38 protein-coding genes and 3 tRNA genes (1 of these 41 running past the window's edge) are annotated in these 43751 nt (G+C 63.8%); 2 read left to right on the forward strand and 39 right to left on the reverse strand.

The features are described from left to right. From rpsG to H7007_RS08410, 17 genes are all read right to left on the reverse strand, one after another. On the reverse strand, positions 1-4 hold the 5' end (the start) of the coding sequence (rpsG, locus tag H7007_RS08330) for a 30S ribosomal protein S7 (protein ID WP_287154654.1). The gene continues 467 nt to the left of window position 1, outside the view; 4 of the gene's 471 nt are visible here — the first part of the coding sequence; its start codon is at positions 2-4; its stop codon lies beyond the left edge, outside the window. Between the two features lie 37 nt (positions 5-41). Continuing rightward, entirely contained in the window at positions 42-419 is a 378-nt protein-coding gene (rpsL, locus tag H7007_RS08335; protein ID WP_287154655.1) for a 30S ribosomal protein S12, read from the reverse strand. 131 nt (positions 420-550) lie between these two features. Then, positions 551-4417 carry a DNA-directed RNA polymerase subunit beta' gene (locus H7007_RS08340; RefSeq protein ID WP_287154657.1) on the reverse strand — a complete coding sequence of 1289 codons (3867 nt, stop codon included), beginning with the start codon at positions 4415-4417 and terminating at the stop codon, positions 551-553. Between the two features lie 65 nt (positions 4418-4482). Continuing rightward, positions 4483-7824 (reverse strand): DNA-directed RNA polymerase subunit beta, encoded by a 3342-nt coding sequence (gene rpoB, locus H7007_RS08345; RefSeq protein ID WP_287154659.1) that lies wholly within the window; start codon positions 7822-7824, stop codon positions 4483-4485. Between the two features lie 513 nt (positions 7825-8337). Continuing rightward, positions 8338-8727, reverse strand: a complete 390-nt coding sequence (gene rplL / locus H7007_RS08350; RefSeq protein ID WP_287154722.1) for a 50S ribosomal protein L7/L12 — start codon at positions 8725-8727, stop codon at positions 8338-8340. Between the two features lie 67 nt (positions 8728-8794). Continuing rightward, complete coding sequence (gene rplJ, locus H7007_RS08355; RefSeq protein WP_287154661.1) at positions 8795-9340, reverse strand: 50S ribosomal protein L10; 546 nt, start codon at positions 9338-9340, stop codon at positions 8795-8797. Between the two features lie 292 nt (positions 9341-9632). Then, the gene (rplA, locus tag H7007_RS08360) at positions 9633-10355 is read right to left on the reverse strand and encodes a 50S ribosomal protein L1 (RefSeq protein WP_287154663.1); all 723 of its coding nucleotides are present in this window, start codon (positions 10353-10355) and stop codon (positions 9633-9635) included. 52 nt (positions 10356-10407) lie between these two features. Continuing rightward, positions 10408-10833, reverse strand: coding sequence for a 50S ribosomal protein L11 (gene rplK / locus H7007_RS08365; RefSeq protein ID WP_287154664.1), 426 nt, complete (start codon positions 10831-10833; stop codon positions 10408-10410). Between the two features lie 16 nt (positions 10834-10849). Further along, positions 10850-11374: a transcription termination/antitermination protein NusG gene (gene nusG / locus H7007_RS08370; RefSeq protein WP_287154665.1), complete on the reverse strand. Its 525-nt coding sequence runs from the start codon at positions 11372-11374 to the stop codon at positions 10850-10852. A 16-nt stretch (positions 11375-11390) separates the two neighbouring features. Further along, positions 11391-11684 carry a preprotein translocase subunit SecE gene (gene secE / locus H7007_RS08375; protein WP_287154667.1) on the reverse strand — a complete coding sequence of 98 codons (294 nt, stop codon included), beginning with the start codon at positions 11682-11684 and terminating at the stop codon, positions 11391-11393. Between the two features lie 25 nt (positions 11685-11709). Next, positions 11710-11786, reverse strand: a tRNA-Trp gene (locus H7007_RS08380). A 79-nt stretch (positions 11787-11865) separates the two neighbouring features. Then, complete coding sequence (gene rpmG, locus H7007_RS08385) at positions 11866-12015, reverse strand: 50S ribosomal protein L33 (protein ID WP_287154669.1); 150 nt, start codon at positions 12013-12015, stop codon at positions 11866-11868. Between the two features lie 74 nt (positions 12016-12089). Continuing rightward, positions 12090-13292, reverse strand: coding sequence for an elongation factor Tu (gene tuf / locus H7007_RS08390; protein ID WP_287154671.1), 1203 nt, complete (start codon positions 13290-13292; stop codon positions 12090-12092). Positions 13293-13471: 179 nt separating this feature from the next. Then, a tRNA-Met gene (locus H7007_RS08395) sits at positions 13472-13548 on the reverse strand. Positions 13549-13601: 53 nt separating this feature from the next. Further along, positions 13602-13677: transfer RNA gene (locus H7007_RS08400), tRNA-Thr, on the reverse strand. Positions 13678-13898: 221 nt separating this feature from the next. Next, positions 13899-14621 carry a DUF1638 domain-containing protein gene (locus tag H7007_RS08405; RefSeq protein ID WP_287154673.1) on the reverse strand — a complete coding sequence of 241 codons (723 nt, stop codon included), beginning with the start codon at positions 14619-14621 and terminating at the stop codon, positions 13899-13901. 213 nt (positions 14622-14834) lie between these two features. Beyond that, on the reverse strand, positions 14835-15410 hold the full coding sequence (locus H7007_RS08410) for an SCP2 sterol-binding domain-containing protein (RefSeq protein WP_287154675.1): 576 nt from the start codon (positions 15408-15410) through the stop codon (positions 14835-14837). Positions 15411-15745: 335 nt separating this feature from the next. Here H7007_RS08410 and H7007_RS08415 point away from each other — a divergent pair, with 335 nt between their 5' ends. After that, on the forward strand, positions 15746-17194 hold the full coding sequence (locus H7007_RS08415; RefSeq protein WP_287154677.1) for an acetate--CoA ligase family protein: 1449 nt from the start codon (positions 15746-15748) through the stop codon (positions 17192-17194). A gap of 194 nt (positions 17195-17388) precedes the next feature. Further along, the gene (locus tag H7007_RS08420) at positions 17389-18276 is read left to right on the forward strand and encodes a DMT family transporter (protein ID WP_287154678.1); all 888 of its coding nucleotides are present in this window, start codon (positions 17389-17391) and stop codon (positions 18274-18276) included. Here the strand turns inward: H7007_RS08420 and H7007_RS08425 are convergent. The 22 genes from H7007_RS08425 to H7007_RS08530 all read right to left on the reverse strand — a co-directional run bounded on the left by H7007_RS08425 (position 18271) and on the right by H7007_RS08530 (position 43542). Beyond that, on the reverse strand, positions 18271-19002 hold the full coding sequence (locus H7007_RS08425; protein ID WP_350340639.1) for an amino acid ABC transporter ATP-binding protein: 732 nt from the start codon (positions 19000-19002) through the stop codon (positions 18271-18273). The two genes, H7007_RS08420 and H7007_RS08425, sit on opposite strands and share 6 nt — an antisense overlap. 272 nt (positions 19003-19274) lie before the next feature. Beyond that, complete coding sequence (locus tag H7007_RS08430) at positions 19275-20054, reverse strand: amino acid ABC transporter permease (protein ID WP_287154682.1); 780 nt, start codon at positions 20052-20054, stop codon at positions 19275-19277. A 314-nt stretch (positions 20055-20368) separates the two neighbouring features. Continuing rightward, positions 20369-21169, reverse strand: coding sequence for a basic amino acid ABC transporter substrate-binding protein (locus H7007_RS08435; protein WP_287154684.1), 801 nt, complete (start codon positions 21167-21169; stop codon positions 20369-20371). Between the two features lie 253 nt (positions 21170-21422). Then, on the reverse strand, positions 21423-22532 hold the full coding sequence (locus tag H7007_RS08440) for a nitroreductase family protein (protein WP_287154686.1): 1110 nt from the start codon (positions 22530-22532) through the stop codon (positions 21423-21425). 493 nt (positions 22533-23025) lie between these two features. After that, on the reverse strand, positions 23026-23355 hold the full coding sequence (locus tag H7007_RS08445; protein ID WP_350340635.1) for a GyrI-like domain-containing protein: 330 nt from the start codon (positions 23353-23355) through the stop codon (positions 23026-23028). Positions 23356-23421: 66 nt separating this feature from the next. Continuing rightward, complete coding sequence (locus H7007_RS08450; RefSeq protein ID WP_287154688.1) at positions 23422-23604, reverse strand: hypothetical protein; 183 nt, start codon at positions 23602-23604, stop codon at positions 23422-23424. Positions 23605-23753: 149 nt separating this feature from the next. Continuing rightward, positions 23754-24134: a response regulator transcription factor gene (locus H7007_RS08455; RefSeq protein ID WP_287154690.1), complete on the reverse strand. Its 381-nt coding sequence runs from the start codon at positions 24132-24134 to the stop codon at positions 23754-23756. Positions 24135-24206: 72 nt separating this feature from the next. After that, on the reverse strand, positions 24207-24605 hold the full coding sequence (locus H7007_RS08460) for a response regulator transcription factor (protein WP_287154692.1): 399 nt from the start codon (positions 24603-24605) through the stop codon (positions 24207-24209). A 14-nt stretch (positions 24606-24619) separates the two neighbouring features. Beyond that, the gene (locus H7007_RS08465) at positions 24620-25537 is read right to left on the reverse strand and encodes a methylenetetrahydrofolate reductase (RefSeq protein ID WP_287154693.1); all 918 of its coding nucleotides are present in this window, start codon (positions 25535-25537) and stop codon (positions 24620-24622) included. Then, positions 25534-26808 (reverse strand): sensor histidine kinase, encoded by a 1275-nt coding sequence (locus H7007_RS08470; RefSeq protein WP_287154695.1) that lies wholly within the window; start codon positions 26806-26808, stop codon positions 25534-25536. The genes H7007_RS08465 and H7007_RS08470 overlap by 4 nt, the downstream gene beginning before the upstream one ends. Next, entirely contained in the window at positions 26805-27485 is a 681-nt protein-coding gene (locus H7007_RS08475; RefSeq protein ID WP_287154697.1) for a methylenetetrahydrofolate reductase C-terminal domain-containing protein, read from the reverse strand. Before H7007_RS08475 ends, H7007_RS08470 begins: the two co-directional genes overlap by 4 nt. Further along, entirely contained in the window at positions 27482-29116 is a 1635-nt protein-coding gene (locus tag H7007_RS08480; RefSeq protein WP_287154698.1) for an NADH-ubiquinone oxidoreductase-F iron-sulfur binding region domain-containing protein, read from the reverse strand. Before H7007_RS08480 ends, H7007_RS08475 begins: the two co-directional genes overlap by 4 nt. Continuing rightward, entirely contained in the window at positions 29113-31803 is a 2691-nt protein-coding gene (fdhF, locus tag H7007_RS08485; protein ID WP_287154699.1) for a formate dehydrogenase subunit alpha, read from the reverse strand. Before fdhF ends, H7007_RS08480 begins: the two co-directional genes overlap by 4 nt. Before the next feature lie 677 nt (positions 31804-32480). Then, positions 32481-33890 (reverse strand): acetate--CoA ligase family protein, encoded by a 1410-nt coding sequence (locus tag H7007_RS08490; protein ID WP_287154701.1) that lies wholly within the window; start codon positions 33888-33890, stop codon positions 32481-32483. 517 nt (positions 33891-34407) lie between these two features. After that, positions 34408-35487 (reverse strand): tRNA 2-thiouridine(34) synthase MnmA, encoded by a 1080-nt coding sequence (gene mnmA, locus H7007_RS08495; RefSeq protein WP_287154702.1) that lies wholly within the window; start codon positions 35485-35487, stop codon positions 34408-34410. A gap of 69 nt (positions 35488-35556) precedes the next feature. Beyond that, a complete protein-coding gene (gene nadA / locus H7007_RS08500; protein ID WP_287154703.1) occupies positions 35557-36507 on the reverse strand; it encodes a quinolinate synthase NadA in 951 nt (316 codons plus the stop codon). Between the two features lie 49 nt (positions 36508-36556). Then, positions 36557-37003 carry an RrF2 family transcriptional regulator gene (locus H7007_RS08505; protein ID WP_287154705.1) on the reverse strand — a complete coding sequence of 149 codons (447 nt, stop codon included), beginning with the start codon at positions 37001-37003 and terminating at the stop codon, positions 36557-36559. Positions 37004-37015: 12 nt separating this feature from the next. Next, positions 37016-38191, reverse strand: coding sequence for a cysteine desulfurase family protein (locus H7007_RS08510; RefSeq protein ID WP_287154707.1), 1176 nt, complete (start codon positions 38189-38191; stop codon positions 37016-37018). A gap of 111 nt (positions 38192-38302) precedes the next feature. Continuing rightward, positions 38303-39241: a cysteine synthase A gene (cysK, locus tag H7007_RS08515; protein WP_287154708.1), complete on the reverse strand. Its 939-nt coding sequence runs from the start codon at positions 39239-39241 to the stop codon at positions 38303-38305. A 433-nt stretch (positions 39242-39674) separates the two neighbouring features. Further along, complete coding sequence (locus H7007_RS08520; RefSeq protein WP_287154710.1) at positions 39675-40733, reverse strand: hypothetical protein; 1059 nt, start codon at positions 40731-40733, stop codon at positions 39675-39677. Between the two features lie 296 nt (positions 40734-41029). Next, entirely contained in the window at positions 41030-41836 is an 807-nt protein-coding gene (locus tag H7007_RS08525; protein ID WP_287154712.1) for a lysophospholipid acyltransferase family protein, read from the reverse strand. Between the two features lie 176 nt (positions 41837-42012). Further along, positions 42013-43542, reverse strand: coding sequence for an amidohydrolase family protein (locus H7007_RS08530; RefSeq protein WP_287154714.1), 1530 nt, complete (start codon positions 43540-43542; stop codon positions 42013-42015). Positions 43543-43751: the final 209 nt, after the last annotated feature.

Genomic DNA, 43751 nt, shown 5'->3' on the forward strand with positions numbered 1-43751 from the left:
GCATGCTTCCTCCTCCGGTTACACCTTCACACCGCGGCGCATCACAGGCCGGCCCTCTTCTTGGTCCCATAACGGGAGCGGGCCTGCTTGCGGTCGGTGACCCCGGCGGCGTCCAGGGCGCCGCGGATGATCTTGTAACGCACTCCCGGGAGGTCCTTCACCCGGCCTCCCCTCACCAGGACTATGGAGTGTTCCTGGAGGTTGTGCCCTATCCCCGGGATATAGGCGGTGACCTCTATCCCGTTGGTCAGCCTCACCCTAGCGATCTTGCGCAGGGCGGAATTGGGCTTCTTGGGAGTCGTGGTCTTCACCTGCGTGCAGACCCCCCTGCGCTGCGGGCATCCCTGCAGGGCGGGGGTCTTGGTCTTCTTCCGCTTCTCCTGGCGTCCCTTGCGTACCAGCTGGTTTATGGTGGGCAAAGCTACCTCCTCCAGGAATAATATTCCAAATAGAGACTACTTTCTCTTAAAACGCGCCAAGGCGCAAGTTTATCACCACCGTTTCCGGCATGTCAACGCGGAATGGGCTTGAATCCCGTTCCCCGCGCGGTTCAGAGCTCCTCCTCCTCGCCCGCGGCCGCAGGTTCCTCCTCCGCACCGTCGCCTTCCTCCACGCTCCCGGCGCTCCTCGCCCAGTCAGGCAGTTCCACGCCACCCTCTCCAACGGCGGCGGTACGCTCGGCCTCCTGACCCGAGGTCAGCGACTCGACCTCCTCCAGTAGGCTTATGCCCATGTGCTTGGGCTTTACCTTGATGTTCCGGTAACGGGCCATGCCCGTGCCCGCGGGGATGAGCTTTCCGATGATCACGTTCTCCTTGAGCCCCAGGAGCGGGTCCACCTTTCCGGAGATGGCCGCGTCGGTGAGCACCCGCGTGGTCTCCTGGAAGGAGGCCGCGGAGAGGAAGGATTCCGTGGCCAGGGAGGCCTTGGTGATGCCCAGGAGCATCTGGCGCGCCGTGGCTGGCTCCCCTCCCTGGGCCATGACCGCCTGGTTCACCTCTTCGAAGTACTTGCGGTCCACCTTGTCCCCGGGCAAAAGGTCGGTGTCCCCGGGGTCCAGGACCTCCACCTTCTTCATCATCTGGCGCACGATGAGCTCGATATGCTTGTCGTGGATGTCCACGCCCTGGCTCTTGTAGACCTCCTGGACCTCGTGGACCAGGTAGAGCTGCGCCGCCTGGGTGCCGAGGACCCGGAGTATGTCGTGGGGGTTGATGGAGCCCTCGGTGAGCTGGTCCCCGGCGGCCACCTCCTGCCCGTTGCGCACGCGCAGGCGGGCCCGGCGTGACACCTGGTAGACGCGCTCCTTGCCGTCCGCGCCGGTGATGGTTATCTTGCGCGACCGCTCCGAGTCCTCGATGGTCACCTTTCCGGAGATCTCGGCGATGACCGCCTGACCCTTGGGCTTACGGGCCTCGAAGAGCTCCACCACGCGGGGGAGGCCGTGAGTGATGTCCTCACCGGCCACGCCCCCGGTATGGAAGGTCCGCATGGTCAGCTGGGTGCCCGGCTCCCCGATGGACTGGGCGGCGATGATGCCCACCGCCTCCCCGATCTCCACCAGCCTCCCGGTGGCCAGCATTGTCCCGTAGCAGAGGCAGCACACACCGTGACGGGACTCGCAGGTCATCACGGAGCGGACCATGACCTCCTCGATGCCCGCCTTGGCGAGCTTCTCCACCATGGCCATGTCGATCTCGTCGCCCGGCTCCAGGAGTACCTCTCCGGTCTTGGGATGGGTCACGCGCTCCAGGGCCACCCGCGCCGCCAGGGAGGGATTGAGCTCTCCCTGCGAGGTGTACACCTTCACCGGGATCCCCTTGTCCGTCCTGCAGTCGTATTCTCTGACGATGACCTCCTGGGAGACGTCCACCAGTCGGCGGGTGAGGTACCCGGAGTCCGCGGTGCGCAGGGCGGTGTCCGCCAGTCCCTTGCGGGCTCCGTGGGTGGAGATGAAGTACTCCAGGACGGTGAGCCCTTCCCGGAAGTTGGACTTGATGGGCCGGTCGATGATCTCCCCCTTGGGGTTGGCCACCAGGCCCCGCATGCCGGCCAGCTGTCGGATCTGCTTGATGTTCCCTCGCGCCCCGGAGGTGGCCATCATGTAGATGGGGTTGAAGATATCGAAGGCCTTCTCCATGGCTTCGGTGACCCGGTCTGTGGCCTCCGTCCACAGCTCCACCACCTTCTGGTGGCGCTCCTCGTCGGTTATCAGGCCCCGCTTGTAGTTCTCCTCGATGCGCTCCACCTCCGCCTCCGGCTCCTCCAGGATCTTGTCCTTGTCCGGGGGCACGGTGATGTCGGAGATGCCGATGGTGATCCCCGCCCGGGTGGCGTAGTGGAAACCGATGCGCTTGATGTTGTCCAGTATCTCCGCCGTCTGCACGGTGTCGTAGCGCTCGGCCACCTCGGTGACGATGCGCTGCAGCACCGCCTTGTTCACCTCTTCGTTTACGAAGGGGTAATCGTCCGGGAAGGCGGTGTTGAAGATTACCCGGCCCACGGAGGTGTCATAGACCTTGGCCGGGCGCCCCTTCTTTCGGATACGTACTTTCACCGGGGCGTGCAGGGCCACTTCCTTGAACTCGTAGGCCATGATGGCCTCCTCGGGGGAGGCGAAGGCCTTGCCCTCCCCTTTCTCCCCCTCCTTGATGACCGTGAGGTAAGAGGACCCCAGCACCATGTCCTGGGTGGGGGTGGTGATGGGCCTCCCGTGGGCGGGAGAGAGGATGTTGTGGGCGGAGAGCATGAGGATGCGCGACTCCGCCTGCGCCTCCGCGGAGAGGGGCAAATGCACCGCCATCTGGTCACCGTCGAAGTCGGCGTTGAAGGCCGTGCACACCAGGGGATGGATCTGGATGGCCTTCCCCTCCACGAGAACGGGCTCGAAGGCCTGGATGCCCAAGCGGTGCAGGGTGGGAGCCCGGTTGAGGAGTACGGGGTGCTCCCGGATGACCTCGTCCAGCACGTCCCAGACCTCCGGCCTCTGCCTCTCCACCATCCGCTTGGCGCTCTTTATGTTTTGGGCATAGTCCTTGTCCACCAGGAGCTTCATGACGAAGGGCTTGAAGAGCTCCAGGGCCATCTGCTTGGGCAGGCCGCACTGGTGCAACTTGAGCTTTGGGCCCACCACGATGACCGAGCGGCCGGAGTAGTCCACCCTCTTGCCCAGCAGGTTCTGGCGGAAGCGCCCCTGCTTTCCCTTGAGCATGTCGGAGAGGGACTTCAACGGCCGGTTGCCCGGTCCGGTCACCGCCCGGCCGCGCCTGCCGTTGTCGAAGAGGGCGTCCACTGCCTCCTGCAGCATGCGCTTCTCGTTGTTGACGATGATCTCCGGGGCGCCCAGGTCCAGGAGTCTCTTCAGACGGTTGTTGCGGTTTATGACCCTACGGTAGAGGTCGTTGAGGTCGGAGGTGGCGAAGCGACCGCCGTCCAGCTGCACCATGGGGCGCAGGTCGGGCGGTATCACCGGTATGCAGGTGAGGATCATGGCTGTGGGGTCGTTGTCCGTGTTCAGGAAGGCGGAGACCACCTTCAGCCGCTTGGTGGCCCGCTGCCTTTTCTGTCCCTTGGAGTTGCGGATTATCTCCCGCAACTCGGCGGCCTCCTTCTCCAAATCCACATTGGCCAGCATCTCCTGCACGGCCTCCGCGCCCATGCCGCCGCGGAAATAGTCCCCGTAGCGCTCCCGCATCTCCCGGAAGAGCACCTCGTCGGAGATGAGCTGCTTGTACTCCAGCGCCTTGAACTCCTCGAAGACCCTGCGCAGCTCCTCGATCCTGCGGCGCGCCTTCTCCTCCAGGGACTTGATCTCCTTCTCCAGCTGCTGGGGCTTGAGCTTGGGGACGGGTTCCTCGCCCTCTTCCACGGGCTTCTCCTCCCCCTCCGCCGCGGCCCGCAGCTCCTCGATCCTCCTACGCGTTGTCTCCTCGATCTCCGCGATCTCCTCGTTGAGCTCCTCCTCGAGGAGAGGGAGGTCACGCTGTCGCTTCTCCTCGTCCACGAAGGTGATCACATAGGAGGCGAAATAGAGTATCTTCTCCAGGTCCTTGGGGGTTATGTCCAGGAGGTATCCCATGCGGGAAGGCACACCCTTGAAGTACCAGATGTGGGCGACGGGTGCGGCCAGCTCGATGTGGCCCATACGCTCCCGCCTCACGCGGGCGCGGGTCACCTCCACCCCGCACCGCTCGCAGATGATGCCCTTGAAGCGCACCCGCTTGTACTTGCCGCAGTAGCACTCCCAGTCCCGGGTGGGGCCGAAGATCTTCTCGCAGAACAGCCCGTCCTTCTCCGGCTTGAGAGTGCGGTAATTGATGGTCTCCGGCTTCTTCACCTCGCCGTGTGACCAGGACCTTATCTGATCCGCGGTCGCCAGACCGATCTTCAACTTGTCGAAGTCATTGACGTCCAACAAGGGAAATCTACCTCCTTACCATGTCTCCGACATAACCCGCCGAATCCCCGAGCGGCCGCTTCCACTCAGAGCTCCTCCGGCCGCTCTTCCAGGGACTCCTCCTCGCTGCGCGTGGAGAGGAGGGCCGCCGAGGCGGTGCGCAGGTCGATGCCCAGGTCCTCCGCCGTGCGCAGCAGGTCCTCGTCGGTCTCTTTTATCTCTATCTCCTCTCCCGTCTCGGAGAGGACCTCAACGTTGAGGCACAGGGCCTGCATCTCCTTGACCAGCACCTTGAAGGACTCCGGAATCCCCGGCTCGGGGATGTTGTCCCCTTTGACGATGGCCTCGTAGACCTTGACCCGGCCCATGACGTCGTCCGACTTCACGGTGAGCAGTTCCTGCAGGGTGTAGGCGGCGCCGTAAGCCTCCAGCGCCCACACCTCCATCTCCCCGAACCTCTGGCCCCCGAACTGTGCCTTCCCGCCCAGGGGCTGCTGGGTGACCAGGGAATAGGGTCCCGTGGAACGGGCGTGGATCTTGTCGTCCACCAGGTGCAGGAGCTTCATCATGTAGATGTATCCCACGGTGATGGGCTGGTCGAAGGGCTCCCCGCTGATGCCGTCGTAGAGGATGGTCTTCCCGTCCTCGGGCAGCCCGGCCTCGCGCAAGGCCTCCTCTATCTCGTACTCCTTGGCCCCGTCGAACACCGGGGTGGCCACGTAAACCGGGCCCTCCGCCTTGTTCTTTCCCTTCTTGGGCCAGCCCTCGTGGGCCGCCCAGCCCAGGTGGGTCTCCAGGATCTGTCCTATGTTCATGCGCGAGGGGACGCCCAGCGGGTTGAGGACGATGTCCACCGGCGTCCCGTCGGCCAGGAAGGGCATGTCCTCGATGGGCAGTATCTTGGAGATGACCCCCTTGTTCCCGTGGCGGCCGGCCAGCTTGTCCCCGTCGGAGATCTTGCGCACCTGGGCCACGTAGACCCGCACCATCTCGTTCACCCCCGGGGGCAGCTCGTCCCCCGCGTCGCGGGAGAAGACCTTGACGTCGATGACCTTCCCGGACTCCCCGTGGGGGACCTTGAGGGAGGTATTGCGCACCTCGCGCGCCTTCTCCCCGAAGATGGCCCGCAGCAGCCTCTCCTCGGCGGTGAGTTCCGTCTCCCCCTTGGGGGTCACCTTGCCCACCAGTATGTCCCCGGGCCCCACCTCGGCCCCGATGCGGATGATGCCCCGCTCGTCGAGGTCCTTGAGCATGTCCTCGCTCACGTTGGGGATGTCCCGGGTGATCTCCTCCGGGCCCAGCTTGGTGTCCCGGGCGTCGATCTCGTGCTCCTCTATGTGGATGGAGGAGAGCACGTCGTCGTAGACCATGCGCTCGGAGACGATGATGGCGTCCTCGTAGTTGTAGCCCTCCCAGGGCATGAAGGCCACCAGGAGGTTCTTGCCCAGGGCCAGCTCCCCGTGGTCGGTGCAGGGCCCGTCGGCGATGACCTGCCCTTCCTCCACCAAGTCACCCTCGTCCACAATGGGTTTCTGGTTCACGCAGGTCCCCTGGTTGGAGCGGCGGAACTTGGCCACTTTATATACGTCCACCGTGCCGTCCTTGCGGGTTATCTCGATGCGGTTGGCGTCCACGTAGGTCACCTTGCCCGCCGCCCTGGCGCAGAGCACGTCCCCGGTGTCCTTGGCCGCGCGGTACTCCATGCCCGTCCCCACCAGCGGGGCTTCGGAGCGCAGGAGGGGCACCGCCTGGCGCTGCATGTTGGAGCCCATGAGGGCGCGGTTGGCGTCGTCGTGCTCCAGGAAGGGGATGAGCGCCGTGGCCACGGAGACTATCTGCCGTGGCGAGACGTCCATGAAGTCCACCTCCTCCGGGTGCACCGCCTTCACCGCCTCCTTGGTGCGGCAGAGAACGGTTGGCCCCACCAGGCGGCCCCGCTTGTCCATGGGAGCGTTGGCCTGGGCAATGACGTACTTCTCCTCCTCGTCGGCGGTGAGGTAGACGATCTCGTCGGTGACCCGGCCTTTTATCACCCGGCGATATGGCGTCTCGATGAAGCCGAACTCGTTGACCTGGGCGTAGGTGGCCAGGGAGCCGATGAGGCCGATGTTGGGACCCTCCGGGGTCTCGATGGGGCACATGCGCCCATAGTGCGAGGGGTGCACGTCGCGGACCTCGAAACCGGCCCGCTCCCGGGAAAGCCCTCCCGGCCCCAGGGCGGAAAGGCGCCGCTTGTGGGTCAGGCCGGCCAGGGGGTTGGTCTGGTCCATGAACTGAGAGAGCTGGCTGGAGCCGAAGAACTCCTTGATGGCCGCCACCACCGGGCGTATGTTTATCAGGTTCTGCGGGGTGATGGCCTCCGCCTCCTGCGTGGTCATGCGCTCCTTCACCACTCTCTCCATGCGGGAGAGTCCTATGCGCACCTGGTTCTGGATGAGCTCGCCGACGGAGCGAACGCGCCGGTTGCCGAAGTGATCGATGTCGTCCACCTCCTCGATCTCGCTGGGCATGATGCGCAGGAGGTAGCGGATGGTCTCCAGGATGTCCTCCGGGGTGAGAACGGTGACGTTCAGGGGGATCTCCAGCCCCAGCTTCTTGTTCAGTTTATAACGGCCCACCTTGGCCAGATCGTATTTCCTACGGTTGAAGAACAGGTTCTCGAGCAGGGTGAGGGCGGTATCCGCGGTGGGAGGCTCTCCAGGCCGCAGCTTGCGGTAGATGTCCATGAGGGCCTCCTCGCGGCTGGAGGTGTGGTCCCTCTCCAGGGTGGCCTCGATGATGGGCGAACCGTCGAAAAGGGACAGTATCTGGTCGTCGTCCTCGTAGCCCATGGCCCGCAGGAGCACGGTGGCTGGCTGCCGCCGCTTGCGGTCTATCCTGACCCCGATGACGTCACGCTTGTCGGTCTCGAACTCCAGCCAGGCCCCGCGGGAGGGGATAATCTTGGCATAGTAGAGCTCCTTGTCCGTTGTCCTGTCCAGTTCCTTGCTGAAATAGACCCCGGGGGACCTCACCAGCTGGGAGACCACCACCCTCTCCGTCCCGTTGATGATGAAGGTGCCTTTCTCGGTCATGAGGGGGAAGTCCCCCATGAACACCTCCTGCTCCTTGATCTCCCCGGTCTTGCGGTTGATGAAGCGAACGGTGACGAAGAGGGGGCAGGAATAGGTCATGTCCTTTTCCTTGCACTCCTCCACCTCGTACTTGGGGTCCTGCCACTTGTGCTCCCCGAACTCCACCGCCAGGTCCCCGGAATAATCCTCGATGGGCGAGATGTCCTCGAACACCTCGCGGAGCCCCTCTGTACGGAACCACTCGTAAGACTTCTTCTGGATGTCGATGAGGTTGGGGACGTCGAGGATTTCCGGGATCTTAGCGAAGCTTCTTCTCTGGCGTATTCCGTGGGTCACACTCACCGCTTCCCTCACTCCTTTTCCCTCGCGAAGCGAAAAAATCCCTTATATATACGCAAAAAATTATCATATGATTGAATAAGTTATTTTGTCAATATAAATGGGAAGAGGGCGACTTTTCCTCTGATCAAGGAGCTCCCGGCCTCCTCCGTCTCATGCCGAGTGAGCCCCCAATAACCGCGTTCGGCTGCGGGACCTTTCAAAATCATGCCCCCCGGTGAGCACGCCCCGTAAGAGCTCGACTCAGCTATGCATGGGCACATATTCTATGCATAGGCACATATTCTTATAATTTTTCCGGATCACCTACCTTGGCCTTACTCGGGCCTCACGACGATGTAAGCGTCCATCCCTTTCGACCCCATCTGGAACCCCTACGGTTCCTCACCATGCCTCGAAATGCCTTCACCGGCAGGGGATAGGGAAAGAGGGATGCGGCGGCATCCCTCTCCAACTCGAGGATTTTTTCACTTTCCCATACCGCGGCAGAGCCTGCCGCGCATTCCCCATTGGGATGGGATTTTATGTCTACTTTATCTCCACCTGGGCGCCCGCCTCGCGCAGCTGCTCGGCGATGCGGTCCGCCTCGTCCCTGGAGACCTTCTCCTTCACCGGCTTGGGCGCCTCGTCCACCAGGGCCTTGGCCTCCTTGAGCCCCAGCCCGGTGATGTTCTTGACCTCCTTGATGACCTGGACCTTACGGTCCCCGGCAGCCAGGAGGATGACGTCGAACTCCGTCTTCTCCCCTTCCTCGGCAGCTCCCTCGCCGCCGGCCGCCGGTGCGGCAGCCCCCACCGCCGCCACGGCCACCGGTGCCGCGGCGGTCACGCCGTACTTCTCCTCCAGCGCCTTGACCAGTTCGTTGAGCTCGAGAACGGTCATGGAGTCGATGGCCTCCAGGATGTCCTCCTTGGTGATCTTCTTCTCCGCCAATCCTCACACCTCCGCTTTTTCCTTCCCGTCGCCCGCAACGTCTTTCCGCGGCTCAGGCCGCCTTGGACCTCTCCTCCGCCACCGCCTGCAGGGCGTAGACCAGCTTGCGGTAGGGGCCGGAGAGGACACTGTGCAGTCCGTACAGCGAACCCTTGAGGGAACCCACCAGCCTCCCCAGAAGGACCTCGCGGGGAGGGAGGAGGGCTATGGACCTCACCTCATTGGCGTCCAGAACCTTCCCCTCCAGGTAGCCGCCCTTCATCTTCAGGTTGGGGTTCTCCCGCGCGTAAGCCGCCAGCTCCTTGGCCACCGCCACCGGGTCCTCGGAACCGAAGACGGCCCCCACCGGGCCGACCAAGAGCTCTTCCAAGGGCTGGTATTCCGTATCCCGTATGGCCAGCAGTGCCAGCGTGTTCTTGAGCACGCGGTACTCCCCGCCCTTCTCCCGGAGCTTGAAGCGGAGCTCGTTGATCTCCTGCGCCTTCAGCCCGGTGAAATCGGTCAGGAAGATGAATCGGCTGGAGAGGAACCGGTTGCGCATCTCCTCGACCCTGGCGATCTTGTCCTCTCGAGGCATGGTCTCCTCCCGTATCTCCATCCGTCCTCCGGGATCTCCCGTACCCGGAAACGGCCCCAAACCAACGGCCCCCGCGGAGACGGGGGCCTGCATGATACGTCTTCCTGGCTCCTCCGGCCTCCGCGGGATATTAAGCCCTTCCGGCACCCGCCTCTCAGGCTCGACCTCAAAAACCTTACACGAGGGGGGTCACTCTGTCAACGCGCCGGCCTCAACGAGGGCGCCTCGGTCATCTTTCAAACCCTGAAGCGCCTACCTGAAAGACGCGGCATGGGGCACGCGGACAAGGGGGGGCCTCCCTCACCGCCATCCCTCAGACGGCGACCTTCTCCTCTCCGAGGATGTCCCGCACCACGGCGGGATCCACCTTCACCCCGGGGCCCATGGAGGTGGATAAGGTGATGCTCTTGAGATAGCGGCCCTTGGCCGCAGCCGGTTTGGCCCGGATGACCTCCTCCAGCACGGCCGCGTAGTTCTCCAGTAGTTTACGCTCGTCGAAGCTCTTCTTGCCCAGCACCAGATGGAGGTTACCCTGGCGGTCCACCCGGTATTCCACCTTACCCGCCTTGATGTCCTTGACCGCCTTCTCCACGTCGAAGGTGACCGTGCCCGCCTTGGGGTTGGGCATCAGGCCGCGGGGTCCCAGGAGCTTTCCCAGCTTCCCCACCTGGGACATCATGTCCGGGGTGGCCACCATGGCGTCAAACTCGAACCACCCCTCCTTGATGCGCTCCAGCAGTTCCGGGCCGCCGACGATGTCCGCCCCGGCGGCCTCCGCCTCCCGCGCCTTGTCCCCCTGGGCTATGACCAGCACCCTCACATCCTTGCCCGTCCCGTGGGGGAGGTTGACGGTACCCCTCACCATCTGGTCCGCCTTTCGGGGGTCCACGCCCAGACGGAAGGCCACCTCCACCGTCTCGTCAAAGCGGCTGGAGGGCATCCTCTTGATGATCTCTACGGCCTCCCGAGGATGGTAGAGCTTCTGGCGGTCGTAGAGCGAAAGCGCCTCGCGGTAACGCTTACTCCTCTTCTTCACGAATCGCTCACCTCCGTGGTCGTAACGGGCTCGCGCCCTGCCACCTCACCTCTTAATCGACGACTATTATGCCCATGCTGCGCGCCGTCCCTTCGATGGTGCGCATGGCCGCCTCCACGTCCTTGGTGTTGAGGTCGGCCAACTTCTGCTCGGCGATCTCCCTGATCTGCTTGCGCGTCAGGCGGGCCACCTTCTGCATGTTGGGCTCGGGTGAGCCCTTGTTCAGGCCCGCCTTCTGCTTGAGGAGCACCGCCGCCGGCGGGGTCTTGGTCACGAAGGTAAAACTGCGGTCCTCGTAGATGGTTATCTCCACGGGGATGATGGTCCCCGCCTGGGACTGCGTCTGGGCGTTGTAGGCCTGGCAGAAGGCCATGATGTTCACCCCGTGCTGGCCCAGCGCCGGCCCCACGGGGGGCGCCGGGTTGGCCTGCCCGGCCGGGATCTGGAGCTTCACCTTGGCGATGACCTTCTTGGCCATTTCCCTCTCATCCTCCTCACAGCTTGGTCACTTGATCGAAGGTGAGCTCCACCGGCGTCTCGCGTCCGAAGATGGAGACCATCACCTTCAGTTTGCTCTGGTCTATGTTAATCTCCGCAATGGTCCCGGTCATGTCCGCGAAGGGACCCGAGGACACGCGGACGCTCATGCCCTCCTCGAACTCCGTCTTGGGCCTGGGCTTCTCCGCCGTAGCCGGCTTGAGGAGCTTCATGGCCTCCTCTTCGGTGAGCGGGGTGGGCTTGGCGCTGGAGCCCACGAAGCCCGTTACCCCGGGGGTGTTGCGCACCACGTACCAGCTCTCGTCGTCCAGCTCCATCTGCACCAGGATATAGCCGGGCAGCATCTTCTTCTGGACGACCTCCTTCTTCCCGCCCTTTATCTCCATGACGTCCTCGGTGGGGACCACCACCTTGAATATCTTGTGGCCCATGTCCAGGGAGGCGATGCGGTGCTCCAGGTTGCTCTTCACCTTGTTCTCGTACCCGGAGTAGGTATGTACCACGTACCACTTGGGCTCCATCAAACGACCCTCCCGCTCAGAGGATGAAGATCTCCACCAGCTTGGTGAACAGGATGTCCGCGAAATAGACCAGGCCGCCCATGAGAACCACCGTCACCAGGACCACCAGGGTGTAGGAGACGACCTCGTCCCGGGTGGGCCAGGTGACCTTCTTCATCTCCGCGCGGACCTCGGTCAGGAACTGGGACACGGTGACCCGCTGCTTCTTGGGGCCGCCCTTCTTCCTCGTGCCGGCGGATTTCCTGAGCTGGGCGCGTTTCTTCTCCACACCCAGCTTCTGCTGCATCCGCCGCAATTCCCTGCTCGGCAACTCTCCTCCTTGTCCGCAAAAATAATGGCAGGCCTGGAGGGACTCGAACCCCCAACTTCCGGTTTTGGAGACCGGCGCTCTACCAGTTGGAGCTACAGGCCTACGCTAATCCCTAAAGCCGGGTGCTCACGTCACGCCCGTCCGAAGCACCCTCCTCGCTTACCGTTTTAATAATATTATATTAGCGGGTCTCGCGGTGCAAAGTGTGCGTCCGGCACCAGGGACAATACTTGCGCAGCTCGATCCGGTCCGGATCGTTGGCTTTGTTCTTCTTGGTCGTGTAGTTCCTTCGCTTGCACTCCGTGCAAGCCAGCGTAACCAGTATCCTCATTTCGGCTCACCTGTCCTTCCCAGTGCCGAGTAGATAAGCTACCACCACCCGTACGGGGTGTCAATCTCCAAGCTCTACCTTAATATCTCCACCACCCTTCCGGCCCCCACCGTGCGGCCGCCCTCGCGGATGGCGAAGCGCAGGCCCTCCTCCATGGCGATGGGGGAGATGAGCTCCACGTTCATCTCCGTGTTGTCCCCGGGCATGACCATCTCCACCCCCTCGGGGAGGGTGATGGTCCCGGTGACGTCGGTGGTGCGGAAGTAGAACTGGGGGCGGTAGCCGGAGAAGAAGGGGGTGTGCCTGCCGCCCTCCTCCTTGGAGAGGACGTAGACCTGGGCCCGGAAGGCCACGTGGGGGGTGATGGAGCCGGGGGCGGCCACCACCTGGCCGCGCTCCACGTCCTTTCTGCCGATGCCCCGCAGGAGCAGGCCCACGTTGTCCCCCGCCTGGCCCTCGTCGAGGATCTTCCGGAACATCTCCACCCCGGTGACCACCGTCTTCTGGGTGGGGCGGATGCCCACGATCTCCACCTCTTCCCCGGTCCGGATCCTCCCCCGCTCGATCCTCCCGGTGACCACCGTGCCCCTCCCGGTGATGGAGAAGACGTCCTCGATGGCCAAAAGGAAGGGCTTGTCCACGTCCCGCTGCGGGGTGGGGATGTAGTCGTCCACGGCGTCCAGGAGCTCCATGACCGAGGAGCAGTTGGGGCAGTCGCGGTTGCCGCAGCCGCACTCCATGGCCTTGAGGGCCGAGCCGGCCACCACGGGGACCTCGTCCCCGGGGAACTCGTACTCGTTCAAAAGCTCCCGCACCTCCATCTCCACGAGCTCCAAAAGCTCGGGGTCGTCCACCATGTCCGCCTTGTTCAGGTAGACCACCATGGCCGGGACCCCCACCTGGCGGGCGAGGAGGATGTGCTCCCTCGTCTGGGGCATGGGGCCGTCGGCGGCGGAGACGACGAGGATGGCCCCGTCCATCTGGGCGGCGCCGGTGATCATGTTCTTGATGTAGTCGGCGTGCCCGGGGCAGTCCACGTGGGCGTAGTGGCGCTTCTCCGTCTGGTACTCCACGTGGGCGATGGCTATGGTGATGCCCCGCTCCTTCTCCTCGGGGGCGTTGTCTATGGAATCGAAGGACCTCTCCTCCACGTCCAGCCCCTGGTTGTGCAGGCACCGGGTGATGGCCGAGGTCAGGGTGGTCTTCCCGTGGTCCACGTGCCCGATGGTGCCCACGTTGACGTGCGGCTTGGTCCGCTCGAACTTCTTCTTGGCCATTTTGACCCTCCCGAGACGATCTTCCGTTACCCACCGGCCGGCGCCGCTCCTCCGGCGCCGCCCGTGCCCCCGCCGGCCGGCTTAAAGGCCTCAAATAAATTTACGGGAAGCCCAATACGGGCTCCCTTGCTTCCTTCCCGGCCGGTCCTCATATATACAGGGAACATTCCCTCTTTTCCTGGTAGCGGTGAGAGGACTCGAACCTCTGACCCCACGGGTATGAACCGTGTGCTCTAACCAGCTGAGCTACACCGCCACTCTCCCGACTCCAAATAACATTATAGATAAACAGTAAAAGGTATCAAGCAATGGAGCCCGCTAGCAGACTCGAACTGCTGACCCCATCCTTACCATGGATGTGCTCTACCAACTGAGCTAAGCGGGCTCGATGAATCCGGGTCCTACCAATCCCCGGCGTATGAAATATTACTATAAGGCGCCGGCCTTATCAACAGCACCCCTGCCGAGAACGACAACCTCTGATCCAGCTCGAAGGTCGAAAAACAGCTATTTTCATTCACTCTGTTCGCTTGTCTCGCCATTTGATGGGGTGGTTTTACCATGACCATGGGGCGATTCCTAAATTCTTTTCAAACCGGAAGGCGTCTATTCGAACGTTGCAGCGTCCGGGCCCAGGAACATGTCCGAGGCGATCTCCGTCCCCCTCTCCACGACGAGGAACTCCCGGTTCCACTCGCCGTCCAGCATCATGCGCAGCATACGGTTGGATCCCGGGAGCTCCTGGTACTGGAGACCCAGAGCCTCGGCCATGGAACGCGCCGCCTCCCTGCACTCCTCCAGGGCGTAGTTGCCCGTGTTTATGAGGACCACCCGGCGGTAATTGGCCATCATGGCCTTTGCCACCCGCATGGCCTTATCGCGCCCGTAGCGTTCCTCCAGCCGCGCGTAATCCCGGAGGGGATATTCCGCCGCCCTTATCCACCCCTTGGTTAGGTAGTAGGTGCCCGGCTCCTCCCGCATGCGCCGCAGGTGCTCCTCTCTGGAACCGAGGAAGAGGGCGATGCAGTCGTCCACACGGGGGATGATGAGGCGGTGCCGCGGGGAACGCAGGCCCGCCACGGCGTGGGAACATAGCCCGTACCCCAGGACGATGTCCCCATCGCCGGGAACCTCGTCGATGCGGCGCTGCAGCTCCTCATGAAGCCTTTCCGGGTGGACGTGCAGGCCGAACTCCAGTTCCACCAGGCGATCGGGATCGGCCCCCATGAGGCGCAGCTCCTCGGCCACCGTGGCGCAGGCTATGATCCAGCGATCCCCACTTCCGCGGCGCAGCCTTCTCCCCTCCTCTCGCGCCCGATCGTCAAACACCCGTTTAAATCTTAATCTCCGGCGCGCCCTCCCTGCACGTCCTTCGGCAATACCGTTGCGGCCCGCTCCAGGTAAGACATCTGGCAGGTCTTTCCTGACCACTACGGTCTCGAAACAAAGGCGAAAATAGGCGGGGCGGGATCCGTGATCCCGCCCCTCTGGATATCGGCGGTTCGCGCCAGGGAGTTCTCTGCGTTTCCCTCTCCTCCGCGCTCAGGCCAGAAGGTTGCCCAGGGACATGGCGAAGGACATATCCCCGTCGATCTTCAGCTTCCCCTGCATGAAGGCCATGGGGCCGGGGAGCTCCCCGGACTGCACCTTGGCCCAGTCCTCGAGCGCCGCCTTGAAGGTGACGGTGGGGGAATCGGCGTTGTTGAAGACCACCTTTATGTTGGCCGTTGAGCCGTCGGGCATTCCCACCTCGAGGTTCATGGTCCCCTTGGTGCTGCGCAGGGCGTCGTACCTCTTGCGGTTGGCCACCTCCCCCATGTTGGTGAAGGCGTCCATGGCACCCTCCAGCTTGCCGGTGACCGCCTTGCGCCATACGTCCTCAGAGAGCTCCAGCTTGATCATGGGGCTCTCCAGGGCTCCCTCGGCGATGTTCACGTCCTTGGCGTCCTTGACGGTGATGCCGTAAACGTAATCCTGATCGCCCTTCACGTCGAACTCGATGGTGAACTCCGTTCCCTCCATCCCCGCGATGGGCGCCTTGGCCAGTTGCTCCTCCACCATCTTGGGAACGATCTCCTCGAAATACTGCTTGACGGTGATGTCCTCGGGTACGTCCATGTCCAACCTCCTTTTACGTCCCTAACCCTTTCCGACCCTGCGGTGAAAGTCCCGCGAAAGGACCCTTGACCTCCGCATCCCGGGTGCCTCCCGCCGCAACTTTACTGAACTGACATGTCATTACTATAATTTGCCCGTGACCGGTAGTCAACCGATTTTTATCCTTTTCGTCCCGATCGGACCGCGAGGCCTCCGGCTCCCCTCCGACGAGGACCTGGAAAAGGCCTGGAGTCCTTTCCCCTTGTGGGTCGGGTTCCACGCGGGTTTAATATGGGGTTGACCGAGGAGGCTCCGGTCTCGCAGCAGTGGAGGAAGCAGAAGGAGTGATAGCGCATATGGACCCCAGGCTCAGGAACCTCGACTTCGCTTTTAACCCCCGCTCCATCGCCTTCATCGGCGCCACGGAATCCATGCGTAAGTGGGGGTTCCTCATCTTGAACAACCTCCTCACCGGGGGCTACAGGGGAGAGGTCTTCCCCGTAAACCCGGGAAGGGAGAGCGTCCTGGGGATTAAGGCCTATCCACGCGTCCGGGACATACCGGGCGAGATAGACCTGGCCGTCTTCACCGTGCCCTCGCATCAGGTGATGGACGCCCTTCAGGACTGTATGGAGAAGAGGGTCAAGGCGGCGCTGGTGATCACCGCCGGTTTCAAGGAGCTTGGGGAGCGCGGTGAGGCCATGGAGAAGGAGCTGGTTAGAAAGGCCAGGGAGGCGGGTATGGTCCTCATCGGGCCGAACTGCCAGGGCATATGCTGCCCGGCGAACGACCTCTATCCCTGGATGCCCATCCTCTTCCACCCTCCACGGGGGCGCATCGGGTACGTCTCCCAGAGCGGCAACATCCTGAACATGCTCATCGGCCACGCGGTGACGGCGGGGCTTGGGGTGTCCAAGGCCGTTTCCAGCGGAAACGAGGCCGACCTGTGCACCGTCGACTACTACTCCTATCTGGGAGAGGACCCCGAGACGGAGGTCATCGTCTCCTACATAGAGGGGCTGCAGGACGGCCGCGACTTCGTCTCCCGGGCGAGGGAGGTGACGCGCCGAAAGCCCATCGTGGTGCTAAAGGGAGGGCGCACCGCCTCCGGCATATCCGCCGCCAGGTCGCACACCGGGGCCATGGCGGTGAGCGAGGAGCTCTTCGAGGCCGCCTGCCGCCAGGCCGGGGTAGTGGTAACCCGTTCCATCGAGGAATGCGGATTGACCGCCGCGGCCTTCGTCAACCGGCCCCTTCCCCGCGGCAAGAGGGTGGGCATCGTCACCGGCGGAGGGGGGCTGGGGGTCATCGCCTCCGACTTCTGCACCGAGATCGGCCTGGAGGTGGCCACCCTCTCCAGCAGGACTCTGGAAAAACTTGAGAGGATGCTCCCCGACTGGTGGGTCCCCGGGAACCCCGTGGACCTGGTGGCCGGTTTGGACTTCTCGGTCATCAAACCGGTCATCGAGACCCTCATGACCAGCGGCGAGGTGGACGCGGTCATGTTCCTGTGGATCGGCGCGCCGCGGTTGAAGAACGCGCGTATCAAGGGAGAGAGGGGAATGGACCTCACCGGCGTCTGGAAGACCATGGACCAGTATTTTCTGGAACACATAGGTGAGCTCTACGAGCTCATGCACCAACTCCAGGTTCCCCTCTACATCGCCACTTCCCTGCGCCTGGAAAAAAGTGGTGGTGACGATTCAGACGGCTGTCCTCCCCTTGTCTTCGACAGCGTGGAGTCCGCCTGCCGGGCGGTGAGCGCCATGGCCGATTACCGGCGCTTCCGGGATACGGCGACCTGATGCCGAGAGGGCGGTCTCGGGTGCGTACTCCGCCCGAGGCGGCAGGAGAACCACCAACGGGCCACTCACCTCACTTCCCGGCGGGGCCACAGCGCGCCTTTTCCGCCTTCACAACCGGTGAGTGTGGAAGAACGACCCGCGTGGAGGCGCCGCGCCGAGTCCGGCATCGGAGATAGGAGCGGAGGTGGGATAGCATGGCCCGGTGGAAGTTCCTACCCTCCAAGGGAAGGCAGGCCGAGCTGGCCCTCATCGCGGTCACCGTGGTCTGGGGCCTGACCTTCGCCCTGGTCAAGAGGACCCTGGAATCGTTGAGCCCCTTCGTCTTCATGACCTACCGCTTCTTCCTGGCCTTCCTGGCCATGCTGGCCGTGAGCCGCCGCACCCTGCGTAGCATGAACGTTCGCGTCCTCGCCGCCGGCTCCCTCCTGGGGCTCTTCCTTTACGCCGCCTATTCCTTCCAAACCTTCGGCCTCAAGTACACCTCAGCGGGAAACGCGGGCTTCATCACCGGCCTTTTCGTGGTCTTCGTCCCCATCCTCTCCACCTTGATCCTCAAAAAGAGGCCCAGGCCGCTTTCTATTCTTTCCGTGGCCGTAGCCGTGGTGGGCCTGGGATTCCTCTCCCTGCAACCCGGCCTGCGGGTCAATTCGGGGGACCTCCTGGTCCTCGCCTGCGCCTTCACCTATTCCCTGCACATCATCTACATGGACCGTTTCGTCGCGGAGCACGACCTCGCCCTGCTCACCCTGACCCAGATGGGGGTGGTCGCCCTCCTGCAGGCCGCCTCCGCTCTCCTCTTCGAGGATTTCGTGCTGCCGCGCGGGGGCTACCCCTGGATGACCATCGCCGTATGCGGTGTCCTCGCCTCCGCCGCAGCCTTCTTCATCCAAGCCTGGGCACAGCGCCACCTTTCCCCGGTGCGCACCTCCGTAGTCCTGATAATGGAACCCGTCTTCTCCGTCTTCTTCGGGATGCTCCTGCTGGGAGAGAGGCTCACCTGGCGCGGATGGCTGGGGTGCGGGCTCATGCTGGCGGGCATGCTCATCACGGAGATCCGCCCGGAGAGGCCGACATCCTCATAGGTGGGAAAGGATCTTGGAGAAGAAGTCCTTGGCCCGGGGGCTCTTAGGATTGGTAAATATTTCCACAGGAGATCCCTCTTCCACGATCTCCCCCTCGTCCATGAAGATGAGCCGGTCGCCCACCTCGCGGGCGAAACCCATCTCGTGGGTGACCACCAGCATGGTCATCCCCGAGCGAGCCAGGTCCTTCATGGCGTCCAGGACCTCCTTGACCAGCTCGGGGTCCAGAGCGGAGGTCACCTCGTCGAAGAGCATGATGTCCGGGTCCATGGCCAGGGCCCGGGCTATTGCCACCCTCTGCTGCTGGCCGCCGGAGAGCTGGGAGGGATAGGCGTGGGCCTTGTCCCCCAGGCCCACCCTCTTCAGGAGCTGCATGGCCTTCTCCTCGGCCTCCTCCTGCTTCACCTTCTTCACCTTGACCGGGGCAAGGGTGATGTTGCGCAGGACTGTCAGATGAGGGAAGAGATTGAAGCTCTGGAAGACGATGCCCACCTTCTGGCGCATGGCGTTGATGTCCACCCGGCTGTCGGTGATGTCCACGCCCTCGATGAGTATCCTTCCGCTGGTAGCGTGCTCCAGCCCGTTGATGCACCGCAGGAGGGTGCTCTTCCCCGAGCCGCTGGGCCCCACTATCACCAGCACCTCGGAGGGCTTCACCCGCAGGTTGATGCCCCTGAGCACCTCATGGTGCCCGAATCTCTTGTGGAGGTCGCGGACCTCCACCATGAAGCTCATTTCCCAAACCTCCTCCCCACGGGTCTTCCCGCCCGGACCGCCCGTTCCCGCCCGCCCCCCGGACTCCTCCTCCGCCGGGCACGGACATGCTCACGGAGATGATGATATACGGTTCCCGCGTACGGAGCCAGTTCCCTACCCTCCCACGGAGATCCCTCTCCAGCCCGCTTCCGGGGCATATCCGGTCAGTGCCCCGGCGGCTCTTTCCGTAACCGCCCCGCCGCTTCGCTCCCACCTTTTCCGCCGGCGCCCTCCACGGGCCCTCATCTGCCCGAGGAAAGGCGGTTGGTGACATACTGCACCAGGCGCATGAGCGGAAGGGTGATGATGAGGTAACCTATGGCCGCGCACACCAGGGGAGTGACGTTGTAATACTTCCCCATCATCTCCGTCCCCCTGCGCAATATCTCGGCTAAGGCGATGACCGAGAGCAAGGAGGTGTCCTTGAGCAGGGCGATGAACTCGTTGGAGAGGGGCGGGATGACGTTGCGTATGGCCTGGGGAAGGACCACATAACGCATGGCCTGGAGGTAACCCATCCCCAGGGAGCGCGCCGCCTCCATCTGGCCTCTGTGGATGGACTCGATGCCGGCCCGGAATATCTCCGCCTCGTAGGCGGCATAACAGATGGTGAGGGCGGCCACTCCGGCGATGAAGGGGTCCAGCTTGAACCCCAGGTAAGCCAGGCCGTAATAGACGATGAAGATCTGCAGGAGCAGGGGCAGCCCCCTTATCACGTCGATGTAGATGACGGCCCCTACCCGCAGGATGGGATTGCGGGATATCCTGGCCATGGCGATGAGCAGGCCGGTGATGAGGATGAAGACCTCGGAGATCAAGGCCAGCCTGACGGTCAGGGAAAGACCCTTCAAGACATAGGGCAAGGACTTGCGGAAAGTCCGGGCGTTGAAGAACTCGTCGATGAAGGTCTTCCCGGCCTGGAAACGAAGGAAGAAAACCACCAGGAACGCCAGTACGCCCAGGGAGAGCACTATTCCCAGGACCCAGACAACCTTTCTCCAGCGCTCGTCTATGGCAGACACCTCCTCTCCACGATCCGCTGGCGGGGGACCGGAACTGTTTGCCACGTCGCCGGCGGCATTACCGTTTTCTCTCTTTCGCGGCGGGACATGCCCCGACCCGACGGCAGGCACTCGGCCCGCTAAGTGGAGGAAACCCGCTCCCGGCGCCTCATCCACCCGTCCCTATGGCACTCCCCATTCCCCCCGCCACAAGACCGCCTTTACTACACCCTGAAGGCGACCGAACGCCGAAGCCGTCCCGCTGCATTAAAAGAAAAGGGCCTGCCCACCGGCAGGCCCCGGAATAATCCCGCCCCGTTCGGCGTCCGCTCCGCCTATACCTTTCCGAACCACTTCTCGAAAATGGACTCGTAGGTGCCGTCCTTCCTCATCTCCGCCAGCGCCTTGTTGATGGCCTCCAAGAGCTGGGTGTTGCCCTTCTTCACCCCGATGCCGTACTTCTCGTCGGTCTTGATGGTGGCCACCACCTCGGTCTTGCCCCGGGTCTTGCTGATGTAGGCGTTGACCGGGTAGTCGTTGACGATGGCGTCGATCCGCCCCAGTTCCAGGTCCTCGAAGGCCATGAGGATGGTGTCGTACTTGCGCACCTCCTTGATGCCCGGGATCTTCTCCGCGGTGAACTGCCCTGTGGTGTCCACCTGCACCCCCACCACCTTGCCAGCCAGGTCGGCCTCATTCTTGATGGAGGTGTCGCCCTTCCTCACGGCGATGGACTGGTCGGAATCGATGTAGGGGTCGCTGAAATCGATCTCCATCTTACGTTCGTCGGTGATGGTCATAGCGGACATGACCATGTCGTAATCGCCGGTCTTGAGGCCGGGGATGATCCCCTCCCACTTGACGGAGACCACCTCCAACTCCAGCCCCAGCCGCTTGGCGATCTCCCGGGCCAGGTCCACGTCGAACCCCACGGCTTCGCCCTTGTCGTCGATGGACTCGAAGGGCGGGTAGGTGGTGTCGCTGCCCATTAGGAGCTTGCCCTCCTGGACGGTGGTCACCTTGACCTCTTCCTCTCCCGCCTTCTTCTCGGCTTCCCCGCAGCCGGCGATCAGCGCCGCGAACAGCATCAGGGCGAGGAAGACACTCAAAAGGACGGCGATCTTCCCTCTTCTCATTTCCCCTCCTTTTTTCGAGCCTGCACCTCCCCAGAGAACGGGGAAATTATATTATCACCGCCAGGGTCCGAGCAAACCTGCCGCTAAGGACGCCCTTATCCCGATGCCAACCAGCCGTTCACGGGAACGTCCCGGAGGAGGTGTCCCTCGGGTTCAACGATTGACTTCCCTCTTCCTGCCCCAACCGCATCAGGGGATGAAAGGGAGATCTCTCAGAGACTTCCAACCGGTGAGCGCGCCGATCTCGCAGGACCTACATGACGCCCATTATCCCCGCCGGCCGGAATTCCGGGGTCGCGCCGACCGCACGCGAAACTCGCACGGCATCGTACCCGTCCAGGCGCAGGTCCACCGGCCAGCCCAGGGAAGCGGCCATGAGCGTGAGATGGGAGAAGGCGATGGGGAGGTCCACCATCCAGAAGGGCTTCTCGAAGAAGGTGGCCTCCCACCCCCCGGGACGGCCCAGGCCCACGACGGCCGCCCTCCATCTCTCCCCCGCGCCGCAGGCCTCGGCCACCTCTGCCAGGTTCCCTTCCCCGGTGAGGGCCACGAAGCGCCACCGCTGGGCATTTCCCGCGCTGGGGGCCATACGCGCCGCCTCCAGGCAGGCCTCCAGCCCCAGCTCCAGCGGCACATCGGCGTCGCCCGAGGCACCTTCCCTGATGCGCCGCAGTAGGCCAGCCACGTCCTGGGTTGGCGAAGCTGATACGACGGCGGGTTCTTCCTTGTCTACCGAGAAGGGATTTTCCAGCTTCTGCCAGCAAGCCACCGCGGACAGAGGCTTGCGGTGCCGGGATATGGTCCGATAGACCAGGTGATCGAAGTCCGCGGCGCGCACCCTTGGTTTGGGCCTGCCGAAGGAGACCAGCGCCGGGACCACGGTACCCGTCCCCAGCCCCAGCGCCCGCCGCACCTCCTCCTGGTTTATCCCTCCCAGCCAGCAGGTGCCCAACCCGTTCTCCGTGAGCCAGAGTACCGTGTCTTGGGCGGCGACCGCAGCGCGCATGAGCCTGCGGGGCGTGTCGCTGCGTACGTCCTCCGCCGGAACGGCGAGGGCCAGGAATCCGTAGACCGGGGCCCTGGAGAGCCAGAGGTTTATCTTGTTGGGTGCCCCCCGATGGGCGCGGCGCTTGACCTCCTCCACCCTGGCAGGTTCGGTCACCGGGAGGAGGTCCCCCTCCTCCGCGCCGCGCACGGTAACCGCCAGGCTAAGCGTCTCCCTTAACCGCTTCTCCAACCCCGCGTCCCTGTCCATGGGAAGGTACTTCCGGTGCGAGCGCCGGGCGTAGAGGGTCTCCCATAAGGTCCAGGGGGTGCGGGACAGCGAAGGATAATCGCGCGTCGGTTCCTTGGTCCTCTCCATCTTTCCTCCCGAGGCGGTCCTCGAAACAGGCTCGTCATATATCTAATCCTCATCCGCCCGGTCGCCGGAGTCAACACGGGCTCGAAACCGCCAGACAAGAGGGGCCGCCTTTCTTTTTCGCACCTTTCGTTTTGCCAGAAAGACCGGGCGGCTTCATGACCTCTCCCGACCCTTATGGTCCCTGTTGGGACCACCCGCCTTAGAGCCCTCCTACCTCCTCCAATCGCCACGGAAGGCAACGACGTACCTGACACGGAGAGAGAACCGGACACGAATCCCTCCGGCTTTCATGAAGAGTCAACGTCGGCGGCCGGAGGCCCACGCCGCGCTATACGCGCACCCAACGGGCAGAAACGGACGCGATGCCGAAGGCATGTGCTTCTTCGAGATTGGGAGTCGAAACGGGTTTTCTTTGCGGGAGCGGGGGCGGATAGGGCATTGGCGCAGAAACGGGGTGGCGGCCGGTGGGGGATTCCGCTTCGCCGCCCTCTCCTCAGACATCTTCCGCGGCCTCTTCACGGGAAACGGCGTATCTTATCACCGTCTGCAGCCTCTCCGGGGTGGTGCGCCGGGGGTCGCTCAGGTATATTTCGTGGTGTTTTCCGGATAACCGCAAACCGTTTTCCGCGGCGAAGGACTCCAGCCTCTCCACCGTGTCCGGTTCCCGCTCGTAGGGACCCAGGTGCAGGATCTGGATGCTGGTCCCTTCCCGGAATCTCCGCAGGCTAACGGACGAGAGGATCGGGTTTCCTTTTCTCGCCGCGGCCCTCTCCCTGGCCTCAACGAACATCCCCTCGTCCACCGCTTCCGGTTGCATGATCATCAGCCTCCAGCACAGGCGGTCCTTGGCCGAAAGGTCGAACTCCCCCTCCTCCGCCCACCACAGACCCTACAGGGGCATGACCTTGAAATCGAAGGGGTCGTTAGGACGTGACCTGGCTATGAACTTGAGGGTGTGCGAGATACCGTAGAGGGCCTCCAGCGCCTTTTGGAGACTGCCGCAGGTCGCGGGGCTCTTCCCCGTTTCCACCTTTCCGTCCACCATGAGGAAAGGGAAATCCGGGACCTCCACTACCTGGGGCCTTTCCGCCGGCGGGTTATAGGCGGGTTATGGAGGTGTTTCAATTCCCGGCGGAGATTAAAACTCTTCATCCTCTCCCCTTCACTAAAAGCAGGGACCAGCCGCGTAGGTGCCCTGGCGGGGAATCCTGCTCCCCCGTCTCATTCCCCGATCAGCTTCCGCACGCTGGCCAAGAGGTCGTCGGGATCCACGGGCTTTTCGATATAGTCGTCCGCCCGCACCTCCATCCCCCGGCTGCGAGGGATCTCCGTCTCCGTGGTCATGCGGGAGCCGAAGCTGGTGAGGAGCATGAGGGGTATCTTGCTCAGTTCCGGATCGGCGGCTATCTCGTCCGCTGCCGTGAAACCGTCCTCCACGGGCATGATGACGTCCAATATGATGAGGTCCGGCTTCACCTCGCGGGCCTTGGCTATCCCCTCGTCCCCGTCGTAGGCCACCACCACCTCGTACTTCTCCTCCAGCACGGTTCGGGTGGCCTCTACGAAGTCCCGGTCGTCATCCACGAGAAGAACCTTCTTCATCTCTCCCTCCTTTTGTCCCCAAGCGACCGAATCCCCAATCTCTTAATACCCCCGGGCTGCGGCGGTAAAACCTCATCCGCTCCTCCTGGCCAGGGCCTTGCGCACCCTGTCCAGCACCACGTCCGGGTCTATGGGCTTCTCGATGTAGTCGTCCACGTCCATGCGCACCCCGGTCTCCAGCTCATAGCGGCGCTGGCTGGCCTCCTCGCGTACCGAGGTCAAGACGATGATTGGTATTTCTTTCCATTTGGCCCACCGGGGGTCCTGGAGCGTCTTGCACACCCCGTAGCCGTCCAGGCGGGGCATGAGCAGGTCCAGGATGATGAGGTCAGGGTTGAGCTCCCTGATCCTGGCCAGTCCCTCCTCGCCGTCGCTCGCGGAATAGACCTCGTAACCCTCTCCCTCCAGGAGGACGAAGAGGGCGTCCACGATGTCCGGGTCGTCGTCGATGACCAGTATCTTGGCCGCCATGGATATGCACCTCCTCAGAGCACGGGCCGGGGGAGCAACCCCGCCCTCTCCATTATCTCGGGCACCACTTCCTCCCACCCCACAGCCTGCACGTGTATGCCGTGTACGCCGGGTATCTCCTTGACCTCCTCGATGATCTCCAGGATCAGGCGGATGCCCTCTTCCCTGACGTCCTTGGCCCCTTCCAGCCTCTTTATCATCTCGTCGGGCACCTCCACCCCCGATACGTACTTCTGCATGTAGCGGGCCATCCCTACCGACTTCACGGGGATGATCCCGGCCAGGATGTGCACTTTCTTGTCCAATCCCGCCTCGCACACTTCCTCCATCCAGCGGCGGAACTTGGGGACGTCGTACACCGCCTGGGTCTGGATGAAGTCGGCCCCCGCCTCCACTTTCTTGGCTAGGCGAGCGGTGCGGAACTCGAAGGGATCGGCATAGGGGTTCTCCACCGCCCCGATGAACAGGGGCACCTCGCTCCCCACCTCCTCCCCGCAGATGAACTTATGCTCATCGCGCATGTCCTTCACCGCCTTGATGAGCTGCACGGAGTCGATGTCGAAGACCCTCTTCGCCTCCGGGTGATTCCCGAACTTCACGTGGTCCCCGGAAAGGCAGAGGATGTTGCGTATGCCCAGCGCCACCGCACCGAGCACGTCACCCTGGAGGCGGATGCGGTTGGCATCCCGGCAGAGCATCTGCATGACCGCATCCAGCCCCATGCGGCGGAGTATGGCGCAGGCGGCCAGGCTGCACAAACGCACCACCCCCGTCTGGTGGTCGGTGACGTTGAAGGCGTCCGCGGCGTGGCCGATCTGCTCGCCCTTGGCCTCTATCACCCGGGCGGACGCGCTCTTGGGGGGGCCGATCTCAGCGGTCACCGCGAAGTGGCCGGCCTCCAGTACTTTCTCCAGGTTGCTGCCCGATTTCACGGCTCTTCCTCCTTCCGTCTCTCCCTGTATGCGAGGTCGCAGACGGCGCCCTTGGGTATGGTGAAAGTGACCCTTGTCCCTATGCCGCTCTCGGGAGCGGGGCTCTCCGCCCATATCTTCCCATGGTGCATCTCCACTATGCGCCGGGAGATGGAAAGCCCAAGACCCGTTCCCTCCTGGGCCTCCGGGTCGCCTTTGAAGAAGTCGTCGAAGATCTTGGGGAGGATCTCCGGCCGGATCCCGCACCCCTCGTCCTCCACGTATACCGTCACCTGCTCCGGGTCCTGGAAGGCGCGGATGAAGATGCGCTTTCCCTCCGGCGTGTAGCGGACGGCGTTGGATACCAGGTTGTTGACCAACTGGCAGAGGCGTATCTCGGACCCGAAGATCTCCGGCAGGTCGGGGTCGATGTCCACCACCAGCCGGATTCCCTTGGGGTCGGCCAACCCCCTGGCCACCTCCACGCAGTTCTCGAGGACCCTGCCCCAGGAGACCGTCTCCAGCTCGGGGGCGATGAGGCCGGCCTCCAGCTTGGAGAGGTCCACGATGTCGCTGATCATCTGGAGCATCCCGTCGATGCGCTTCACGCTCCGCTCCAGCCAGGTCCTCTGCTTCTCGGTCACCGGGCCCGTGCTTCCCCTGAGGATGACCTTTATGTAACTCTGCACCGCGGCCAGAGGAGCCTTCAGGTCGTGGGCCACCATTCGGATGAAGTGTAGGAAGCGTTCGCGGTCCTCGCTCAGGCGGCGCAGCTCCTCCCGCGTCCTCTCCGCCTCTTGGGCCACGCGGTCGTGCTCCTCCTCCTTCTCCAGGACCAGCCCGGAGAGCTCGGCGATGGAATCCAGGAAATCGATCTCCTCGGCGGTGAAGTCGCGCACCTCCGAGGTATAGATGCGCATGATGCCCCGGATGCCGCCGTAGGAGCGCATGGGGATGGAGAGGATGGAGGCGATACCCTCCTTGCGTGCCGCCTCCGGATACTGGACACGGGGGTCATGGGCCGCGTCCCTTATGAACACGGCCCTTCCGGAGAGCACTTCCCTGACCGCCTCGTCCACCTCGATGAGGCCCTTGTTCACGTACTCCTCGCTTATCCCGTAACTCACCCTGTGATAGAGCTTGTCCCCCTCCGGGCTGAGCAGGAGGAGCGAGCACCCCTTGGCTCCCGTGCCCACGGTTATGGACTCTACGATGGCCCGCAGGACGTTCTCCGCCCCCACAGCGGCGATCACCGGTTTGGAGATCTCGTACAGAAGGCGTTTCCTCATCATTCCCCGCTCTTCTCCTCGGGTGGTGGGACGGGAATGCGCATGCGACGGGCTCCGCCGCTGAGCGACTTGCTCCAGTCCTTGCAGGGCCGGATAATGGAAAGTTCTTCCAACCTACCCAGGGCCTTCATGCGGTCGTATATGAGTTGCCAGCCGCAGGGGAGCCCGGGGTCCACCTCGCACTTGCCGGCCACCGATCCCCCGCACGGCCCGTTGAACAGGTTCTTGGCGCAGTGGACGATGGGGCATATCCCCCCGTAATCGCCCAGGAGGCATTCCCCGCACTGGGCGCATTCCTCGACGAAGAGGCCGGGCTCCGCCTCCCGTCCGATGAACAGGGTGTCCAGGGCGGGGAGCACCGGGAGGTCGGTATAATCGGAGACCATCCTCACCCCCAGGGAACAGGAGAGGACCAGTACGGCCTGCGCGTCCTCCAGGAGAGAGAGGAAACCCCTCTTGGCCTCACCGGGGAGGGGTTCGCAAACCACGGGTATCACCGTTCTCGAGGCCACCGTCACCTCCCTCTCCTCCAGTCTCTGCGCCATCTCCTCCACCTGGCGGAGCCCTCCCGTCTCCGCCATGGTTGGGCAGGTCCCGCACCCTACCAGCCCCACTTTCCTCGCCTTCCCCAGCAGGCGGATTATCTCCTCCAGGTTCTTCTGTCTGGTGATGCTCTTCATCTCCGTCCCCCCATCCCGTGAGTATTCCCAGATCCAGACACCATGCGTTCCGTTTGCTCCCCACCGCCGGAGCGAAAACTGAAATCCTCCGGGAAGAACTCCATGCACTCTCTCACCACCGAAAAGGTCCGGAGCAACTGGGGGCAGAGAGCCAGGAGCTCGGCTCTTTCGAGCATGATCGCCACCTCCCGCATTCCCTCCCCTTTTTCCCCTCTCGCGGCGGAATCCAGAATCGACGCCGCAGCCGGCGGTCCCGTCCTTCCGGGCGTGCATCCGCCGCAACACTCCTCCTCCGCCGCGGAGAGCATGCGCCGCGCCCACCCGGCAATGTGGGTGTCCTCCCCGAGGACGACCAGCCTCCGCGTCCCGTAAGGTATCCCCACCCGATCCGCGGCCTCCGGATAGATGCGGTTTTCCTTGCCCTCGAGGTAAAGGGCCCGGGCCCGGCCGCCGTTCAACACCGCGTCGCTCAAACGGGCTACCAGTTCCGCGACGGAGAGCGCCGGCGGCAATTCCACCCACCGCGTCACGCCCTTTGGGCCCACGGCGAGAAGCGTGAGGCGCTCTTTCCATCCTTCCTTGCCGCCGCCGCGGCCGAGAACCCAGGGAACCTTCCAGAGGGTCGACGCCCCGCAGACCAGGGTCGGCGGGTGGAGTCGCATGGGTCCGTCACGGCCGCAAATGGAGGCCGCCCTCCAGAGCATCATTCCCTGCATGAAGGCCGCCACCCCGATCTCCCGGTGGCAGGGGATGTAGGTCGGTCCCGGAAATACTTCCCACTCCAGATCCGCTGCTGCAGCCCCCTCCTCCGCGGCGCGGCGCAAGTCGGCCTCCAGTTCCACCCGGTCCCAGGGGACGAAGAAGACCACCTTCTTCGCCCCCGTGGCGGCGGCGGCCAGAACAGTGCCGGCGGCCACCACATGGGGGCAGGCCTGCGCGACCAGCAGGTCGACACTCCCCTCCGTTGAAGGACCTACGGTATCGCACACCAGGATCTCGGGAGGACCGGATTGAGGGAGGGGGATGGGAAAAACGCATTCTCCCTCCAGCAACTCGTAGACCGGGGAGGGGTCCCGGCTGGCTTCCCTCACGGCCACCGCGTCCGGAGGGAGGAAAGGTTCCCTTCCCACCAGGGAGGCCAGCCACGGGGACATCTCTCCCCGGTCGACCCCCGCCACCTCGTATTCCGCCATTGCCTCAGGGAAGGGATAGGCGGAGAGGTCCTTGCGGTCCAGATTCATGGCAAGTTCTTCCAGTTGATTCGCCCGGTAACCCTGAACCATCCTCTCTTCCTCGCCGGGAAGGCGCACGGCAAGCGTCGGCGAGCCATGGGGCCACGTCAGGCCGGCAACCCTCAAGACGTCGGCCCGCGACTCCAGCCCGGACATGGCTCGCTCCATATCCGCATCCGGCTCCGCCGCCGCACACGCCGGGCCCATACACACCCGCAACAGCGGCCTTCCCGGAGGGCGGGTGAATTCAGGGAACTGGCTGCAGAAACCGTAGACCAGGCTGGTGGGGATGTGCAGGCTGCGGGCGATGGTTTCCATGTCCTGACCGCTAAGATGTCCCTTCTCCCTACACACGGAGAGCACGGTGGAGGCCAGCTCGGGTTGTGGGGGAACGTTCATCCCGTATCCCTCCCTTCCATCTTCTCCACCTTGACCGCACATACCTTGAGGTCCGGTATCTTGCTCACCGGATCCAGGGCGGGATTGGTGAGCAGGTTGGCGTTTTCCTCGCGGAAATGGAAGGTGGCGAACACCACTCCCGGTTGCAGCCGTGACGAGATGTGGGCCCGGCTGACCAGTGAACCCCTTCTTGAGGTCACCCGCACGCCGTCCCCTTCGGAAAGGCCCAGGCGGGCGGCGTCCAGGGGATTAAGGGACACCCACCCTCGCTGCACCTTTTCCGCCAGGCCGCGAACGCGCCTGGTGAGGGAACCGGAATGATAGTGATAGAGAAGCCTTCCGGTGGTGAGGAGGAAGGGATATTCCTCATCCGGCAGCTCGTCCGCCGGCCGGAAGCTCACCGGGGTGAGTCTGCCCCTTCCCCGCGGGAAGGCCTCCACGTGCAGCACGGGGGTCCCAGGGTGATTCTTATGGGGACAAGGCCACTGCAGGCCTCCTTTCTCCAACCGCTCGTAACTTATGCCGGCATAGGAGGGGGTGAGAGAGGCGACTTCCTCCATGACCTCCGCGGGCCCGGAATAGGCCATGGGATATCCGAGCCTTTCCGCCAGGCTCATGATTATGGAGGCGTCGTCCCTCGCCTCTCCCGGCGGCTCCACCGCTTTGCGTACCCTCTGCACCCGGCGTTCGGTGTTGGTGAAGGTGCCGTCCTTCTCCGCGAAGCAAGCGCCTGGGAGTACCACGTGGGCCAGCTCCGCCGTCTCGGTGAGGAAGATGTCCTGTACCACCAGGAGTTCAAGGTTCTGCAACCCCCCTTTCACGTGCTCCACGTCAGGGTCGGTGGCCAGGGGGTTCTCCCCCATGACGTAAAGCGCTTTTATCTCTCCCCGGCGAGCCGCCTCCAACATCTCCACCACGGAGAGGCCTGGGGTACCCGGCAAATCCCTTCCCCAGGCACGGGAGAGACTCTCTCTGGCCTCCGTGTCGTCGACGCGCCGGTAACCGGGCAAGAGGTCCGGAAGGGCTCCCATATCGCAGGCGCCCTGCACGTTGTTCTGCCCTCGGAGGGGGTTTATGCCCGCCCCCTCCTTGCCCAGGTTCCCGGTGAGCAGGGCCAGGTTGGCCAGGGCCATCACGTTGTCCGTCCCGGTGACGTGCTGGGTGATGCCCATGGCGTAGAGGATGGCCGCCTGCCGAGCCCCCGCGTATAGGCGCGCCGCCTCCCGAAGGTCCCCCGCCGCTATACCGGTGAGCTCCTCCACCTTTTCGGGCGTGTACTCCTCGAGCGCCCGGCGCAGCTCCTCAAGTCCCTCGGTGCGCTCCCGGACGAAATCCTCGTCGTACAGCCCCTCCTCCAGGATCACCCGGGCCATGCCGTTTATCCAGGCGACGTCGGTACCCGGGCGGGGACGGAGATGCACAGTGGCGAAGCGAGCGATGGGGAGGTCTCGCGGGTCCACGACGAGGAGCTTGGTCCTTCCGGAGAGTACCGCCCGCTTGATGAACTCCCCTATCACCGGGTGATTCACGGTGGGGTTGCTCCCGGTGAGGAGTATCACCTCCGCTTTTCCTATATCGGAGATGGAGTTGGTCATGGCCCCGCTGCCCAATGCTGCCGCCAGACCGGCGACGGTGGGGCTGTGTCATAAGCGGGCGCAGTGGTCCACGTTGTTGGTCCCCACCACCGCGCGAGCGAACTTCTGGAGGAGGTAGTTCTCCTCGTTGGTGGCCTTCGCCGAGGCGAGGAAGGCGATGGAGTCGGGACCATGCCTCTCCCTTATCTCCGCGAGCCGTGAGGCCACGTAGCCCAAGGCTTCCTCCCATTCCGCCTCCACGAGCTCCCCGTCTTTCCGCAGGAGCGGCTTGCGCAGGCGGTCGGGGTGGTCCACGAAATCCAGCCCGTAGCGCCCCTTGACGCAAAGGCTCCATCCGTTGACCGAGCCCTCCACTCCCGCCTCCACCCCCACGATGCGGTTGCCCCTCACCTTGAGGACCAGGGAACAGCCCACCCCGCAATAGGGGCATATGGTGATGACCCTCCGCTCCTCCGCCCCCCGGTGGAGATAGGGTCTCTGGAAAAGCGCCCCCACGGGACACAGGGAAGCGCATAAGCCACAGAACTCGCACACCGAGGCTTCCAGGTGGGTGTCCAGCACCGTACCCGGTCTCGCATGCGGGCCTCGGCCGAGCATCTCGTAGTTCCCCACACCCTGTACCTCCTGGCAGGCGCGCACGCAAAGGCCGCAGGAGATGCACTTGGAGAGGTCCCGGTGGTAAAAGGGGTTGGCGTCCATCACGGGGCGGAAATCCTGGCTCAACGGCAGCTCGCGGCCACTGAGACCCATCTCGGCGGCTAGTTCCCTGAGCCGGCAGTCGTTTGCCGCCTCGCATACCTCGCAGTGGACGGGGTGTCCGGAGAAAATGAGTCGCAGCGCATACCTCCTCGCCTCGAGCACCCGCTCCGTGTCCAGGAGGATGGACATGCCCTCCCGCGCCGGGGTATCGCAGGCGGTGAGGAGCCTCCCGCTCCCCTCCTCCTCCACCATGCAGACCCGGCATGAACCCTGGGCAGGCACGGCGGGATGATGACACAGGGTGGGCACCTTGAAACCCGCCCTCTCCGCCGCTTGAAGCAGCGACTCCCCCTTCTCCAGCTCCACCGTCACGCCGTTGACCCTGACCTCCATAGCCCGTACCTCCGTGACACTCGACGGCTCCACTCCCGGCAAACCGGGTAGGTTCCCATCCGTGAAAGTGGTGCGGAAAAAGCGGTTTCGGCGGCGAAGGTAGTGGGTACGGAGCTTGGTCTATGATCCGTCCTTTGCGGATTAAGTGCGGCGAAATTGCTGTCCTTGGTCCCTTTCCAGTGATATGAATATACCCCGTCCGCAGCCCCGATAAACCGTTCTCGAGTGTGCGGCGGCGATTCGATCTGCGGGAGTGTATCCTTCGTCCGGAGAGGGATCCAGGATTCCCGTGATCGCCTCTTGCCCCCGTCGACACCACCTCTGAGCCTCACGAAGATGTCCGCTCATCAAAGCCAGGGGTCTTAAAAAGGCTGTCCCACCGTTTCTTGAGATACCTCCGCGAAAACTGGGCCTGCCACCGGAAAGACGAATCTTCTCCGTAAAAACACGAGCGGCGAAAGAAGGGGCCGGGACAAGGGAAGTGACGATTGAGGGCGTCGAAACGAGAGGGCTCCAGGGAATCTCCGGAACGGCGGGGGGAGAATCGCTCCAGTGGAAAGGCGATCGTGCTCACCCGTGATTTGGACGAGCGGTCTCGTCCGCCTGGGCCATGCCCCAGGCGACGGCGATCGCCAGAATCCCGCCGGAAGGCCTTCTGCCCATCGACTCTCCTAACCTCATCGCAATTTCTCTCGAAAGGACCGGTAGCGATGGAGGGCCGCCAGAGCCCGGGACGCCCTTTCCGGCGAGGTGATGACGGGTATCCACGGGCCAAGGGAACGGTCCAGTTCCTCGAGGAACCCCCGATCCCCCAAGGAACAGGCCACAAGCGGCTTTTCCGGCGCCAGCTCCCGCAGGCCCACGGCGCTTCCGAGGAAGTCATGCACGGAGACCCCCCGGAGCTGGAACTCACGGAATACGGCGTAGGGCATGACCATTATGGAGAGCACCATATCGATCCCCGGGTCCTCAAGGAGTGCCTTCATGGCCGGGAGGTAGGCGCCCGAAGGACCCACGTCCAGCGGGTTGCGCACGTTCATCCAGCGGGGAGCGATGGCGCGGATCCTGCCCTCCGTATCCGGAGACAGCGGCGGGAGGACGAGGCCCGCCTCCGCCGCGGCATCGGTGGCCAGGGCACCCAAGCTCCCGCTGGAGGTGGCGATGCCCAGCCGGTTCCCGCGGGGCAGCGGCTGAGTGGAGAAGACCCGGGCCAGGTCCACCAGCTCCTCCAGGGTCTCGGCGCGTACGGCGCCCGTCTGCCGGAAAACCGCCTCGTAGAGCTCGTCCTCCCCGGACATGCTCCCGGTGTGGGAGGCGGTGGCCTCCCGGCCCTTCGCCGTGCGCCCGCTCTTCAGGATGAGCACCGGCTTGTCCGCGGTCACCCGGCGCAGGGTCTTCACCAGCCTCCTGCCCTCGGCCGCTCCCTCCAGGTACATCATGATCACCTTTGTCTGCGGGTCGGCGTGCAGGTACTCCAGGACCTCGCACTCGTCCACGTCCATGCGGTTACCCAGGGTCACCGCCTTGGAGATGAAGACGCCCTGCTGGTGCAGTCCGTCCAGGAGGATGTTCCCGAAGACGCCGCTCTGGGCGATGACCCCCACCGGGCCCGGGGTGAGCGCCTCCTCAACCACCTCCACGGTGGAGAAGCGGTTCTCGGTGTTCACCACGCCCACACAGTTGGGCCCTACTACCCGCAACCCACGCCGACGGGCGATCTCCCGGCAACGCTCCTGGAGCTCCTTCCCTCCCTTCCCCACCTCGGCGAAGCCGGCGCTCTCCACCACAACGTTCTTTATCCCGCGCGCGGCGAGCTCCTCCAGCACCCCCGGCACCGCCTCGGCGGGGACGATGACCACCGCCAGGTCGGGGTCGCCGGGGACCTCGGAGATGCGGACGTACACCGGCAGGCCATGCAACTCGCCCCCTGCGGGATTCACCAGATAGAGGCGGTCACCCCAGCCCTGCCTCTGCAGGGCCAGGGGGAGGATGAACCCGAAACCGGGGGAGCGCCTCGCCCCCACGATGACCACTTCGCGTGGCTCGAAAAAAGGTTTCAAGGACTGAGGGTCAGTCTCTCTGCGCATTCCTTCCTCTCTTTCCACCTTCCCACTCTTCTCGTCATCAAACCCGGCGAGACAGGCTCCGCTTCATGCCGCCTGCGCCATTCAGAGCGCCACTCAGAAAAGGAAAACGCCTCACCCGTGGTATCCCTTAGTATAGGAGAGACCGGGCTTTCAAGGGTAATCACTCGCTAAGTCCGCCCATGAAAACGGTCTCCTCTGTGGGATACGAGCCTCGAGCGGTTCATAAAGAGCATGAAGTTACGCTTTGGCGGTCAACCACAGAAGCACAAGAAGCCATGCCATGAAGGGTAACCCCTTAAGACGGTCGCCCGGTGAAAGAGGGCCTCTCCTAGGGAACAAGAGCCTGAGGAGAAGCGTTTAGGGTATGAGCCGTCGACCCTCAGCGGCAGTCACGGAAGCGCATGGCGTCCCCTGAGGGTTCGACTCCCTCAACACGCGTCCTCAGATCGTCTCGGCCTCGACGTGAGTCTCGGGCTGCCGGGCGGGAAATGGACATAACAATACCAATAAATGGTATTTAGGGGCCGGCATTCACAACCTTCCCGCCACCCACCACCCGCTCCCCCTGGTAGAAGACCGCGGCCTGCCCCGCTGCCGCCGCGTCGGCGGGCTCCATGAACTCCAGCCGCGCCTCCCCACCGGAGAGGGGAATCACGCGAGCACGGAACTCCCTCCCGCGGTAATGCATCATCACCGAGACCTCCAGCGGACCGCCGGGGGCCTTTCCGGATACGAAATTGACCTCCCGAAGGCGCCCTTCACGACACCGCGGCGGTTCCCGGCTCACTATCAGGGCGTTCCGCTCCCGGTCCATGCCCGCCACGTACCAGGGCCCGGGCCTGTCGACCTTCAATCCCTTTCTCTGTCCGAGGGTGTAGAGAGGGAGTCCGCGGTGGGAACCGATCACCTGCCCCTTCCTGTCCAGCACCGGTCCGGGCCGGAGCTCTCCTCCGTGCCAGGCCATCAAGAAGGAGGCGTAGTCCCCGTCCCCGATAAAGCAGACGTCCTGGCTCTCCCTTTTGTCATGGACCTTGAGGCCCAGCTCCGCGGCCAGGGAGCGCGTCTCCTCCTTGGTCAGGTCCCCCACGGGAAAGAGGATCCGGGGGAGCTGCTCATTTCGCAACATGTAAAGGAAATAGGACTGGTCCTTCCTCTCGTCCCTGCCTCTGAGGAGGACGTGGAACCCTGCACCCCCTGCGGCACGGGCAAGGCGTGCGTAGTGGCCTGTGGCCAGGAAATCGGCTCCCCAGGCGGAGCAGCGTTTGAAGAGGGCTTGGAACTTTACCCACCTGTTGCAGGCCACGCAGGGGTTGGGCGTTTCCCCGCTCAGGTAGCCGTGAAGGAAATAATCGATGACCCGCCTCCTAAATATCTCCCGTAAGTCCAAAAGGTAGAAGGGGATGTCCAGCTGGTAGGCCACCCTCCTGGCATCGTCCATATCCCGGATACCGCAGCAGGTCCGTGCACCCTCCCCTCCCCCGTCGAAGAGCCTCAGGCCCACGCCGATGACACGATAACCTTCTTCCTTGAGGAGAGCGGCGGCCACGGAGGAATCCACTCCCCCGGACATGGCCACAACCACCGTACGACCTTTCATCCTCCCTCGCCCCCGCGTTCCTTCGAGGCCTCTCGCCTCTGAGATCCTCCCGGAAACCGGTCCGGCCTCTCAGGCTCCGTGGGGGACCAGCATCCGCTCCACGGCTTTCAGGGCACGGACACGGATGCCTTCCGGTACCTTCACCCGGGGCTGGAGCGTCTCCAGTGCCTGCAGCACCTTGGTCAGGGTGGTCAATTTCATGTTCGGGCAAAGGGGCTCCACGACGGGAGGAAAGAACCTCTTTCCCGGCACAGCCTTGCGCAGGGGGTGGAGCATCCCGCACTCCGTGGCCAGGATGAACTCCCTGGCTTCCGATTCTCGCGCCGCCTCCACCATGCCCGATGTGCTGCGTATGTGGTCCGCCAGCTCCAGAACCTCCCGCGTGCACTCTGGATGGGCGATGACCTCCGCCTCGGGATGAAGCTCCTTGGCCCTCAGGATGTGCTCTCTCCGGATGCCCTGGTGCACGTGGCAGAAACCGTCCCAGGGGATGATCTCCTTCTCCGGCACCCGGTCGGCTACGTAGGCGGCAAGGTTGCGGTCGGGCAGAAAAAGCACACGCTCGCCCTCCACGCGGCGCACCACATCCACGGCATTTGAGGAAGTGCAACAGTAATCGCTCACCGCCTTCACCGCGGCGGTGGTGTTGACGTAGGAGACCACCGTCACCTCCGGGTGCTCCTCCCGGAACCTCTTCACCTCGCGGGCCTCGGCCATGTCCGCCATGGGACATCCGGCGTTGAGGTCGGGTAGGAGGACGAGGCGGTCCGGGCAGAGTATGGAGGCCGTCTCGGCCATGAAGTGCACACCGCAGAAGACGACGACCTCGGCGTCCGTCCGCGCCGCCTGGCGGGCCAGGCCCAGGGAGTCGCCGACGAAATCCCCTATATCCTGCACCTCCGGCCTCTGGTAATTGTGGGCCAGGATGACCGCGTTGCGCTTTTCCTTGAGGGCCAGGATGCGCTCTACCACTACTTCCTCGGGAAGCAGCAGTTCGTAGGGCGTTTCCCTATTTCTCATTCGCTCATCAACTCCTGCATGTTCTCATGAACCATCCGCCTTTATGGCCCTATATGTAATACATGGCCCGAGATCCGTTCTCCATCCCTTCCTGCATGACCACCAGGTCGGCGAGGGTCTTTCCGGCAAGTACCTCCCGCATCGAACTGGTTACCTCCTCCCAGACCAACCGGGTGGCGCAATCGTCCGCCCGGTTGCAGTAGCTCCTGCTGGACACGCACTCCACCATACTTAACTCACCGATGCAGGCCTCCACTATCTCCAGGAGGTCTATCCGCTCCGGGGGGCGAGCGAGCATGAAACCGCCCTTCGCCCCCCGCGCGCTGCGCACCAATCCCGCCCTGCGGAGCAGGATGAACACCTGTCCCAGGTACCGCTCGGAGAGCCCTTGGCGGGCGGCCACCTCACGCAGGAGCACGGGACGGCTTTGGCCGCCGTGCAGCGCGAGGTCGAGCATGGCCCTCATCCCGTAGCGCGCCTTGGTGGGCATGCGCATGTCCCGCACCTCTCAGGTCACCAGCACCGGCCGGCGGCGGCCGGAGATCCTCCTGATCCTCTCCACGATCCCCGGTAGCACCCGTATGACGTGTTGTATATCCTCCTCGGTGGTGTAGCGACCAAGGGAAAAACGCAGGCTGCACTGGGCGAGCCGCGGGGGGACACCCATGGCCAGGAGCACATGGGAGGGCTCCACGGAGCCCGAGGTGCAGGCTGATCCCGTGGACACGGCCACGCCCTCCATGTCCAGCGCCAGGAGGAGCGACTCGCCGTCCGCGCCCTCGAAGCTCAGGTTCAGGATGTGGGGAAGGGAGGTCTCGGGGTCCCCGTTGCGGTGTACCCCGGGCACCTCTTCCATGAGCGCCTCGGCCAGCTCGTCCCTTAGCTGCCGCAGCCGGGGCAAGACCTCCTCCATCTCCTCCACGGTGGTGGAAAGGGCCCTGGCCATGCCCACTATGCCTGGGACGTTCACCGTCCCGGGACGCAACCCCTTCTCGTGATGGCCCCCCTGCATTATGGGCCGGATGGGAGTGCCCTTCCGGATGAAGAGGGCTCCCACCCCCTTGGGACCGTAGAACTTGTGGGCGGAGAAGGACACCAGGTCCGCCCCGAGATCGTCCACGTGGAGGGGCATCTTCCCTGCCGCCTGCACGGCGTCGGTGTGGAAGAGGACCCCCCTCTCCCGCGCTATGCGGGCTATCTCCCTGACCGGCTGAAGAGCTCCCGTCTCGTTGTTGGCGGTCATGACGCTGATGAGCACGGTGTCCGCCTCGATGTTCTCCCTCAGGGCCTCAAGGTCCACCAGGCCCCGGCCGTCCACAGGAAGGTAGGTGACCCGGAAGCCCTCCTTTTCCAATTCCTGGCAGCAATGGAGCACGGCGTGATGTTCGGTCTGCGAGGTGATGATATGGCGCCCCACCTCCCGGACGGCCAGTGCCACGCCGCGGATGGCCAGGTTGTCGCTCTCCGTACCCGACCCGGTGAACACCACCTCCTCGGGGCGGGCGCCAATGCAGGCGGCGAACTCCTCGCGCGACTCCTCCAGCAAACGGTGGGCTTCCTGCCCGAAGAGGTGGACGCTGGAGGAGTTGCCGAAGGCGTTCCGGTAAGCCCCTACCGTGGCCTGAAGCGCTTCTTCCCGGATGGGAGTGGTGGCCGCACTGTCCAGGTAGATCCTTCTCCTCATCGAATCTCTCCTTGCCTATTCTCAAGAAACACGCCCTCACCAGGCGATGACCTTGCCCGACTCCCGGTAATGGTTTAGCCCAACCGCACCGCCCCCCGACCCCGCTCCGCTTCAGGGAGAGACGGTGGATTCGAAGAGCCAGGTGGAAAGGTATCGCTCCCCCGTATCGGGAAGGATGACCACCAGCATCTTGCCCCGGTTCTCCGGCCGGCGGGCCACCTCCAGCGCCGCCCAGGCGGCGGCCCCGGAGGATATTCCTACCAGTATTCCTTCCTCCCGGGCCAGCCTCCGGGCCATGGCGCCGGCGTCCTCGTCTCTCACCCTCACGATCTCGTCTATGAGCTCCGTCCGGAGCACTTTGGGGACGAAGCCGGCCCCGATGCCCTGGATCTTGTGCGGGCCCGGCTCGCCGCCCGAGAGTACCGGTGAGGCCTCCGGCTCCACGGCCACCACGTAGAACTCCGGCTTGCGTTCCTTGATCACCTCGGCCACGCCGGTGAGCGTCCCCCCGGTGCCCACCCCGCTCACCAGGATGTCCGCCTTCCCGTCGGTATCCTCCCATATCTCCCGGGCGGTGGTCAGGCGGTGGACAGCCGGGTTGGCCGGGTTCTCGAACTGTTGGAGCATCAGGGCCCCCGGGATGGTGCGCACCAGCTCTTCGGCCTTGGCCACCGCCCCCTTCATGCCCTCGGAACCCGGGGTGAGAACCAGCTCGGCTCCCAGCACCTCGAGGAGCTTCCTCCTTTCCAGGCTCATGGTCTCGGGCATGGTGAGGATGAGCCGGTAACCACGGGCGGCGCAGACGAAGGCCAGGGCGATGCCCGTGTTCCCACTGGTGGGCTCGACGATCACGCTGTCCTCTCCCAGTCTCCCTCGCCGCTCGGCGTCCTCGATCATGCTCACCCCGATGCGGTCCTTCACGCTGGAAAGCGGGTTGAAGGACTCCAGCTTGGCGTACACCTCCGCCTCGATGCCTTCCGTCACTCGGTTCAACCTCACCAATGGGGTGTTTCCCACAGTCTGGGTGATGTCCGCGTAGAGCCTGGCCACCACGCCTCCTTTCCTCTCATCTTCATCCAAAATTAAAATTACTATAATTACTATCGTTTTAGTAGTCAATATTTATATCGCCTGTCGGGTTGATCTCTTGCTTCTTCTCGCCCCTGAAGTGCCTGCGGGAATGATAAGCGAATCCACCTCAGAGCGGCTTACCGCCGTCGAGAGGAAACCAATGCGGGACCATGCCCCACCGGGAGCCCTTGCCGCGCTGAATCGTCTCGGTGGGAATGCGACGAAAGCAACGTAAAAAGCCCTGCCCACCCCGGAGGGCCGCATATGCTTTTCCCCTTTACCTGCGCCGCGACCCTGGTCCTTCCTCTCCCGGCGTTCAAGAGTCCCGGAAGGTCAGGTCACCGGGCCATATGGCGGAGATATATGGGTGGGATCAGGGAATGGGAAGGGAAAGGGAACCGGACGTCCAGGGTTAGCTCAAGCGCACATCCACGTACCCCTGACCCTTTTCCATGCCCGCCAGCCGGAACTCCCTCTCCTCGAAGACCTCCATGAGGCCCCAGAGTCGCCCGGCGATTACGGGGGGCGAGTACGGGTTGACGATCCTCACCCTGTAACCCCCGTCCTCTTTCTTCATCGTCGCGGTCCTTCCCCAGCTCCGCAGGGGGAACTTCAGGAACTCGGCCTCCAGGGAGGTGCGGTCCTTTATCTCCCCGTAATACCCCCGGGCGTAATCGCGGCTTATCTCGGCGATGATGCCCCCTACCTCCTCTCCCAGCTCCTCCTCCAGGACGCGGACCACGGCCACGATGCCGTTGGTGTTGTGGAGGATGAACCGCCTCCCGCTGATGCGTTCCCGGATGAGAGAGATCTCGGGGTTCCACTCGAACTGCTCGGAAACTGCCATGGGGACGCCGCACTCCGGACAGTAGCGGTACTCGAGGTCTCCCTCCTCCACGAAGGGGATGCCCAGCTCCACCTCCTGCTCGATGCGCTCCTCGAGCACCGGCTCTCCCTCCACGGCCACGACGTCGATGATGTCCCGCGCTTCCTCGTCCCTCCAGCGCGGGTCTCCCCTCCTCCCGTCCGCCGCCTCGAAGACGCCCGCCCAGTCTCCCCGGGCCATGGGATCGCTGTAATAGTCTAGCGTTTTTATGGAGAGGATCTCCCCCTCCCGATACTCGAGCACCTCCGCGATGCCCAACCCCCAGTAGGCGCAGAAATGGGTAATCATGCGGAAGACGTCCAGGGGCGAGGGATCCTTTCCCGCCCGGCGCAGGTTCTCGATGAGGGAACGGGTGTAACGCACTCCGTCCTTCCGCTTTCCCTCGATGACCAGCCGGGTGATGTCGAAGTCGATGCGCCGCGAGATGGCGGGAAAGAGGTTGTTGAGCTCCTCCACATCATAGAGGGTACCCCTTATGTGGGGCGGCTGCTTCGCCGTGATCACCCCGTTGTTGTGCCAGGCGTTGCCCTTCCCTATCCCGCGGGGAAGGCCGCAATGTCCACAGGCCCATTTCTTCCTCTCCATGCTCGTCCTCCCGCCCCTATGATCCGGAAAAGCCTCACATCGGCTCGCAGCCTCTCCGCCCCATCTTTACTTATTGATTCGTAATTTCCTCCGTTTCCCCTTTCGGAGCCGGGGTGTCAGGAACCTTTAGGCATGCACAACAGCGCACGCCGCTCGGAAGCCCGACCGTTCGGTTCGATGATGGAATGCGATCCTGCCCGCCGGACGGATATCCATCCTCTCCGCACAAAAGCCCTAACGCGACCGGTTCACGGAACGAAGAACGCCGATCTTTTCGCCTTCTTGGCCCGCAGCGCTCAGGCCTTGACCTTTTTCCACCCTCCGGGGAGCAGCTCCATGACCCGGTCGCGGATGAACTCGTTGTCCTCCTCCTCGGCCAGGCGGAAGAAGATGTCGAAGGGTATGTCCTTGCGAGACACGAACTCGGTCACGATGTGGATCATACGAGTGATGAGCTTCATGCCCTTGCGGTCCCGGGGCACGGTGTCCGCCCACTGGCGAAGGGTCTCCACCTGCTGGACGAAGCGGCCCTCGGCCTTCTCCCCCAGCTCCTCCAGCACCTCGTACATCCGCCGCTTGGGCGGGAGGGTGAAGAGCTTCCCGATGTTCACCTGCACCCCGCCGTCCTCCCTCCGGTAGACGGCCACGGGGAGGATGGGCGCGGGCGCGGCGCGGGCCAGGTTGGCCACCCCGAACTGGAAAGGCTTGACCTCCCCCGGTTTGCTCCGTGTGCCCTCCGGGAAGACGAGGACCAGCTCACCCCGCCGCAGGTGCTCAAGGCTCCGGCGTATGGCCTCGGAATTGTCCCCTCCGGAGCGGTCGATGGGGATGACCCCGAAGACCTTCCAGAGCAACTTTCCCAGGAGACCCTCCGCCCCGGTCTGGATCTCCTTCTTCGCCCAGGGCCAGATCTGGCGGTGGATGAGCACCGGTTTCAGGGCCAGCGCCACGGCTATGATGTCCACGCTGCTCTGGTGGTTGCAGACCACGATGAAGGGCCCGTATCTCGGGACGTTCTCCCTCCCGCTCACCCGGAGGTCGTACTTCCTCGAGCGGGCCACCAGGGCGAAAGGTATCCTCAATATCACGTAACGCAGCCACATGTTCTCCCGCTCCTCAAGAACCGTCGTTCAGCTTCCGGTAAGATTTCCTCTATTTACCAGATTAGGGATATTCACAGTCCTCTCCGGCATTGTACCCAAGCCGCGACATGCCGCCTTCTCCGCCCTTCCCTTCGCGGCGGGGCGCTTACGCGCCGCGAAGCCTCCCGCCACGCTCCCTACCGCACCTCATAGCGCCGGTCGGAATAAACCAGCCTCCCCTCCTTGAACACCGCGTTGGGCCGCATGACGTGTTCCATGTTCTGCAGCGGATTCCCGGGCAGGATCACCAGGTCAGCCAGCTTTCCCTTCTCCACGCTCCCCAAATCACCCTCCATCCCCAGGATGCGAGCGTTGTTGATGGTCGCGGAACGCAGGACGTCCACGGGCGCCATGTCCGTGAGCTCGGCGAGAAGCACCATCTCCAAGCCCAAAAGGGCCGGGGTCAGTTGAGGGACCCCGCCGTCGTTCCCGCAGCCGATGAGCGCACCGGCGTGGTAGAGACGGTTCAGGTTCTCCCGCCCCACCACAAGGCCCTGGGTGAATATCTTGGGATCCACGACGTACATGAGATGGCGCCGTTCCGGGAAGGAGGGGTCGCGGGAGTTCCTCTCCGTCCGCATTATTGAGCGGTAGATGGGAGGCTCGAAAAGCGATGGGTAGAGGTTGCGCAGGACCTCCCTGCGATTGTCCAGGCTTCGCCGCACCAGGGGGTCGTCGAGGTACGGATCCCCCCGGCTCATGCCGCCAAGCGCCCAGGCCACGGATACCGTGGGCACCACGTACATCCCCGCGGAGACGAACCTCTCCACCTCCCGGCCATCGAGTACCTCGTCGGTGGGGAGGTGCTCCATGCCGTCCAGGCCAAAATCCACGCCGCGCCGGAAGCCGCGGCGGAAGCGGTGATGGGCGGAGACCTTCAAGCCCCTTTCGTGGGCCGCCTCGACCAGCCTGCCGAGAAGGTCGTCGTCCATGACGGAGAGGGGCTTCTGTCCCACGAAGAGGGAGCGGTCGTCGAAGGCGGTCTTTATGAAGCAGGCTCCGTCCCCGGCATTCCTCTCCACCGCCTCCTCCACCTCGCCGGGAGTCCTTACCTGGTACCCGAACCGCCCCCACCTCTCCGCCAGCCAGGCGGGCGTGGGAGGCATGAAATCCGGGTAACCGCCGGGCACGTTGATGAAGGAACCGGCGAAAAAGACGCGCGGCCCCAGGAGCTCGCCCCTCTCTATGCGCTCCGCGAACCCCTTGAGGAGAAGCGGGAGCGACCCGGCGTCCCTGACCGTGGTCACCCCGTGGACCACGCACTCCTCCAAACATCTCTCCACCTGGCGCCTCATGGAGGCCAGGACATCCGGGGCGAGGGATAGGGTGGAGGGGAGCAGGGTGTGGCAATGGGCGTTTATCAGGCCTGGTATCACGAAGGCCCCCGAGGCGTCCATCACCTTGTCGTATACCGCTTCCGCCCCCCTCTTCTCCGTCGCCACCTCGACAATGCGCCCATCCCTCACCACAATGCTCCGCTTGTGGAGCATGGTGCCGCCCACCACGTCCACTACCTCTGCGTTCCTTATAAGAAGCGCCTCCCCCTTCCCCGGCGACCAGACCACGGGTTCGCGCCTCTCGCTGCGGAAACGGCGCGCACAGCATACAGGCGCCGCGACGCCGCAGGTCGAACACCAGGCGACCACTTTTCCCAGCCTTCTGAGCATCCTCCTCACCGGCTTCACGCCCCTTTCGCCGCTCTCATTCCCTCCAGGAACGGAAATTCCCCCGGGAAAGGGCCGCAGCCGCCCCTCTCTCAGGGACACCGTCCCCCAATTCAACCCACCATCTCGTTGAAGACAGCGCACGGCCTTGCTCATCCCCATGAGAAAACCACTAGAAGACATAACCCCCACCAAACCGCCTTACCTGCACC

Source organism: Candidatus Solincola tengchongensis, assembly GCF_015711935.1.
Lineage (GTDB): Bacteria > Actinomycetota > Geothermincolia > Geothermincolales > RBG-13-55-18 > Solincola_A > Solincola_A tengchongensis.

What these genes read in the sequence shown, in the direction of transcription:
- H7007_RS08415 (WP_287154677.1), top strand. Translation starts at nt 15,746, where the DNA reads ATGGACCCCAGGCTCAGGAACCTCGACTTCGCTTTTAACCCCCGCTCC.
- H7007_RS08460 (WP_287154692.1), bottom strand. Translation starts at nt 24,605, where the DNA reads ATGGCGGCCAAGATACTGGTCATCGACGACGACCCGGACATCGTGGAC.
- H7007_RS08470 (WP_287154695.1), bottom strand. Translation starts at nt 26,808, where the DNA reads ATGATGAGGAAACGCCTTCTGTACGAGATCTCCAAACCGGTGATCGCC.
- H7007_RS08410 (WP_287154675.1), bottom strand. Translation starts at nt 15,410, where the DNA reads ATGGACGTACCCGAGGACATCACCGTCAAGCAGTATTTCGAGGAGATC.
- H7007_RS08455 (WP_287154690.1), bottom strand. Translation starts at nt 24,134, where the DNA reads ATGAAGAAGGTTCTTCTCGTGGATGACGACCGGGACTTCGTAGAGGCC.
- H7007_RS08520 (WP_287154710.1), bottom strand. Translation starts at nt 40,733, where the DNA reads ATGGAGAGGAAGAAATGGGCCTGTGGACATTGCGGCCTTCCCCGCGGG.
- rplK (WP_287154664.1), bottom strand. Translation starts at nt 10,833, where the DNA reads ATGGCCAAGAAGGTCATCGCCAAGGTGAAGCTCCAGATCCCGGCCGGG.
- H7007_RS08425 (WP_350340639.1), bottom strand. Translation starts at nt 19,002, where the DNA reads ATGGTGGAGGTCCGCGACCTCCACAAGAGATTCGGGCACCATGAGGTG.
- H7007_RS08480 (WP_287154698.1), bottom strand. Translation starts at nt 29,116, where the DNA reads ATGAACGTTCCCCCACAACCCGAGCTGGCCTCCACCGTGCTCTCCGTG.
- nadA (WP_287154703.1), bottom strand. Translation starts at nt 36,507, where the DNA reads ATGAGAAATAGGGAAACGCCCTACGAACTGCTGCTTCCCGAGGAAGTA.
- H7007_RS08510 (WP_287154707.1), bottom strand. Translation starts at nt 38,191, where the DNA reads ATGAGGAGAAGGATCTACCTGGACAGTGCGGCCACCACTCCCATCCGG.
- rplJ (WP_287154661.1), bottom strand. Translation starts at nt 9,340, where the DNA reads ATGGAGATACGGGAGGAGACCATGCCTCGAGAGGACAAGATCGCCAGG.
- H7007_RS08435 (WP_287154684.1), bottom strand. Translation starts at nt 21,169, where the DNA reads ATGAGAAGAGGGAAGATCGCCGTCCTTTTGAGTGTCTTCCTCGCCCTG.
- nusG (WP_287154665.1), bottom strand. Translation starts at nt 11,374, where the DNA reads ATGGAGCCCAAGTGGTACGTGGTACATACCTACTCCGGGTACGAGAAC.
- H7007_RS08530 (WP_287154714.1), bottom strand. Translation starts at nt 43,542, where the DNA reads ATGCTCAGAAGGCTGGGAAAAGTGGTCGCCTGGTGTTCGACCTGCGGC.
- mnmA (WP_287154702.1), bottom strand. Translation starts at nt 35,487, where the DNA reads ATGAAAGGTCGTACGGTGGTTGTGGCCATGTCCGGGGGAGTGGATTCC.
- H7007_RS08505 (WP_287154705.1), bottom strand. Translation starts at nt 37,003, where the DNA reads ATGCGCATGCCCACCAAGGCGCGCTACGGGATGAGGGCCATGCTCGAC.
- H7007_RS08440 (WP_287154686.1), bottom strand. Translation starts at nt 22,532, where the DNA reads ATGGAGAGGACCAAGGAACCGACGCGCGATTATCCTTCGCTGTCCCGC.
- H7007_RS08490 (WP_287154701.1), bottom strand. Translation starts at nt 33,890, where the DNA reads ATGCGCAGAGAGACTGACCCTCAGTCCTTGAAACCTTTTTTCGAGCCA.
- H7007_RS08445 (WP_350340635.1), bottom strand. Translation starts at nt 23,355, where the DNA reads ATGATCATGCAACCGGAAGCGGTGGACGAGGGGATGTTCGTTGAGGCC.
- H7007_RS08475 (WP_287154697.1), bottom strand. Translation starts at nt 27,485, where the DNA reads ATGAAGAGCATCACCAGACAGAAGAACCTGGAGGAGATAATCCGCCTG.
- tuf (WP_287154671.1), bottom strand. Translation starts at nt 13,292, where the DNA reads ATGGCCAAGAAGAAGTTCGAGCGGACCAAGCCGCACGTCAACGTGGGC.
- rpmG (WP_287154669.1), bottom strand. Translation starts at nt 12,015, where the DNA reads ATGAGGATACTGGTTACGCTGGCTTGCACGGAGTGCAAGCGAAGGAAC.
- H7007_RS08525 (WP_287154712.1), bottom strand. Translation starts at nt 41,836, where the DNA reads ATGTGGCTGCGTTACGTGATATTGAGGATACCTTTCGCCCTGGTGGCC.
- H7007_RS08420 (WP_287154678.1), top strand. Translation starts at nt 17,389, where the DNA reads ATGGCCCGGTGGAAGTTCCTACCCTCCAAGGGAAGGCAGGCCGAGCTG.